We start from the raw sequence: 57,671 nt of genomic DNA, 5'->3' as shown, positions 1-57,671 counted from the left end.
ACAACTTCTTCATCGTCACTAAAACTTCTTCCTGTTGACCATTGATTACTAATGACTTGGGCATAGTGATGGTCAACTTTTATCCAAATTTCGCCATCCTGGTCAGGCAAACTAAAAATTTGAAAAGAGCCAATTTTTGAAAAAGGAAGTTTTTGAACCGGGGTTAAATCTAGTTTAAATGACATATTTTTTAAGTTTTAATCAAGGATAACCGGCAAGAATTAAATTTTAAAAATTTGAGCGGTATAATTCTAAAAAAATAAAAATATTTTCCTTTTAAGCCCTGGAAAAATTGGAAAAATTATTAGACTATTTAACGGGTTAGATAAATGGCTAAGGGATTTTAAATAACAAATAGAACTAATAACTCATTAAATGACGACGAGGATTAAAGGTTTCTATTTCTCTGAGTTTTTCATAAAGTTCTAACTCTTCAGGAGTCGGTTCAGAGGGAGTAACAATGAGAATTTCTACTAACTGATCACCTCGATTTCCTTCAGTAGTAGGATAGCCTTTATTAGCTAATCGTAGGCGTTGACCTGACTTGACACCTTTAGGGACAGTCATTTTTACTAATCCGTCAATGGTAGGAACTTCTACTGCTCCCCCTAAGATGGCTTCACTCGGTGTAACCGGAACCTGACAATAAATATCTTGACCTTGTAAGCTAAAAAAAGGATGACGAGCGACCGTAATTTTTAAATAGAGATCTCCTCCTTCTAGTCCCTGTCCTTTCAGACGTATTTTTTGCCCGTCAATCATAGCAGGGGGCATATCCACTTCTAAAGAGCGCCCATCCTCTAGACGAATGCGTTGCCGCCCTCCTAGATAAGCTTTTTGTAGCGGCACGGTTAACCTGGCCTCCACATCTCGGCGAGAAGGGCGCGTCGAAGTCACCACGCGAGTTTGTTTAGTGGTGGGACTGGCAAAGTCTTTAAATTTCCACAGATCAAACTCTGAACGATAAGCTCCCTCTGGGTTAGTGCCATTGCGAGAAGCAGATGAGGGGCGTTTAGGGGGTCGTCGTTTGTTAGATGTACCTAGCAGAAGACGGTTATATTCGCTGCGTTTTTGCTCATCCGAGAGAACATCATAGGCCTCATTAATATCCTTAAACTTTTCTTCGGCGGCTTGATCACCCGGATTCACATCAGGATGATACATTCGTGCCAATTTGCGAAAGGCTTTTTTAATTTCCTCGGGGGTAGCATTTCGTGGCACACCCAAAACTTCATAATAGTTACGAACGGTTTGCATAGATCAGTAATTAGTCATTAGTTATCAGTAATCAGTAATCAGTTATCAGTAATCAGTTATCAAGTTAGCAGTTATCAATTTTTCGAGTTGACTGTACTGTTATGGGTTGTCAGCAATCTATTGTTCACTGTTCACAGATAAGGTGTTTACTGTTCACTAATCTAAAACCAATCATCATCCTCCTCATCCCAATCATTTTGAGCAGGGATATTTCGCCGTTGGTTGCTTCGATAACGACCGCTTGGGGGTTCATTATAATCACTTCGACGAGAGCCGGAAGATCGATAATCGTTGTAGTTATTATCGTACCCCGATGAGCGATAATCATCCCTTCTATTAGGACGAGAATCATAAGTGTCTTGATAACCTCCACCACCAGCACCGTAGTTATAATCATCGTTTCCAGAGCGGGAATTATAACCCAAGTCGTAGTCATTTCGGGCTGATCGTCTTGGGGGATAAGGACGGTCTTCTTCTGATTCTCCAGTTAAAGTACGACGAATAGAATTGAAAAAACCTTCCCCTTCTTCGTCTTCATATTGCAAGCGAACTTCACGATTTAATTCATAGAGAACATCTTGTAGGTCGGCTTGCGCTCTGTCAAGACGGCGTTCATCATTCGCTTCTAGACTACTAAGAATTTCCGCACTTAAAGTTTCAATTTGACGACGATAAGGGCGAGTAAATTCTGTTCCGAAGTCTAGGGTAATTTCTTTGAGTCTACGTTGAGCTTGATCGGTCAAGGCTTTAGCGCGGTTACGTTTTTCTACCCTTTCTCGACGTTCTCTATCTTGAGCCGCAAAAGCATCTGCATCTTGGATCATGCGGTTAACTTCGGATTCTGAGAGGGTAGAAGCGCCTTGTATGGTGATACTTTGTTCTCGTCCGGTGGTTTTATCGCGGGCAGTCACTTGTAGTATCCCATTAGCATCAATATCAAAGGAAACTTGCACTTGAGGCACTCCTCTGGGAGCGGGCGGAATACCGGTTAGTTTAAAGCGTCCTAAAGATTTATTATCGCTTGCCATTTCCCGCTCTCCCTGGATTATATGAATTTCTACCAGGGTTTGGTTATTTTCTGCGGTGGAAAAAATATCAGAACGGCGAACTGGTATGGTTGTATTACGAGGGATTAATTTTTTCATCACGCCGCCGATGGTTTCTAATCCCAGAGATAGCGGCGTAACATCTAATAGCAGAATATCTTTAACTTCACCGGTTAAAATACTGGCTTGAATGGCGGCTCCTACGGCGACCACTTCATCGGGGTTAACATTTTCATTGGGTTCTCGGTCGATGAAACTGCGAACTAATTCCTTAACCATCGGCATTCGGGTTGCGCCGCCCACTAAGACCACTTCATCAATTTGCACGGGGGTTAAACCCGCATCATTGAGAGCGCGTTTGAGAGGACGACGCAGACGACTAACTAAGTCTCCACATAATTCTTCAAATTGAGCGCGGCTAAGGCGAGTTTCAATATGTTTAGGGCCTTCTTCTGTGGCGGTGATGAAGGGTAAGTTAATTTCGGTCACACTCACGCCAGACAGTTCTATTTTGGCTTTTTCTGCGGCTTCGGTGAGGCGTTGTAAAGATTGACGATCTTTTCTGAGATCGACTTTTTCTTGTTCTAAGAACTGTTCAGCTAACCAGTCTACGATACGGGTATCGAAATCATTACCCCCTAATTGGGTATCTCCACTGGTGGCTCTAACTTGAAATACGCCGTCTCCTACTTCTAGGATAGAGACATCAAAGGTTCCCCCTCCCAAGTCAAAGACGAGGATTTTTTTATTTTGTTTTTGATCTAATCCATAGGCTAAGGCGGCGGCGGTGGGTTCATTGAGGATACGCAGCACTTCTAAGCCGGCTATTCTGCCGGCATCTCGGGTGGCTTGTCGTTGAGAATCGTTAAAATAGGCGGGAACGGTGATCACGGCACCGGTGACTTCTTCGCCGAGATAGCGGCTGGCTTCCTCTGCCAATTTTCTCAGAATCATGGCTGAGATTTCTTCGGGAGCAAATTCTTTTTTCAGGCGAGGACAACGGATTTTAACATTCCCGTCATCATCTCGTCTAATGGTGTAGGGAACTCGTTTAGAATCTGGGGAAAGTTCGGCATAAGTACGGCCTATGTATCGTTTGACACCATAATAGGTATTTTGAGGATTAAGCACTGCTTGTCGTCTGGCCAATTGTCCTACCAGTAATTCTCCATCTTTATTAAAACCGACCACAGAAGGAGTTGTTCGCATTCCTTCTGAGTTAGCGATGACAATTGGCTTTGTTCCCTCCATCACGGCGACGACGGAGTTTGTTGTCCCCAGGTCTATGCCGACTACTTTTCCCATGCGTATTTTGATCTCCTGACCCTGTTGTATTGAGTCTTTATCCTTGGTGAGTCTAGCTCGATTATTGCTCGTTGACAATATTCTATCGAATTGCGAGGGGGTTATACGACTGAGGCTGCCCTTATTTCTTGGGACGGTTTTCCCTACCTAGGAGATGGGGGAGAACGAAAGGAAGAGAAGACAGGGAGAGGGAAAGATGATAACCTCGAAACAATACTCATTATTTTTTTACGTTTTTTTCTATATTTTAAAACAATTTTATCAACCTAAATTATTTGCCATAAAAAGAAAACAAAATTAATAAAAACCTTTTTTTTTTGATTTAAAATACTAAGTAAAAATAGATTAAACCGACGCGAATAGCCAAGCAAATTCAAAAAAAAGGCAAATATAAAATTTTTAAGACTTGGAAGAGAGGTAGTCAATGTCTGTTATAAAACGTCGCTACTTTCTGATCTTTTCTGCATCTGCTCTAGCTACCTTAGGTTGTACTCCAATGGCTATTCAAAAACAGGGCGATATTTATTCTCAACGATAACAAATGGCATAACTCGTCTGCAAGCTAAATTCAAATCTCTTTTAGCCGCACGACTGGTAAAACTAACCCTCAATACAGATTCATCACGATTAAATGTTATCGCTTCTCTAAGTCCAGAAGGACAAAACAATCAATTAATTGCTGAAGTTTTTCCGATTCGAGGGATAACAGAAGATGAGCAAAAAAATAGACCTATTCCTAACCTGACTGACTCCCGTCATCTACCGGTGGGTACACCAATACAGTTTCAACTTACTAATAACGAATCTAGTGATCTTCATGTCAATATTCTTTTTATAGATCAAAATGGAGAAATAACCGCTATCTTTCCTAATAATTGGGCACAATCAGCCGCATTTGTCCAAGTCAAAGCCGGAAGAACTATTCAAATTCCTCAGTTAGATGATCCTTTCCAAATAGTCCTCCAAGAACCAAAGGGTGTGGTAGAGGTATTGATTATTGCTAGTAGAGACCCTCTGACAAAATCTCTGAAAACCTTACAACAAATAGCTTCAAGAAATGGAGTAGAGAGAGGAACTATAACCATTAGTGAACCTCTCGAAGTCATTAATGATTTATTAGAAGACTTTGATGCAGGTTCTAGAGATGCTTATAAAGGTTCTGTGGCCTTGCGTCCTCGTCAAGTGGACACCACAAAACTAGCGGCAATGTCAATGAGTTTCGAGATAGTTTGAGCAGGGAATTATTTTAGCAAAGTCAAAAAATAATTAGAGATTTTAAGGCAAACCTAGGTCATTTTCTAGGAGGCAATCATGAAATCTAAAACTTTCAGTCTAAGGGTACTACTAAGTTTATTAACAACCTTCAATTTAAGTTGTGCAACATTAATTTCTGATCCGCAAGTAAGTTTGTCTGAAAATGGAGAATTGGCTCAAATGACTCAAGAGAATAAAGCTAAAACTCTTTTAGAACAAGGTATGCAGCAGTTAGAGGCAGGAGATTATCAAGCCGCTATTCAATCTTTTCAAGAAGCATTAATCTTGTTGCGGCAACAAAATGATCGCCAAGGAGAAGGACAGGCACTTAAAAATTTAGGTAATGCCTATTTTTGGCTTGGAGATTATGCTAAAGCTCTAGATTATGGACAGAAAGCTCTAGATATTGCTCGTGACATTGGGGATCAAGATTTAGAAGCTAGAGCCTTGCTAAATTTAGGAAATCTTGCTAATGAGTTACAAGAATATCCAAAGGCTAACGACTATTATCAACAAAGCTTGAATCTAGCTATAAAAAGCAAAAATCGAGAGTTACAAGCTAAAGTATTAGGTAGCATGGGACAGAGTAATTATAGCCAAGGTCATTATGACGAAGCTATTAAATATTTACAAGAAAGTTTAAAAATTGCAGAAAATTTAAGCGATAATAAATTACAAGTTAATGCTTTAATTAGATTAGGAAGAGCTTATCAAGAGAAAAAAGAGCTAACCAAAGCAATTGATTATTATCAACAGAGCCTAAAAATAGTTCGGGAGCTTAATAATCCTCTTCAGGAGCGTATAGTTTTAATGGCATTGGGTTTAGCTTATAATGAGAGCCGTGATTATGACCAAGCTATTGAGTATTCAAAACAGGGTGTAACCATTGGGCGAGAAATCAAAGATCCTCAAGGAGAATCTGAGTCTTTATATGTTTTAGGGCTTGCCTATAACGGAAAAGGAGATTACCAAAAAGTGGTAGAAACTTATGAGCAAGCTTTGGTGATTGTCAGACAATTAAACAATCCTCAACGAGAAGTAGAAATACTCAATTTTTTAGGCGTAGCCTACGGAGCTTTAGGTGAATATCTTCAACAAATTAACTATTTAAAACAGGCCTTAACTTTAGCTAAAACTTTTTCAGAGTCAGAATTAGAAATCAAGGCTTTATGGTTGTTAGGACAGGCTCATTTTAACTTGGGAGACTATGCCGCAGCCATTAAATATCAAAAAAATCGGCTAGAACTTGCGCGGAAAATCGAAGATTTTTCTCAACAAATAGAAGCCCTTAATGGTTTAGGAGATATTTATTACCAACTGGATGATTATGAGCAAGCGGTTAAATTTTACGAACAAGGTTTAGCCATTTCTAAAAATCAGGAAAAATATGAAAAAGTTTTAGAAACATTAAACAATCTTGGTAATGTTGCCCGACAAAAAAATGATTATGACAAAGCTATAGACTATGCACAACAAAGTCTCGATCTTGCTCGTAAAATTGTAAATCCTTATGAAGAATGGAAAGCTTTAATATCTCTTGGAGGAACTTATAAATATTTAGGAGATAAAAAGGCTATTGAATATCTTCAACAAAGTTTAGCGATTACCAAGAAATTTCCAACGCGAGGACAAGAATTTTTAACTTTAGAATACATGGGATTAGCTTACAGAGCTTTAGGAGAAAATGAGAAAGCCATAGAAGTATATCAAAAAGCACTTGTCCAAGCCAGAGCCATTAATGATCGTCCAGCAAAAGGGACTATTTTATCTCATCTTGGTTCAGCTTATTTTGAGTCAGGCAATCTTCAGGAAGCCGAGAAAATTTTACGCGAATCTATCAATATTTTAGAATCGATTTGGAAAGTTTTAAAAAAAGAAGATATTTACAAAATATCTCTTTTTGAAAGGCAAAAAGATACTTATTTAGAATTACAACAAGTTCTCATTGCTGAAAATAAACCCAACGAAGCTTTAGAAATTTCAGAACGAGGTCGAGCAAGAGCTTATGCAGAACGTCTAGCAGAACGTTTATCTGATTCTTCTAAAACTCCTTTAACTATTAAAGCACCCACTTTAAGAAAAATTCAAGAAATTGCTAAACAGCAAAAAGCAACCCTAGTAGAATATACTGTTAATAAAAATCCTTCTGAACTCTATATCTGGGTTATTCAACCATCTGGAAAAATTGATTTTCATCGAGTTGATTTACAAGCCAAACTCAACCAAACTTCACTAGAACAATTGGTAACTGATAGCCGTGAATCTATGGGGGTTAGAGGTCGAGGAGTTGAAATCGTTATTCGACCAGGGGTTGTTGAAAAGTTAAACTCAAACCTCAAAGAACTTCATCAAGTGTTAATAGAACCTATTGCAAATTTATTGCCCAGTAATGCCCAAGATCATGTAATTTTTATTCCCCATAGCTCTCTATTCTTAGTTCCGTTTGCGGCTTTAAAGGATAATTCAGACAAATATCTCATAGAAAAACACACTATCCTGACATCTCCTTCGATTCAGGTACTTGATTTAACCCATAAACTTGCTACCTCCAGACCTCAACAATCTTTATCCAAGGATCTTTCTCCTGAGCATATTTTAATTGTCGGAAATCCAACTTTTTCTAATCAATTACAAAACAATCTTTATCAATTAAAATCTCTACCCTATGCAGAAGAAGAGGCTAAAAAAATTGCTGAACTTCTCCATACTAAAGCTTTAATCGGAAATGAAGCGACTAAAACAGCTATTATCCCCAAACTTACTCAAGCGCGGCTAATTCATTTAGCAACTCATGGCTTATTAGATGACTTTACGGGAACAGGTGTTCCAGGTGCGATCGCTTTAGCCGATCAAAAAACAGATAACGGCTTACTAACTTCTCTAGAAATTCTACAACTTAAACTCAATGCTGATTTAGTCGTTTTAAGTGCTTGTAGTACAGGAGGAGGAAGACTCACAGGAGATGGTGTCATTGGTTTATCCCGTTCTTTAATTACCGCAGGTGCAAAGAGTATTATTGTTTCTTTGTGGTCTATTTCCGATCAGTCTACTGCTACCTTAATGACGGAATTTTATCAACAAAATCAAAACAATCCAGATAAAGCCCAAGCTTTACGGGCGGCCATGCTAAAGACTATGCAACAGTCTTCATATTCTCACCCGAAATACTGGGCGGCATTTACTCTGATCGGTGAAGCTAATTGATCGCCAACACCGCCCTACCCTGCGATTAAAGCGGTTTTGGGGAATAGTTAACAGTTAACTCGAGTAGGGGGAAAGGCAATTAATGACCAAAGACCAAAGACTAATGACTAATATGGTAATTGCCATAGGAGTATGTCACAATACAACCATTACTCTTAGACAGCAATGGTCAATGTCTAACAAAGCAACCCCCTGTCTCAGCCTTGCAGTCGCTCGTTTAATCCAGGCAGGACCCGACAATTTTGCTATTTGGGTTCTACAATCTCCATTACCAGGAGGCTACGTTCATTATGATTGTATTTGGACTGAAACCTTAACTCGTCAGTGGTTAACTTGGCAGGAAATGTTTTCACTGCAATACGAGCCTCATATTCCGGTATTTCATACGGCTGAACTCCCGAATCAATCCTCGATTGTTTTTTCCAATACTGAAGAAGGAGGTTATGGGGGTCAACAGATGCAACAGTTAGGGATTAGTCTTTGGCAATGGCTATTTGATGGGCCAATTCGTCAAAGTCTCGCTCAAAGCCGGGGAGTGGCCTTTGGCAAAAATCAGTCGTTGCGAGTACGTTTAGACATTCGAGACCCGAATTTGATTCCTCTACCTTGGGAAATCATGCAACCGGAAATAGGAACTCAGGCGATTTCCTTGAGTCCTCAAATCCTCTTTAGTCGAACGACAACCAATGTAGAACCTTTAGCACCTCAATTGAATCAGGAGAGTTTAAATATCCTGTTGGTATTAGGAGAAGAACTCAATACACCGACTTTATCGGCAGGAACCGGACTTACCCCCTCTTATCTTTCTACGCAACCCGAGATTACCCTCAACAGCAGTTCTCCTCGTTTAGAGTTAGAAGAAGAAGCCAACGCGCTGATAAAAGTTATCGCCCAAAGCTCTCAAGTTAATGGTTTAAATTCTGGTGTAACTTCAGTGACGGTTAAAGTTGAGACGCTAATACAACCAACACCGGCTCAACTAACTGAAGCTTTAGATAACGGAAATTATAATGTATTTTTTTATGCGGGTCACGGAATGCCCGGACTTGATGGCGGCTTATTATTTTTACGCGCTAATGCGGTGATGAATGGGACAGAGTTAGCCCAAGCATTGGTTCGCAATCGCATCACTTTAGCCTTGTTTAATGCTTGTTGGGGGGCACAACCAGCCCAGCAAGGACAGAGGGCCATTGAACGTAGTAGCCTAGCTGAAGTGCTAATTCATCATGGGGTGCCGGCTGTGTTGGGGATGCGAGATGCGATCGCTGATCAGGAAGCCCTGAGTTTTATTCAAGCTTTTACTAAAGCCTTGACTCAAAGAATGTCTATCGATCAAGCCGTTAGAGTCGCCAGACAACAATTATTAACTGTCTATAAGTTTAATCAGCCGGCTTGGACATTACCCATTCTTTATATGCACCCAGAATTTGATGGAAAACTTTTGATCAAGATTGATGAAGGGATTACAGAATTACCCGTTACTCAAATTGATCTGACTCAAGAAACTTTCCCTATTGCTTATTTACGTTTGCTCAATAGAAAAGAACGAGTCAATCAGATTTATGGCGGGTTAATGAGAGTGGGAAGACATCAAGAAAATGATTTGGTGATTAAAGAACGGTGGGTCAGTCAGCGACACGCAGAAATAATTTGTCGTGAACTTAATTCTGGTTCTGGACATCAATATACTTATTATTTGAGAGATTTTTCTCGCTTTGGTACTTTTATTTATGATTTAAATAGTTGGCAGAGAGTTCATCATCAAGAGATTCCTTTAAGTTCAGGTGTTCAACTCAAATTTGGCAGTCTTAATGGCCAGATTTTTGAGTTTATTATTGAGTCTTTTAGTTATTCCGAGCCGCCAAAGGTTGATGAGTAACGGGTAATTTCTCCAGCCTACATCAAATTCCTGTAAGAAAATCGGGGCTCTCTTGTTTGCGCCGCGACTATTTATATGTTTTTTTTATAATTTTGCCTTAATTCTCTAAAGATTATTGATATTAATTTCTGTAAGATGGTAATAAAAGCTACAAACAAATGTCAAAATATAATTATAGGAAACTCATCCGTAAAATAGTCGCTGTTGAGTTGGGCAGCCGCTTAAGCCAGCCTACAGATGAATATTAAGAATTTTAAAGGAGACACTTATGGATTTATCCTTATCTGATGTTGAAATTCTCAGTTTAGTTGACTTACTAAAAACCCATACAGAATTATTCACTCAAGCGGATAAACACTCGCTAATTGCTTTAATCAATACTCTTCCTGATGATAAAGAAGCTATTTCTAATAATATTATTCTCTGGTATGAAGAACGTCCTATTATTGAAGAGGCTATGTTTGAAAAATTATCTTCAGATGAAGGGTTTAGTGGGGCACTGGGGGAGCAGAATACTCCTCTGACTCCTGAAGAATACAAGCAAACTATTAAAGATGCTATTTCTCTATAGCGTTTTTCAGTCTAGTGAGGTACAAAGTTCTAGGTTTTAGGGAACACCCGAACACCCGAACAGGCAACAGGAAATTAAATTCAAGATGTACCTCATTAATGTGAGAAAGGCTAGATAAATAAGTCTTTCCTTTTAAGGGGTGGATGATTTAGAATTTTGAGGCAAAAAATTCAGAGAATCATCCCATGAACGAATATGTAAATCCCTTTGAGGATAAGGAATCTCTATTTTAGATTCAGCAAAAGTTTTCCAAATTTTACAGCCAATTTCACTAGCTACAGTTTTACCAATCAAAGGGTCATCAAGCCAAAAACTTATCTCAAAATTTAAACTAGAATCACCAAAATTGACAAAAAAAGCTAAGGGGGGTGGTTCTTGTAGAATTCGCGGATGTTGAGCCGCAATTTGTAATAATAAGTTTATTACTTTTTGAGGGTCACAATCATAACTTGTACTAACCTTTAGGGAACGGCGTACTAAACGATTACTGCCTGTAAAAGTGGTGAAGTCTTGGGTAAAAAAGTTTTGGTTAGGAATAATTTTTTCAGAGTTATCTTTAAAAACTCGTACAGTCGTAGACCGAAAACTCAGCTTTTTTACCTCACTTGATTCGCCACCAATTTCAATAATATCTCCGGGCTTTAAAGTTCCTTCAAATAATAAAACAATGCCACTGATAAAGTTACTAAAAACCTCTTTTAAGCCAAAGCCAATTCCCACAGATAAACCCCCAGTAATAGCAGCAAAAGCAGTGGGATTAAATCCGACATAACCAAAAATAAAAACAATGCCTAAAGCCATCAAAAAATAACGCAGTAAAATTAAAGAAGCTTGCACGGCTCCGGGTTCCATATCGCTGCCAGCCGAAAGGCATTTTAAAAGGAAATGCTGTAAAATATCAACCGTTTTAATCCAGAGATACAAGCCGACGGTACTGATAAAAATTGCTCCTATCGTAATGGGACTCCCAAATAATTTAACAATAACCACTTGAGATAAGGGTTGGGTATCACTAATCAGAGCAATAATTTTTTTGCCAACAAATAAAAAAAATAAAGGAGCAAAAAATTGAGCGCGGTATTGATTAATACGAGGAATCCAAAAAATATTATATAATACCATCAAAAAAACACGATAGAAAAAGTAAACCCACAAAATCTCTAAAGCTGTCTTAAAAATTCCTGCCGTCCAATTTTGCTCAAAAAATAAATATTGAAACAATTTAAGAAAAATTAAACAGAAAACTGAAGTCAGCAAATACCGAATTAATATTAATCCCAAGACTCGAGGATATCGCTTCGCCTTTCGCCAAGTTAAGCGGTTAAGATGAGGAAATTTTTTTTTTATCCGCAACAAAACCCATTGAGAAAACAATTTTGAGCCAAAAATCGATATCGCGATCATCAGCAATTGAATTTGGACAGGAGGACGTTCTAAAAAAATAATCAATTTATCGATCTGGTTGATAAGAAAGCTTAAATCGACTTCATTAGACATAAGCTATTTTACCTCTGCATAATTTTATAAATTCTCATTAAAATAAAATCATAACTTTTCTTGTCGCATTTTCATCTCAGTAGACAGTTGAGAGGCGGCTTCAGTTGAAGAAAGATCGCCGACCATCACCTTTTGATACAGTCGCTCTCCTTGCACAAAAAGTTTTTCAGTCAATTCAATATTATCTAAAGAAATAAACACCGCCGTTTTTGCCTGCTTATTCAACACCGCTTGTATAGGAAACAAACGGTTATTAATGTTGACATTTTTATTCACCGGTATAAATGACGCTTCTAAAGCAATTAATCGTTTTTTCATTTGGTCAGTATTATTGATAAACTGAGCGACTTGCAAAGCGAGTTCTTTTTGACTAGCACTAGAGACGGCGTTAAACACCATAACCCGAGCATAAATAAGAGGGCCGGCACTTTGTTCTCCATCTCCGGGTAAAACCGCTACTCCAAGGCCTTCTCGCCCAAAAATATCAAAATATTGAGTGATCGTCTGAGAATCACAAACTACATAAGCTAAGTTTCCTTGGCTAAAAGCTTCTCTGAGGGCTATTACATTGTCACTAAAAATCATATTCGGCTCGTTTTGAGCTTGTTTAAGCCATTCCATCCACTTAGCCCAGCCGCCACCATCTAGAATAACCCGGTTTTGCTCATCAAACAGTTTGCCACCAAATATTTTTGCTCCCCAAAAAGTAGCGGCAAAATTGGAAAAAATCCCGACAGAATAACCGGTTTTAGCTTGTTGAAGAAGTCCATCTAAAGTTGTCGCCGGAGATTTAACCTTATCTTTGTTATAACAAAGAACCTGAGTCAGAAGACTCGTAGGCAAACCATAAAGTCGGCCTTGATAGCGCACTTGATTAAGAGAAGAAGGAAAATAAGAAGAAACGTCTATATTGGCATCAGTTAAATCCTCGATCACTCCTTCTTGAACTAATTGAGGAATGATCCCATAATTACTAAATAAAATATCGGGACCTAGACCATTTTTAACTTGTTTAATAAATAAATCAGATAACTGTGCTTCTGGGACATATTCACTAACAATCTTGACATTGGGATAAATACGAGTGTAATCATCCAAACTCTGTTGAGCGAGTTCTGCTGTTTTGCCTTCTAGAGAGTACCAAACTAAAATGCGTCCTTCAATCCGTTGTTTTGTCTGAGATTGAGAGGGTATATTAAAAGAAACACAACTACAAGTAATTAATACAACTAAAACAAATCCGATGAATTGACTGTACAAACGCTGCAATTTATTGCCTCCCTTTGCTAATGAAATAATGCTCAAATTCATCCATTACTAGAATTGCACATTAAATCTAACCCTTGACGAATAGCACCGCTCATTTCCCAATCGCTATTAGCACTCAAATCAAAAATAACCGCTTGTGTAGCAGTATTTTTAGAGATAACTTTTCCTTGAGTGTTAACCACAGTTTCTCCCAAAACACCAATAATATTTGTGCCGCAAGTTCCTTGATATTCCACAATGTGAGTATTAGCATTCGAGTCGGCATAAGACAAAGTAAAAGCCACATTTTGCTCTATTCTTTTTTTAAATGTGACGGTATAAGTAATCTCATTGTGAATAAATGTATCGGTTTGAGCTAATGTACTATGGTTGAGTCCACTAGCTAGGCTAACTGCGATCGCAGTGAAGAAACTGATGGAGTGGGTTAAGACTTTCATTGAAAAGAGTAGAAATCGAAAACAACCTAATTTTAAAATATCAATTTGGCAAAGTATTAAAATTTTATCTTAAAAATCTTGCCGTAAAAATAAAATTATACTTTGAACCCAAAATTTAACTCGTCAGATTCAGTGCCCTTAACACAAACCGTAAAACAAACACTGCCGCTAAAATCCACATGGTTAGAGTTATTTCTTGCATTTTTCCTTGAAAAGCTTTAATCAAGGGATAACTAATAAAACCTACTGCCAACCCTTCAGCAATGGAATAACTTAACGGCATAATTAAGATAGTTAAAAAAGAAGGAATAGACTCGCCCGGATCATCCCAACGAATTGAACGCACATTTCCAGCCATCAACACACCAACAATTAACAAAGCCGGCACAGTAGCATAAGAAGGAATGGCAGAAATCAGAGGAATAAAAAAAATAGAAAGCAGAAATAAAATAGCCACCACAACCCCAGTAAACCCAGTTCTACCCCCTTCAGAAATACCTGATGCTGATTCAATATAAGCCACTATGGTTGAAGTTCCCAACAATCCTCCGATGGTCGTTCCTATGGCATCAGCCATCAAAGCAGGGTTAGTTTTCGGTAATTCTCCACTATCATCAATATAGCCGGCTTGTGTTCCTACTCCAGTTAAAGTCCCAATAGTATCAAATAAATCCACAAATAAAAAGACGAAAACTACCGCCAAAAAATCTCCTAAACCTTGCCAATTTAAGTCATAAAAACCGATTAAGGCTTGTCCAAATAAATCTTTAGGAAAGGGAGGAATTTCCATAATAGAGGCAGGAAAGGGAGAAATTTGCAGTATCCATCCTAATGCGGCTGTGGCTAAAATTCCCCAGAGTAAGGCCCCAGTAACGCGACGCGCCACAAAAGCACAACTAATGACTATACCTGCAATTGCCATTAACGTCGTCGGCTGATTAAAGTTAGCAAGGGTAGTAATGGTTACCTCACTTTTAACAATAATACCGCCATTAATTAGGGCAATATAAGCGATAAATAAACCAATTCCTGTAGCAATTGCTTGTTTAAGACAATGAGGGATGGCCCTGACAATTTGGCGGCGAATATCGATAAAAGTCAGTAGTATAAAAATTATTCCTTCTAAAAAAACAGCACTTAAAGCAATTTTCCAGCTAATTTCTAAACCAATAACCACAGAAAACGCAAAAAAGGCATTTAAGCCCATTCCCGGGGCGAGGGCAAAGGGATAATTCGCCAGAAAGGCCATTAAAAGGGTAGCGATAGCCGAAGAAATGGCAGTGGCGATGACTAATTGCCCAAATAAATCTTTAGGTTGTTCAAGATAAATAGCATTGGATAAAATATCAGGATTAACCGCTAAGATATAGGCCATGGTTAAAAAGGTTGTCACACCCGCCAAAATTTCTGTACGGAAATTGGTTTTATTTTCAGAAAACTGAAAAAATTGGGGAATCCAAGTGAATAAACTCTTCATTTTTGCTGAAAAAATTAATGATGCTGATTCAGTTTCTAGTTTAATGGGCTTGTCTCTGTTTTCCAAGCCGCCTAACTTTTGCTTTGGCAGAAGACAGATTTATCTTTGTTCAGGTAGCTGCTGATAAAACTCTTCTAAAGAAACTGCTGATAACACCCCATCGATTAAATTTTCTAACTGTAAAACCTCCAATTGTTCTAAACGAGACTCAATTTCTGGATTGATTTCCCCAAAACGCCCCCTTAATAAACGTAATAACTGTCTGAGAGTACCTTGTTTTATGCCTTGCTGTTGGGCAGTTTCTAGTTGTTGTTGTGCCGCTTCGGCGCGTTGGCGTTCAGTTTCGGCTTGTTGTTTGGCGACTTCCTCGGGTAATAACACTAAATTGCCCTGTGGGTCATAAAACCTTAACCAAGGGGCGGAGTTTCTTTCTATTTCTCCCTCCCAGGTGCCTAGCCATAATTCCAAACATTGACACCATAACCATCCTTGTTCATTGGGGGTAAGTTCTTGATAGCGTTGATGATTATTCAAATGCCATCCCCGCAAAGAATTAGGATCAAAGGGGTCAAAGACAAAGTAATCTGGAGTACGAAAGGTTTGCTCATAAATGGTTTTTTTAAGTCCGGTATCTGCCGCAGCAGTAGAAGGAGACATTAATTCAATAATCACATCAGGATAACGTCCCTCTTCTTCCCAGACAACCCATCCCTGTCTATCTTTTATTCCATCTACATTTAACACCACAAAAAAATCAGGCCCCCGAAAATCCCGATTTCTGGCTTGTTGGCTGCTAAAGTAGATAAACATATTGCCCCCAACAAAATAATCAGTTCTACCGTTCATTACGGTTAACATTGACCGAATGAGGACATTCATCCCGATACGATGGCGGTTACTTTCCAAAGGTTCTCCATCATCAAAAATTAAGTCTGTTGGTGGCATGGGGGGATTCCATTCCACTGCTGAAGATTGTGATAGGATTTCCTGTGCGGCTTCAGTTGACATGGCAGTTATCCCCCAAATTTAGAATAAGTGTATTATATATTTAAATATTACAAGTTATTCTCAAAACCGTATCTGAACAGGGAAGTTATCCGTACTATCGTCTCGACCAAAAAATTGTCAAACTAAAAATAGAGATGATTGAGATGAATGCAAATGAAACCCATAGTTCAAAGTTTTTATAATTGGTATTCACAACAAATTAAACATCCTAAATATCGCTGGTTCATTATTTTAGGAACCCTGCTTTATCTCGTGAGTCCTGTTGATATTTCTTCGGATTTTATTCCTATTGTAGGATGGCTAGATGATGGGGTTGTTCTAACACTATTAACCACTGAGGTATCCCGATTAATTATAGATAATCGCCAACGTCGTCAAGAACTCAAAAACGCATCCCCGTCAGACCCAACCATTGAAGTTAAAGCCACTAAAGCTTAATGGCTATCAAAAATCTAAAAAGGTTGCAGGCAACAAACAGTAAAGACGTTGCCTGTTGCTTGTTTATGGGTGTTTAAAATCTCTTTTGATACTCAAGCATTCCCCGATTATCATCAGAAAAATTACTCGTTCCACGAATCACCATATTATTATTAATTCTATAACGCAATCCGAAATTAGCAGGACGATCTGTGTTCACAATTTTTTGCACAGAAAAAGACAAATTATCGCGCAAATCTACACTCGCCTCAGCCGCAATGCCTATTTGATAATTAGCAATTCTGTCTTTCGGGTTGAGAAGTTGAGTAGGATAAACGCGAAAATCGCTTAAACCGAGTACCTTACTAATGGGGCCTTGAATGGTTCCAAAAACGGCTGAACCGGCTAAATTAGCTAACCCTAACCTCGGGTCTTTTTCCAGTACAGGATTAATAAAATTCCCTCCTAATAGGGCAATAATTTCAGTTTGAGAACGAGGGGGAAGACTGGTTACTTGTAAATTCTTAGTTATTTGACTAGCAAAACCATCCACTTTCGCTTGAACCCGAACCGTTTGCAAACTATCTGAGGGAAAAGCTGTATTATCATTAATCTCAGACGAAAGGGGATTACTACGGACTAAATTTCCTTTTGTCTCTGAAACAACCGCCGTCATCTGTACATCCAGATAAGGATCTAATCCTCGATCAGGCATAAATCGGGCTGTGTTAACTTCTCCACCCACTAAACCAAATTGGGCTGAAAATAAATTCACTTGACCACCTTTAAGTTTAATATCTCCCTCGGGCTGAGGTTGGGCTAAATTTCCGTTAACATGAACATTTCCGGCAGCTAAAATTCGTAACACCGGTGCAAAACTAATCCAAACATTGTCCCCTAAATTCAGTTGTAAATTTTTAAATCCTGTCAGGGTGGCTAATTTATTTGGAGAGGTGGCTTGGTTTTCTTTTTCTGCCATCGCTTCGGCTAACAAAATTTGACCATTAAATAAATTCACTTGGCCCCCTAAATTGGGATTGAGTAAGCTACCGGCTATTTGAAGGGTTCCGTTGACATCTCCTTGATATAACCCTTTTAAATTGAGAGTAAGATTGTTAGCTGTTACTGTTAAAGGTTGCTTGACTGGAATCGGTAAAAGGATAGGTAAAGTGCCCGCCGCCGTGATTTTACCGCCGCTAAACTTGCCGGTTAATTTTTCTACCTGAATTTGATCAAAGTTAAATACAATTTTGCCATTGACTTGAGTTAGAGGAACTTTGGGAAAAATTTGAGCCAATAGACTGGCATTTTCCAGCTTGGCTACACCATTAGCTTGTAATTTACTGGGCCGGCCTCGTTGTTGATCAAACTGACCCTCTACATCTAGATTAATTTCTCCTTTGCCACCTATCCAAGAGACTTGTCCTTGACTGAGAACATTTAAAATGGCAAGTCCATCATTTTGCACCCGAATATTGAGGTTAAGGTCATCACTGCTGGGGGCTACTTTGGCAAAGGGTAACTGATAGGGTAAACTTCCCTTAATATCAATAGGTGCATTTTCTTGATTCGTTAATTGACTTCCTGCCTCAAAGTCTAAACGGCTGTTTTGATAAGTAAATTTTCCTTCGGTTGCTTGCAGAGGAATTTTGTTGACAGTAGCTTGGGCGATGGCTAGTTGTCCTTGTATTTCGGGGTTATCTCGTTTACCTCCTAGCGTCACTTCACCATTGAGTAACCCCTCCACCTCAACACTCGGCGCTACACTGACAAATTGTTTGATTAAATCTAAAGGAACGTTTTGCAGGTGCAATTTGCCGGCTTGAGATTGACTGCCAATGTGACCAGAAAAGGCCACTAGACTATTTTCTAACTGTATACTTACTGGTTCAAGGTTGAGTAAGCCGTTTTGATAATCTCCTTGGACTTGCAACTGTTTAAAATTGTGTTTGCCCCATTGCCACCCTTTACCTAATAGATCAAATTTAGCCGCTACCCCGGTTTTGCTGGAAGCATCTAGGGTCAATTTAGCATCAAATTCGCCTTTTAGTGAGCTTAATTGGGGTAGATGAGGATTATTATTTTGTTCTTGTGCGCTTTTTTCTAAATGTTGGTTAAATTGAGTAAAGTATTTTAATTGTTGGGCTAAGGGGGCATAGGGTAATCCCACTGAATATAAAGAAGAGTTATCCGTCGTTTGTGGGGGTTCGTTCCAGAGATCTTTGGCTTTAGCATAAGTAGGTGCCTTTATACCCCGCCCCAAATCAGACAATTCAAAAATTTGTAAGGTTTCTAAAACCTCCTCAATTTTTCCTCCTGTAACGGCTACTTCTGTATATAAACGAGGTCCGGAGGGGGATTGGGTTACATTGGCGTTAATATTATATGAACTATTATTACGCTTCAATTGCCCTTGGGTCAGGCTAAAATCTCCGTTGTTAATACTGATGTTGCCGCTAAAGTGATCGCCTTGGATGTGCCCCCATCGCGGATTAGCGATCGCTACTTGCTCCCCGTTAAAATTGTGGTTATCGGTATTAAAGGCAAAGTTACCGGATAATTCTCCCCCTAGAGGTTGAGATAAAATCTTTTCGGAAATGGGGACTTTTGCATCTTTGGCTATTTCTGTCAATAATTCCAAAGGAATATTATTAGCACTTATTAATATTTGTTGTTCTCGGTAAGTCCCTTCAACGGCTATCTGATCTAAATTAAGGGCAAAGGAAAGCGGCTGATAATTTTCATTTAAACTCAGTTCAATTTTGTCTCGATCGCCGGCCAGTTGAAGCTTCACCCCACTATCAGGCACTAAGCTAATTGCTCCCTTTAATTCTGGTTCAAAATTTTCATGGGCCATAGAGAGATTATTTAAGCTAATAGCCCCGTCTATATGCGGCTTTTGAGGGGTTCCAGCGATTTTCCCTTCAAAATTTAACCTGCCGCCAATATTCCACTGTTGGGCTTGAGAAAAGCTTGCCGTTAATTGTTTTAGATCAAATCCCTTGGCACTAACATTAAGGTCTAATTTATTAATCGCTGAGAGAGGATTTTTACTAGATAAATCCATTTCTAGGAAGCCCTTGGCGTTGAAATCGGAGGCGGTTGCTTGTAAAATATCCAAGCGTTTTCCACTCCAAGCAACTGTGGTTGTTAAAGCGCGATTAATCAACGATAATCCTTGACTAAAATTAAGGTTTCCTTCTGCTTTGATGGCGGTGGGATTAAGATTATTTATGTTTCCACTAATATTTAATTTCCCCCCCAAAAATCCTTTGAATTGAGGGGAAAAAGAGGCTAATTGAACTTGCTCTGGAGTAATAAGGGATTCAAACTTCCCTCCTTTTATTAGAATATGTTTAGCGGCAATGGTTCCCGCCGATGAAATTAAACTACCATAGCCAGTTCCTTGAATATCTTCTAAACGACTTTCTAAATTCCCCTCAAGACTCAATTGTCCTTGTAATTTGCCGCGTAAGGGAGTAGATAAATTAGGGATAAGATTAGCTAACTGTAGATTATCGGTTTTTAAGGTCGCTTGCCAGAATCCTTGATGAATTTCTAGCTGATTAGCTTTAATTGTGCCGCTAGGCAGGTTAAAATGAGCTTGTCCGCTTCCTTGAATATCGGCTAAGGTACTGTTTAAATCGCCAGTAACCGTAAAGTTACCCCCGAGACGGCCATTCAATTGATGAGGAAGATTGGGAACAAACTGATTAATTTTGAGTCGCTCTACTAATAAATTCGTTTTCCATTCACCCTGTGCTAACCGAATATTATTCGCCTTAACTTGTCCGTCGGCTAAAGATAGATTCGCTTCGCCGGTTGCCACGATCGTTTCAGGAGAAAAAGAATTTTGATTACCCGATAAATTCAATTGTGCATTGACTCGACCATGAGCGATATTTTCGGGTAAATTGATTCCTAAATGGTCTAATGCAATGCCTGATGCTTGTAATTTTCCTTGCCAATTTCCGGCCAGATATTCAATATTATTAACCTTAATAAGTCCTTGACCAAAAGGAATACTAACTGTGCCTCTTCCTTTCCAACTGTTGAGTTGATTTAACTTTCCTGAAACGGTTAATTGTCCTGAAACTTGCCCCACTAATGAAGGCAAGACAGATTGATATAAAGCCGCTATTTCTTTTGAAGGGAGCTTATTAGCATTGACATCAATAGCAAAAGTCGAAGAATTAGGAATAATTGTACCTTTGCCGCTTAATTCTCCGCCTGCCGTTGGGATAGCTTTAAATTGGGTTAAATGAATTTGAGAATTGAAGAGTTGTAAATTGGCTTGGAAAGATTGAAAATTAATTTTATCAATTACAGCCGGTTTGGTCGTGACTAAATTTAAAGAAACTTGGGGGTTATTGAGGGTTCCGTTGACCTGAAACTGGCTTTGAAGTTGGGCTGAAATAGGCAGCGAAGAGGCGGGAATTTTTAAAGTGCTAAGGGCATCTTGAACTTGAAACGGAAGAGTTTTAGCACTGAGGGCATAATTTCCCTTTAAGTTGATCGTCCCATTGGTCACTGCCGCAATTTTGCCGAATTGAGTAGTAACGCCTTCTAACTTAATTTGATGGTCATTAAAACGAAGTAACCCATTAGTTTGAGCAAAAGCTTGGGGAAGTTGAGGAATTTGGGCAGTTACATTGGCTAAAGTAGCAACGCCTTTGAGAGAGGGTAATTGTTTAGGCTTTAAGTGAACTTCTAAGTTACCTCCCACCTCTCCATTTTTTAAATTCAAGGGAAGGGCAATTAAATTTTTCAGGTCTGCGGCTTGAACACTATGACCAAGAACCACTAAATTGATCTCACCGGTGTTAGTTTTAGCAACCCCTGAGAGTTTAGCCTTACCCCCCTTAGCTAATAGTCCAACCCCAACAAAATCAACGATTCTACCTTGATTAGCAAAATTCGTTTTGAGTGAGGGAACAAAAAGCTTAACCGCCGAGTTTAACTGTTTAGTCGCGGATCTCGCCCTTAAAACCACATCAGCATTAATAAACTGTAAGCTTTCTAATTCTACGGCTCCCTCTTGAGAACCGTTAGATTTTATAACATCAAAAGGAGTCATTAACCAAGATCCATTAACCCCTTGTTCTAGATAAATATTAGGGCGAATGGCTTTAACATCTAAAGTTAATTGAGAATGGCTAAAAAATTTCACCGGATTAAAACTAACATCTACTTCAGCCAGAGAAATTTTGGCCGGATCTGTAGGAGTTGGTAAAATTTCACTTTTTCCAAAGCGGACTCCGGTGAGAGAAATTCCCTCTACTGAACCAATTTTAACGGGACGATTGAGAAAATCGCTTAATTCTTTCTCAAGAATTGGAGCTAATTGTTGCTCAATGACAAAACGTCCGTAAACTAACCCTCCAGTAATACTAACTAACAAAACACTGCCTAGCCCTAGCCATAAGCGCCGATCTACCTTAAAATTAAAGGAAAATCGAGGTTTTGACTCAATAGTGATTTTAGAGTGAGAATGATTAAAATAGGAGGAGAAATCTTTTGTTATAAGCTTTTTTTTGACACCGAACATGGTAGATGGTGAGTGCGAGATAATTTTATGGATAAATTATAAAGACTGATTGTCAAAGATAGGAGTCAAGTAAATTAAATTAACCTAAAATATAATCAGTTAAACAAGCTCAATCCACCTACTGTAGCGGTATTGAGAGATTTGCAGAGTCAATAATTAAGATTTACAATTTGTAATTTCAGCTACACTTATGGATTTAATTACTCTCCAAAACATTTTAGATAACACCTCATTTTTAGTGCTGTTTCTAACCATGTTGATTTATTGGGTAGGGGCCGCCTTCCCCAGCATTCCTTATCTACAAGCATTAGGAACCGCAGGAGTAGCCAGTGCTAATTTATGTATAGCAACGTTATTGGGTGCCCGTTGGTTAGAAGCCGGATATTTTCCCATCAGTAACCTCTATGAGTCCCTCTTTTTTCTGGCCTGGGGTGTTACCGCCATTCATTTAATTGCTCAAAAGATGAGTGGTAGCGCCTTGGTAGGAGTAGTTACAACCCCTGTAGCAATGGGAATTACCGCTTTTGCTGCCCTCACCTTACCAGCCGATATGCAAACCAGTGCGCCTCTGGTGCCGGCTTTAAAGTCTAATTGGTTGATGATGCACGTCAGTGTGATGATGCTTAGTTACGCGACGCTGATGGTGGGAGCGACTCTGGCGATCGCTTTTTTGGTGGTCACTAAAGGGCAAAATGTAGAATTACATGGGAGTTCGATCGGAACCGGAGGTTATCGGCGATCTGTGAGTCTACGTAAACCTAAAACTGATGAAAACCCTGAAAATGCCCTAGAACCGGTTAGCGCTTCCACTGTAGCCGTTCTCAATAAAGCCACCAAAGCGACTACAGTTACAGGCGCGGCTACTCTATCTATCCAACGCCTCAGTTTAGCGGATAATCTGGATAATATTAGTTATCGGATTATTGGTTTAGGGTTTCCCCTATTAACCATAGGCATCATTGCCGGTGCAGTTTGGGCCAATGAAGCTTGGGGGTCTTATTGGAGTTGGGACCCTAAAGAAACTTGGGCCTTAATTACTTGGTTGGTGTTTGCGGCTTATCTCCACGCCCGCATTACTAAAGGTTGGCAAGGCAGAAAACCGGCGATTTTGGCGGCAAGCGGCTTTGTGGTGGTTTGGATTTGCTATTTGGGTGTAAATCTTTTAGGAAAAGGGCTACATTCTTATGGTTGGTTTTTTTAGCTTCCCCCGCGAGAAGCCCTTGGAGTGAATTTTCGATAAAAACACCCACAAATCACCGTCGGATGGGGCTTTTAAAGGGGCGAAGTAATTCGCCCCACAGCCCCTCATGAATCGCGGAGTAGAACTATTGCCCTCTCTTTTTTATCGCGGGTTGCCTCTTGCGCTAAATATGTTACACTGGAGCTATGCTGACAATGAACATGACCTACCGAATTTATCCAGATGTTGATCAACAAGCAATGATGCTTGAGTGGTTGGAAACTTGCCGACGACTATATAATCGTTGTTTGCGAGACTTAAAAGATTGGATAAACAGTAGGAAATGCTCTATTGATAGATGTTCTCTGGAAAAAGAGTACATTATGTCAGCTAGTATCCCTTTTCCAAGTTATCTTGAGCAAAAACGCCAATTAACACAGTGGAAAAAAGAAGATGACTACCTCAAGGCAGTTCACTCTCAAGTAACCCAAGATGTTGTTAAGAGAATGCACAATACTTGGGAGTCATTTAAAGATAGAGGGTATGGGTTTCCAAGATTCAAAAAATATGGACAATACCGTTCATTTTTGTTTCCTCAGTTTAAAGATAATCCGATTACGGGTTATCAAATAAAGCTTCCAAAAATTGGAGATATTTTAATTAATCAACATCGTCCAATTCCTAACGGGTTTAAAGTTAAACAAATCAGAGTTTTATCTCGATGTAGGGGGACAAAATGGTACGTTATCGTTACTGTTCAATCTGATGCTTCAGTACCTGAACCTTTACCTTATGGTAGAGGGGTTGGTATTGATATTGGATTGGAGAATTTCTTAACTACTTCAGATAATTTCACAGTTGAACCAGCTAAATTTTTTCGGGAGTTGCAAAGTCGGCTGAAAGTGCTACAACGCAAAGCATCCCGCCAGAAAAAACGCTCAAAAAACTGGGAAAAAGCACAAATCGAAGTAGCTGAGTTACACCATAAAATTGCTAATTGTCGTAAGAACTTTCACTTTCAAACAGCGCATTTACTCTGTGATCAAGCAGATATGATCTTTGTTGAAGACATCAATTTTCGAGTCTCAGCTAAAGGCTTTTTAAGTAAGTCAATGCTTGATGGTGCATTTGGACAGTTCAGAAATATTTTAAGTTGGGTTTGTTGGAAACGAGGAAAGTATTTTGCTCAAGTTGACCATAAATTTACTTCGCAAATCTGTCCTAAATGTCAAACTCATACAGGTAAGAAACCTCTATCTCAAAGAGTACATGAATGTCCAGAATGCAGTTATCAAACAACTAGAGATCATGCAAGTGCTGAAGTAATTCTACAACGAGGATTGGAAAAAGTAGGCATGGACGTTGCCGAAAGGAAACAGTCTGATAATGGCGTACTGTCAGGGGTCTTGTACCTAGATAAGTGCCGATGCAGAAATGCTCAATTGCGAAGTTGAGAAGCCTACACTGTACGCTTGCGTCAGTGTAGGAGTACGTCACAGATTAGTCAATAGTCATTAGTCATTAGTCAAATGACTTGGAGTAATCTACACGCTAAGGTTCATATTACCCTCAGAAAAAGACAACTATTACCTAAAAAAGAACGGTTATTAGTGGCTGTTTCTGGGGGACAAGATTCTTTATGCCTCTTAAAATTACTGGTAGACTTACAATCTAAATGGGAATGGGAGCTTGCCATTGCTCATTGTGATCACGGTTGGCCGACTGATGCCGGCATGAGTGATCATGTGCAACAAATTGCCCAAAGTTGGGGCATTCCCTATTATTTAAAAACCGCGCATCATCTCAAAGAAACCGAAGCCGCCGCCAGAAAGTGGCGATATCAAGCTTTAATAGAAATAGCCACAGAACAAGGGTTTTCCTTGGTGGTAACCGCTCATACAAAAACTGATCGCGCTGAAACTTTTTTGTATAATCTTATTCGCGGGGCTGGTACTGATGGACTCAGTTCTCTGACTTGGGTACGTTCTTTAAGTGAAAATATCTGGCTAGTTCGTCCTTTATTAGAAATTTCTCGTAGCGAAACTTATCAATTTTGTCAACAATTTAATTTATCTATTTGGGAAGATATTCTTAATCAAAATTTAAAATATGCTCGGAATCGTATTCGTCATGAATTACTCCCTTATTTACAAACACATTTTAACCCACAAGTAGAAAAAGCTCTAATTCAAAGTGCAGAAATTCTTCGCTCCGAGGGAGAATACTTAGAGGAAACGGCCCAACAATGGCTAGAAAAAAGTCTTTCCGAGGATAAAATAGCAATACATCGTCAAATTTTACGTGGTATTCCTTTAGCGTTACAGCGTCGAGTCATGCGCCGGTTTTTAACAACCGTTCTTTCTAAAGCTCCTAATTTTGAACAAATAGAAGCTCTGGTGAATCTGATTAATGCTCCTAACCGCAGTTCTACTTTTTCTTTACCGGGTACAATTACGATAGAAGTTCAAGGAGAATGGATTAGAGTTAGTCATCTGTAATAGCTAGAAAAATTCCCTTTATTCTGTTTTCTATTAAAAAATTTTTTTGCCCTATAATTTATCAATTACCCATGAGATTTAATCAACTCAAGGATTAAACCAGCCGCTAAATTCCTCTAAATTTTGGCTTATTCGACTTAAATTATCTTTAAAAGGTTCTATAATTTCTTGATAAAGTTTTAACTCGGATCGAAGTTGAGTTAACTCCACAGTAGCTTGTTGCCATTGTTCTTGTTGTTGTTCTATATCCCTTTCTCGGTTTTGTTGATCAGTTATTTGTTGATTAATCATATCTTTAAGTTGTTGAATATTTTTTTGAAGATTCTCAATTTCTAATTCAACCTCTTGCCGTTCTTGTTCAGTATTATTTTGCTGCTCTTCTAATTGATTTAATAGAGGAGTTAAGTTAATTTGAGTAACTTGTTGTTCAGGTTCTAAAATGCCTTGACGACGACGTAAAACCCGCAAATGTTGCAGTAAAATCTCTTGTCTTTCCCAGAGCGTTTTACGCTGTCCTACTAGGGTTTTATCTAACATTTTTTTGCGTTCTTGTTCATCTTTTAACTCTTCCTCAATACCTAAACGTTCAAACTCTGAAGCCGCTTGCAGTTTCGCTTGTAATTCATTAACCGATTCACACTGTAAAGTTAACTCTTCTTCTTGTTCGTTAACAAAGCGGACTATTTTATCTAAATCAGCCCGCAGTTTATTAACAATCTCTTCTAATTCTCCTAGAGGCAAATTTTCTAAAGCTTGTAAATTAACTTTATTATCAGTAACAGCATCTTCTCTACCATTAGCTAAACGAATTAAGGTTTGCTGTAACGACCCGATATTTTGTAAATCGAGATTAATTCGTCTGAGTAACTCTTGTTTATTACTGATAAGATTTTGCTGCACTTGCCACTGAATTTTAGCTTCTTCTAAAGAGGCTTTAGCCGAGGCTAATTCTTGCTTTTGACGGTCAATATTTTCTCGTTGCTGCTGAATTTTTTGTTGGCAGGCTTCAACTTGTGCGTGTTTTTGTTCTAGCTGTTGCCAGTAATAAGCAAATTGGTTTTGCTGCTGTTGAATAGTTTCTAAAGTCAAGTTAAGCTGTTGCTGTGGGGAAGTCGTGTTATCAGAATAGGAGGCTAAACGATTAATGAGTGCCTCAATTTGTGCGGCTTGATCAGGTTTTAAATGTGATGGTAATCCAAATTGGCTTTTTTGATTTTCTAAAGACTCTTGTTCTTGTTTTAATTGTTCTTTGGCTTCTTCTAATTCGTGGCGTTGACGTTCTAAATACTCGAACTCAGCCTCCATTTGCTCGATTTGTTCTACTCGCCCGTCTAATTCCTGTTCTCTTTTAGTGAGTTGTTCAGCTTGATAAGTCAGAGACTGCTTCCATTGTTCAATGTATTCTTGCTCTTCCTTAATCTTTTCCATTCGACGGGACATTTTTTGCAACTGGCGTACCACTTCCCCACCGGCTAACTCGGGTGTACCTTGAATTTGCCGGTTATTGCTTAAATTCACCAGTAATAAAGTTCCTTCTCCCACTTGCAATGAGCTATCTTCCCAAGAAATCACATCATCTGTGGGGATAGCACTCCAGGTTTGATCATTATGTTGACAAGCTAGGAGTTTTAACTCAGTTCTCAAGCCGCCAATAAATCCTCTATTTTGTCGCTTTACTTCTGCAAGGTATAACACGAGTCGTAAACCTCTTGATTTGTCCTGCGCCTAATTTTTAATTTAATTGTCACAGCTAAAGGCTGTTGATCTTCAAGCCCCTCTAAGTAATTGTTCTTAGATTTAAAGGAATTAAATTTCTTGGTTTGCTCCTATGAGTGAACAATGACTTAGTCAGCATAGACTTCTCCTAATTATTTACATAAAGTTACAGAATTTGACGAAGCGTAAACCTTTCTCAAGATCAACAAATAATCTTTCTAGTATTAAGCATAACTAGGTTGAGATCTGTTTGCCAAGGCTTTTGTTGAGGTTTCAGTAGTATCCCTGAGTGTCATCCTTGGAAATTTTCAACTAAACTTAAATATTATAGCTTAAAACGCGGATGAGTAGTTATATGCAAGGAACGTTGAATGAGATTGATATCCGCAGTATTTTACAACTGATCGAACTAGGTCAGCGCACTGGCGAATTATTTGTAGAAGCGTACCCGTCCACAGGGAATTTTGCCCTCAACAAATTTTCTTGTAGTCCCTGGCCAAAAACCCTTGTCCCTTATACAAGAGGGGTATCAGAACAATTTTGGTTTGTTTTTTTCGTTAATGGACAAATTGCCTATGCGGCTGATCACTCCCAGAGCAATTTATTTCGGTTGCGGGATTATCTTCATCGCTACAAAATCGCCGATCAATTGAACCATCTCCCGCTTGACTCTATTGAAAGCACGAATACTCCAGAGTATGGTTGTATTTGGTTACTATTAGCCAAAAATATTTTAACGCCAGCCCAAGGCCGCAGCATTATCGAAAATATGATCCAAGAAACGCTTTTTGATTTATTCAGTCTTCATCACGGAAGCTTTATTTTTGAAATGGGTTCGGCCATAGCTCCTCAACTGACCACTCTAGAAATAGGGATTCAAATCCCCAAAATCATCAAACAAGTACAACAATGGAAACAATTCTATCCTCAGATTCAACATCCCGACCAATATGTATTACTGACTGATGAAGAAAGTTTAAAATCTACTGTCCCCGAAAAAATTTATTTAAATTTATCTCAATGGGCAGAAGAAAAAACCACCCTACGACAATTATCGAGATACTTAAATCGCGAATTAGTAGCGATCGCCAGAGCCTTATATCCATACACGGAGAGAGGCTGGCTACAATTAGTCAGTCCGCTTGATCCAAGGTTCACTAAGGTAGACAAAGCCTTAGAGAATCAGTTATTTTTTCCTAAAATTGTCTGTATCGATGATGACATAACTATCCGAAAAAACGTAGAAAATATATTACAAGAAAATGGATATCAGGTAACGATTATCGGCGAGCCTCTACAAGCTTTAAGTCAAGTGTTTGAAATAGAGCCAGATTTGATTTTATGTGACATTGCCATGCCGAAGCTTGATGGCTATGAACTCTGTGCCATGCTCAGGCAGTCAACAGTTTTTCGGCAGATTCCGATCATCATGTTAACTGGACAAGAAACCTTTATTGATCGGGTGAGAGCGCGGATGGTAGGGGCTACAGACTACCTAACCAAACCGTTTGGCAGGAGTGAGTTATTGCTGTTACTCGAGAAATATACCGGGTGTCGAGAATAGTCGGGCGCTTAACACGAAAAAATTCAACTTCCATAGTTTATTTAAACAGACAATTTGGGCACATTAAGAATAGATATCTGAGGTAGGGTCTAAAGCCATGCTGAAGATAAGGTGAATCAATGTCACACTCTTGTTAGGGAGCCAATCAATCCATGAAAAAATCAAAGAGACTGAACGCTCTTCCCAACCCGAGAGCGAGCAATCCTTCGTTAAGCGGAAAATAGAGCCTTGCTCAAGCTGCCTTTTCAGGAGCGAAAAATATGAGGGAAGTTTTGCTAGTAGAAGACAGTCAAGTTCAACGGGAGATGATTTCAAACCTATTACGGGACTATGGTTTGAATGTATCAATAGCCTGTGACGGGGTTGAAGCATTAGAGTTTATTGAAACATTTAACCCAGATCTGGTGGTTTTGGATATTGTCATGCCTCGCATGAATGGTTATGAAGTCTGTCGCCGTTTAAAATCCGATCCCAAGACGAAGCACTTACCGGTGGTTTTATGTTCTTCTAAAGGAGAAGAATTTGATCGTTACTGGGGGATGAAACAAGGGGCTGATGCTTATATTGCCAAACCTTTTCAGCCAGTGGAGTTGCTCGGCACTATTAAACAATTATTAAGAGGTGAAAATTAAAGCTGTTTAACCTCTATCAATCGTCAATATTCTCAGCTTGAATTATAAAAATGGTTAATAATCCCGATTTTTTCACCGGTAAGGGACAAGATTTAGCCCCAGATATACAGGAGCTACAAACCCCCGAAGGTGAACTGCACTTAAGATTTTATTTGCCTTCTCAGAGTGAATTTGCTTTGCCCGCCACAGGAATTAGAGAGGTGATGCAGCAAGCACCTGATCGAATTACAGCCATTCCCAATGCTTCGCCCCTACTACTAGGAACCATTAATTTACGAGGACAAATTATATGGGTAGCTGATCTTGGCCAATTTTTAGGGGAAGAAGCCATTTTAAACACTGATCGCTCAGAAATCCCGGTCATAGCGGTTGAAGCTCAAGAAACAATTTTAGGATTAGCTGTGGATCGATTAGGGGAAATGGAGTGGCTTGATCTAGAACACCTACAACTGTCTAATAATGTTTCTGATCAAATTGCCCCCTATGTACAAGGTGAATGGATCATCAATGAAGAATCTCGTCAAATATTGCGGCTCCTCGATCATGTAGAAATTTTACGTTCAGCACGGTGGGTAGCATGAAAGCGAATTTTTTCTTTCTTATTATTATTTATTTGTTAAATAACCACATACCATTAAAGCCAAAAACTGGGGAGAGAGGCTAATGACTTCAGGAATAGATTATGTTAAACAGTATGGAAAAGCGAATGCAGCTTATTGTCGAGGGGATTTAGACGAAGCGGTTTCGCTCATTGACCAATTGGCTCAAGAGTATCCTGATGACCCTCATACTTTACTGTTACGAGGGCATATTTTCCTAAGTATGCAGCAATATCAAATAGCTCAACAAGAATATGAGAAGGTTCTTAAAATTACTCAACAGCCAGATTTGCTCGATTATGCCGAAAGAGGTTTAGAACAGATTCAACTCGTCGAGTCCGATTTTGACGAAATGGACTTTACTATCGATGAAACTGAAGGATTTACCGTTAGTCAGGCCAACTTAAATACTGATGAGTCTTTTGAGCAACCCGATTTTTCCCATTGGTCTCAACATCCAGATATGCCAGATTTGGAGGAGATGGACTGGGGTAACCAACCTACGGTCCACTGGAATCCTGATGACGACGATATGGGAGAGCCGACGATCGGCAAGGAGTTTTCTAGACATCAATTTGCTAATCCTTTTGCTGAAGATGCTGAAACCTCTTTTAATCCTGACCTATCTCAGTTCGAAGATTTAGCGGAAACTTTCGGACTCCCCTCAGAACCCTCTCACCATCCTGAACTAGAACGCTACGTTAACTCTTTGGATCAACCCGGAGCAGACGACGATCAAACAAACTTTTACTGGCACAATAATGCTGATGAAGATGAGCAAAGACATCTCTCCTTCATCGAAGAAGATAACAACGGATTCAACTCTAACGGCTATAGGTCCAATTTTGATCAGTTTTCCGATACCGGCGAATCAACTTTGGTGGTTTCTTCAGATTTGCCAAGTAATGCCTTAAAGTCGAATGCCACAAAATTTTTGGGAAAAAACCCTTCTAATGGCAAGTTTTCCGAAAACTTAGCGGCTGATCATTCAGATAGCTGGAATGAGGAGGCTTTTAGAAAAGAACCCCAGCAACGAAAACCTCTGTCTTCTCATACTCAACAACCTGCCAATAGTGATGGATTTCTCAATGATTTGGAGGTCTTTAATGACGACGATTTAGACGGACTTTCTCAATTTGATATTACGGATGTGGCTCAGTCTTTACCAGATTCGGGACTTTTTGAACGTCATACGGATGGTTTAGACAGTGGTCTAGAAACCGGCTCCGGCATTAGTGCTGCCGCTATGGAAGCGTCGTCTATTAGTAAGATCAATTGGACTGATGTAGGAGAAAATTCCAGTGCTAATTTAACGGGTGCATCTACTCGATTTATCAAACCCACTGTTGAAATAGAACAAGGCAAGTTTTCAGCGCTTAAAAATCTTCCTTTAAAAAGAAAACAGTGGATTACTGCCGGCATCGCCGGGTTAACATCAGTGGCAACGATTTTTTTAATCAGTAGTGCTATTTGGATGTTTAGCCCGAAACAACCCTCTAAAAAGGCCGATTCTCCGGCTAACAAAACTGAATCAGTGTCTTCTAATCCGAAGAAATCTGACCCGAAAACAGATAAGAAAACAACGCCTAAGAAAAATTCGTCTTCGTCTACTGCTTTACAAGCTCAACAAACAGCCGCTATTTCTCCTTTTAGTCCCTCTATGCTGTTGATGATGCTATTGACTGGTGGCGCAACTTTTGGGGCGACCTTATTTTTTGCCCGCCTCAGTACCAATCAAATTAAGCAAACGGTAGATGATTTACAGACTCAATTTGATGCTATCTATGCTGGAGATTTTAACGTTAAAGCGACTGTTTATTCAGAAGATGAACTCGGACAACTATCGGCTAGATTTAATCAAATGGCTCAGGCGATTTTAACTACCACCAGCGAGGCTCAAAGACGCGCCGCCGAAACGGAACAGCAAAAAGAAGATTTACAACGTCAAGTGATTCGCCTCCTGGATGATGTTGAAGGTGCAGCCCGAGGAGATTTAACCGTAGAAGCTGAAGTTACCGCCGATGTTCTCGGTGCTGTGGCAGATGCGTTTAATCTGACGATTCAAAATCTTAGAGAAATCGTCCGACAAGTTAAAAAAGCGGCTGAACAGGTGAACAAAGGCTCTACCGATAGTGAGTTATTTGCGCGGAATCAGTCTAGCGATGCTCTGCGGATGGCTGAAGAGTTGGCGGTGACGCTCAATTCTGTGCAAATGATGACGGATTCGATTCAACGGGTCGCTGAAAATGCTCGCGAAGCTGAAGAAGTGGCTCGTACTTCCTCGGTAACGGCGCTTAAAGGCGGTGAATCGGTAGAACGAACGGTAGCCGGTATTTTGCAAATTCGAGAAACAGTATCCGAAACCGCAAGAAAGGTAAAACGTTTAGCAGAAGCTTCTCAAGAAATTAATAAGATTGTGGCAGTGGTTTCTCAAATTGCCTCTCGGACTAATTTATTGGCTCTCAATGCTTCGATTCAAGCGGCTAGGGCGGGAGAAGCGGGGCGAGGATTTGCCATTGTGGCGGATGAGGTACGACAATTGGCGGATCGTTCTGCTAAGTCATTAAAAGAAATTGAACAAATCGTTTTACAAATTCAAAGTGAAACGGGTTCAGTTATGACGGCGATGGAAGAAGGAATTCAACAGGTTATCGATGTAACTGAGCGCTCAGAACAGGCAAAGCGTTCTCTTGAGGATATTATTCAGGTATCTAATCGGATTGATTCTTTGGTACGTTCTATTACGGGTGATACGGTTAAACAACGGGAAAATTCCCGCGAAGTGGCTCAGGTTATGCAGTCAGTAGAGTTAACGGCTCAAGAAACCTCTCAAGAGTCACAACGGGTAGCGGGTTCTCTACAAACTTTGGTGAAAATTTCCCGCGATTTGCTGGAATCTGTAGAGCGTTTTAAGGTGGATAAAAATGATTACAAATAATTGGGTAAAACTAGAACTGAAAAAGTTTATGGGTGATTAGTTGTTTTATGCCTATTTTAGATGATAAGCTCTCCGGCTAAGAATTACTGTGTTATACAGGGTAAGAAGCGAGGAGAACTTTTGGCTATTTGATTATTGTCAATTTTATTAATATTTATAAATAACCGAAGCAGCAGTTTGCCGTCTCTTGGTCAAAAATTATTTAGTTTAACGGGACGCGCGACAAAAAAGTCTCAAAAAAATTAGCTCAAGCTAAATCCCATTTAAGTTTAACCTTTACTGACCCTGATAATAACTCGTTAACCTACACTTCGGCGCTGCGAGGTGCAAGCAGGGAACAGAAAACGCTTTGAGTCGGTCTTTGTGTGGCGAAGATAATCAAGCGGCATGGAAGAAAAAACCCGAAAATTTGATTAAACTTAAAGCATAAAAGGCCAATGACAGAAAACGAATGACTAACAAAACAGTTACTAAAAGCGGGTTTTCGTCCTGGTTTGCCCGTTTGTCGGCAGCAATTCTCCTGGGCGGACAAGTTTTTTTTCATTTACTGAAATATAAGATTCACCGGCGCAACACCCTAGATCAAATGGCCATCGTCGGTCCGGAGTCTCTGACGATTTCTCTGGTAACAGCCGCTTTCGTCGGGATGGTATTTACTATCCAAGTATCGCGAGAATTTATTTACTTTGGGGCGGGAAGTTATGTGGGTGGTGTTCTATCTTTAGCCCTCACCCGAGAACTAGCACCCGTTTTAACTGCGGTTGTGGTGGCCGGGCGGGTAGGGTCAGCTTTTGCGGCTGAAATTGGCACCATGCGAGTAACCGAACAAATTGATGCTCTCCATATGCTCAAAACTGATCCTATAGACTATTTAGTGATCCCTCGCGTCTTAGCCTGTAGTTTAATGCTACCCATCTTAACCGTTCTAGCTTTGTTGACGGGGATAGCTGGCGGGATAGCCATCGCCGATTCTTTATACAATATTTCTCCGGCCGTTTTCCTCAATTCGGCTCGTAACTTTTTACAAACTTGGGATTTAGTCAGTTGTATTCTAAAATCTGCCGTTTTTGGTTCTTTAATTGCTGTGATTGGGTGTAGTTGGGGATTGACCACATCAGGAGGAGCCAAAGGGGTAGGACAATCTACCACTACAGCAGTGGTAACGGCTTTACTAGCCATTTTTGTGACTAATTTCTTTTTATCTTGGTTGATGTTCCAAGGAACCGGTAGCGCCGTAGCTGGATAAAACATTGGTTAGTCATTAGTCATTAGTCATTAGTCATTAGTCAGGCTCGTTCAATTTAGTACAAAAATACTTTATAGGGTAGAATAATCGCTTCGGTGCTACAGAGGTTGTAGGCAACGTCAAGACAACGGTATAAAAATTCTAAGGACTAATGACTAATAACTAGCATTAAAAATTAAAATAAGAAATTGACGGGATTTCCACACTTGGATCTTTGTTTAGGTAAAAATATATTGAAGAAGTCGCCAAAATCGCCAAGCCCCTTAACTAATCATGTCCAGTAATCTCTGTAAAGGTTTAATTATTGAGGATGATCCAGCCAAAATAGACTTAATCAAGAGATTGCTATGTGATGTTGAACATAATTCCCTAGCACAAGGGTTATCCTTTGGCTTTACTTTCGTCGATTCTCTTAAGGAAGGACTCGAAAAACTGACAAGCGAGAATTTTAATGTGATTTTACTGGATTTAACCCTACCCGATAGCCAAGGGGTTAACGCTTTAGTTAAACTTCGAGAAGTGTTTACGAGGATTCCTATTATTGTACAACTTGACAATGAGGATGAAAACCTTGCGATCAAAGTGTTTCAGTTGGGTGCTGATGGGTACTTAAAAGCCGACTATTTAGATACCAATTTGTTAATCTATCAGATTCGTTTGGCGATTGAAAAGCAACAATATATAGCCCAATTGGAAGCTCAACAGCAGGAACGGGAATTTGAAGTGTTAGAAAAGTTGATTCATGCCAGTAACACCAGTATTACAGCAAGAATGTTCGGTTCACAACCGATTAGAGAAAGTGTGCCTGATATTTTTGAGGAAATGGTTCAATCTTACGCTGAGTTACTCTCTCTAGCTTTAGAACAACGGGCTTATAAAATCGAGCATAACATTTCTGAGCGCTTGCGAATACTGGCAGATAAGCTAGGCTTTTTGAAGGCTAGTCCTAGAGATGTCATCGATTTACACACTACCACCTTGAAACAAAAAAATCAGGATGTTACTTTGGCTAAAGCTCAAGCCTATGTCTCTGAAGGGCGCTTAATGGTGTTAGAACTGATGGGTTATCTTGCATCGTTTTACCGTAAATATTACATCGGATTGAGTACCCTCAATATCATCTCCAAGTCAGATCAGCAAAAATAATCATGAATAAATACATTCTTAAGCTTTATATTACCGGCAACTCGATTAAATCTCAACGAGCGATCGCCAATTTACTGCGGATCTGCCGAGAAGAACTCGATCAGCAGTACACAGTGCAAATTATCGATGTTCTCGAACAACCTGATTTAGCTGAACAAGAGAAAATTCTCGTGACTCCTACCCTAATTAAACAACTGCCGCCTCCTCTCCAGAGGATCATCGGGGATATGTCTAACACCCAAAAAGTCTTGTTAGGTTTAGATTTAATTGCCAGAGAAGAAGCCAAATCTTAGATTTATCTAAAAAAAACCTGAAAAATAAGCCTGCGTCATGAATTAATGATTGGCAAGGGGATAACAAACAGGCAAAATTAACTAATGGATCATAATATTACCAACTACAAGCAAAATATATTGATGAGCCAAGACAACGAACAGGATTATATTCAGAAACTCGAAACCGGTATACCAGGGTTTGACTTTCTCTCGGAAGGAGGACTCCCCAAAGGTCGAGCAACTCTAGTGGCTGGTACAGCAGGCAGTGCCAAAACGGTTTTTGCTTGTCAATTTCTCGCTGAAGGCATTAAACGGGGAGAAAATGGTGTTTTTGTGACTTTTGAAGAACCCCCTAAAGCATTGCGTAAAAATATGCTCGGGTTTGGTTGGGATATCCGCCAGTGGGAAGAAAATCGTCAATGGGCGTTTGTGGATGCTTCGCCTCAACCCGGAGAAAAACCGATGGTAACCGGGGAATATGACCTCGGTGCGTTAATTGCCCGTATAGAGTTTGCTATTCGCAAATATAAGGCCACTCGTGTCTCGATGGACTCATTAGGAGCGATATTTAGTCATCTAATGGATAGCGCCCAAGTTCGTAGCGATCTGTTTAAGTTGGCTTCGGCACTGCGAGAATTAGAAGTCACTGCAATTATGACCGCAGAAAGAACACAGGAATATGGTGATATTAGCCGCTACGGGGTTGAGGAATTTGTGGCCGATAATGTGGTAATTCTTCGCAATGTTTTAGCCGATGAAAAACGCCGCCGTACTATTGAAATCCTCAAATATCGCGGCACTGACCATCAAAAGGGAGAGTTTCCTTTTACGATTATTGGCAGGCGAGGAATGGTAATTATTCCGCTCTCGGCCATTGAACTTGAGCAAAAATCCTCGGATATTCGTATTACTTCCGGTTCTGAAGAATTAGATCGGATGTGTGGCGGTGGGTTTTTCCGTGATTCAATTATCCTGGTTTCTGGTGCAACGGGTACAGGGAAAACCCTGATGGTAACTGAGTTTATGGCGGGTGGTGTCGCCAATGGGGAACGATGTTTAATTTTTGCTTTTGAGGAAAGTCGAGAACAGTTGTTTAGAAATGCCATTGGTTGGGGAGTAGATTTTAATCGCATGGAACAAGAAGGTAAACTGAAAGTGGTGTGCCGCTATCCGGAAACTACAGGGTTAGAAAATCATCTTATTTCCATGAAAGAAATCATCGAGGAGTTTAAGCCTAACCGGGTGGCAGTAGATAGTTTATCGGCTTTAGAAAGAGTGTCGAATCTAAAAGGTTTTCGAGAATTTATTATTGGTTTGACTTCGTTTATTAAACAAAAAGAAATCGGCGGCTTGTTTACTTCTACGACTCCCTCTCTTTTGGGGGGTTCTTCGATTACAGAGGGACATATTTCCACGATTACCGATTCAATTATTCTCTTACGTTATGTAGAAATGTATGGGGAAATGCGGCGAGGAATTACGGTGTTAAAAATGCGAGGTTCCATGCACGATAAGGATATTCGAGAGTTTTCTATTGATAATAAAGGGATGCACATTAATAAACCTTTCCGCAATGTAACCGGAATTTTAGCGGGAACGCCGATGTATACTGCTCAGGCAGAAGTTGAACGTCTTAGCGGCTTGTTTGAAGAAGGAAGTTAAATCAGTTATTAATTAACTTTTGACAAAATTATTTTTATTCTGTAGAGACGTTGCCCTTACGTCTCTATTTATTGGGCGCTACTGGTGTTATTATTAATTCATTATGTCGCAAGACCCAGAAAGTTAAGCTCAATCCGTACCGAAAACCGTTACTATAGATGAAGAAAGACACAATAAGTATAGAAATCTAACCCTTCATGAAGACTATGACAGATGTTGATTTTACCGATACTCCTCATTGGACACCCCAAGCTAAAGCCAAGCTGAAACAGATCCCTTTTTTTGTGCGTACCCAAGCACGGCAACGGATAGAAGAGTTAGCTAGAGCGGCAGGAATGGATGAGGTTACAGTGGAAATTGTGGAACAGGCTAGAGTGGAGTTTGGGCAATAGCTTTACCCATATTAGAGGGTTGGTAACAGGTGTCTGTTAGGACAGCCTCTAAAGTTACAATTTCAAATTATCTAATTCTTGCCAAAGAATATCAATAAATTCCTGAGTCTGTTTTAAATTAAGCTCTCCAAAAGCTTGTCATTCTTCGGGGGTAATTTGATTATTACTTTTAATAACTTCTTAGTGTAAATGTTAAGCCAAGCTTGAGCTACTTCCGGAGTCCAATCTAAACAAATGTTGAGTTTCTGGATAAGCATCAAAGAGTTTTTTGTAAAAACTTGAGAAGAATTCCCCCGCACTAGGTTTTATTTTGTTAAAGCTAGTTTCGATAAGTTCAATAGATTAATTTTCTTTATATAATGTCATAAATAGTTTAGAAATTGAATACTCTAGTATATGTTGAAGCTAGAATAATGAACATTTTTTAAGGAAAAAAGTGGGAAAGTTCAAGCTATTAACTGTCCCACCCTGCCACTTCAATTATTCAAGGGATGATTTTTGATTTAATCTAGCTAACATCACTCCTAGGTTGACTCCTAGCATCCCCACAATGATGCTACCTAGCCAATAGATGAGCGTGGTTGAATCCCCTTTGTCTAGTAGAGTCCTGGTTTCTAACCCAAAGGTTGAAAAAGTGGTATAAGCTCCACAAAATCCCGTTGTCAGCATTAAACGCAGTTCGGGGGAAAAATTTCTGATTCTCTCGGCGGCTAAGGTTAACAAATAGGCAATAATTAAACAGCCAGTTACGTTGATAAAAAAAGTTCCATAGTAAGCAAAATCTTTGCCGAAAACGGACTTGGTATATTCGGTAATATAGTAGCGGCTTAATGCACCAGGTATTGCTCCGATAGCAACGGCTAATGCAGCACGAGTGACAGAATTTTTCAACATTTTGACTATCCTTTAATTAGTGGTATTGCTATTGAATCTTTATCAATTTTTATGACTCAAGAAATGAGGGAGTTTTTACCGGACAAAAACATGAGCAATGCTGACCCCTAAATACACAGCAATTACGCCAAATACTGCACTACCAGCCCAGTAAAAAAGTGTTGCACCAGTGTTTTTATTACGCCACAAGGACAGGGCATCGTAGCCGTAGGTGGAAAAGGTCGTGTAAGAGCCTAAAAAACCCGTTCTAATCAATAAGTCTAATTCCTTCGGATAACCTGTTATGCCTTTGGAAAGGGTGAAGAAAAAACCCATCAACAAACAGCCTGTAAGATTAATCACAAATGTTCCGTAAGGGAATTTAGTACCGAAAGCCGATTTTGTCCACTCGGTCACAAAATATCGACTGAGCGCGCCCGGCACGGCTCCAATGGCGATCATTAAAGTAAATACTAATGGAGAATCCACTTTATTTCCTCTTGAATTAATAATTAAAAAAACACGATTTAATAGCGGAACTAACACTGAGGGTGACAAGTGCGGTGTAAATCTATTACGGCAGAAGATTCAAAAATCCCCCTAAATTATAAAATAAGCTAATTATCAAATAATTTTATATAACTTTTGCTAAATTATTTTTTTCAAATTCTCTGCGCTTTCCCGTAAAGTCTAACTCACCGTCAACGCTTGCCTTGGGTTTCGGGGATCTTTATAAACTGTCTGATAGCCTTGTTGGATAACTGTATAGTTAGAAATCCGATCAATCAGCCAAAATTTAAATTTAATTATACTCAGCTATTTTTTTATGAGTTACTAATTTTTTGAGAATTTATACTACAATAACAAATAAATGAGCGCCCAAAAGGAAGGCAATCGGTGAATGTATCGCTCCTATTACCGAATTTTAGGACTTATTGGACAGGGACAGTTTGGTCGAGTATTTTGTGCTGTTGACCGTCAAACGGGAGAAATTGTTGCACTTAAGGATTTGGAACTTAAGCGCTTTCCTACTCATAAGTTTTTGCGAGAAATTTCCTACTTACTGACTCTAAAACATCCTAATATTGTTGGCTGTACGGGTCTAGAATATAATCGGACGGGTCGTTATGTGGTGATGGACTACTGTGAGGGAGGAACGTTACGAGATTTAATTAACTCCCAAGAGCAATTAAGTTTAAAGCAAAAGTTAAACTTAGTAGAAGATATTCTATCAGGTTTAGCTCATGCCCATAGCCGTCAAATCATTCATTGTGATATTAAACCCGAGAATATTTTACTGAAGCTAAAACCGAGTAGTTGGAGTGCCCATATTTCTGATTTTGGCATTGCTCGCTTGATAGAAGAAATTAATAGTCAAAGTGGCGGCTATACGGGTTCGCCAGCTTATATGGCCCCAGAACGATTTTATGGAAAACATTCTTTTGCTTCAGATTTATATGCTGTTGGTATTATTTTGTTTGAGCTTTTAGTGGGATACCGTCCTTTTTCTGGCTATCCTGGCGAATTGATGACAGCGCATTTGAGTAAGACAGTAACGATTCCTAATACGATTCCTCCTTTACTCAGTTCTATCATTGAAAAAGCTTTGCGTAAGTTGCCGCAACGACGGTTTAAAAGTACCGAGGAAATGTTAAAATCTGTTCGTCTCGCTTCGGAAACATTAGGCTTTAATTCGTCTTCGGTGCAATTATTTACTTCGCTGTCTTCTGTCCCTAATGCCACTTCATTAAATATTATTCATCAAGTTTCTTTACCTCAACGAGTTAGCCATTTAGCGGTGGATAAGCAGTGTGTTTATCTGGGAATAGAAGATAAACTTTGTTGTCAAATTTATCCCGATTCTAGTTTAGTGGGAAAACCTCAAGAGTGGCAGGTTCCCTTGAAGGGTTCATTAGTTAAGTTATTTTCTCATTCTCAAGGATGTTTAACTGTTACAGACTCGCCAGTTAATGAAGGTTCTTGTATTTCCTATTTTCGGAAATCTCATGATGCAGGACAAATTTTTCAGCAACAGCAAGTCTGTGTATCTAGACTGAATCAAATTAGTGCTATTGCACCTGGAGGTCATTGGTTAGCTTTTATATCTTCTTCTCAGGTTTTGCAATTTCTGAAATTGCCCAATTTAGAACGAGTTAAAACTTCTATTAATTGTTCAATTGACTCTCAATTAGTTACGCTAGATAGTCGTCATGGAATGATTATTAATTCGGCTGAAGAAAAAAAGCCGAAAACACAATTTACATTATTGACTAGACGCGGGAATTTATGGAGGTTTTTTTCTTTATCTATTAGTCTTCATTCGCTCGTCTCTAATTCACATTTGCCTGATCAGATTTTTGCTCTAGAAGTGAGTGAAAAAATCTTAGGAATTTTGATTAATTTAAAACCTTTAAAAGTCACTCGCATTCCCTTAGAAATTAAACCGGATTTTATTTTAGGACAGCCTTGGGGTTTTTTATTAGCTTCTCGTCAAGGAAAGGTTATTTTATTGGGTATTAGAGGGGAAAAGTTAGGCGGCTTTCAAGTGGAAGAGGAAATCACGGCGATGGCTTTTTATGATCAGTTTAGGCTTTTAATGGCTACTGATTACCAGTCAGAAAAAAGATTGTATTTTATTAATTTAGAGGAAAAACTCGCTAATAAGATTTATTTAAATAGTAATTCAAACACTTTATCTTGAGCGGCTTCCTTATGCTTAAACAAAAAGTTTATTGATCAGTTAACTTAATAATAAAACCTTACTTGAGTAACTAATTTATATCTGATTTTGCTCAAGTCTTAAAAACCATGTTACAAATTAATCTTTGCCTACTTTATTTTAATAAAATTAAACAAAAAATTTCTGTAGCAATCTTTTTAAGACATGATTTTTTTTGACAAATTGTCTTTAATAACGCTAATCTAAAAGGCTCTTTCGGCATCGTGGGGAAAAATGTTCACCAAGATACAAAATAGTCTATGGTGGGTTACGGCACGGATCAAAAGTTATCGCTTTCTTATCAAAATCATCGCCGCGCCTAACCCACCCTACAAATGTCATTAGTCATTGGTCATTAGTCAGTAGTCATTAGTTTTAAGCTGTAAAAGCTAATGGAAATGGCCACTCACAGAAGAGCGCCTTTAAAGACCACTAACCACTGACCACTGACTATTAACTCTTAACTGCTTCTTTTGCCAAGAACTTTTCTAACTCGGTTAAAGCATCAGCATCCATTTTGGTCTGCATGGGACAGAATTTAGGCCCACACATCGAGCAGAATTCAGCCGTTTTATAAATATCTGCTGGCAAAGTTTCATCATGATATTCTCTAGCCCGGTCCGGATCTAAAGATAACTCAAATTGTTTATTCCAATCAAAATTATAGCGAGCAGTAGAGAGTTGATCATCTCTATCTCTTGCACCCTGACGATGACGGGCAATATCAGCCGCATGAGCCGCTATTTTATAAGCAATTAACCCATTACGCACATCTTCAGCGTTAGGCAGTCCTAAATGTTCTTTAGGGGTTACATAGCAGAGCATTGCGGTACCATACCATCCGGCCATGGCGGCTCCGATGGCTGAAGTAATATGATCGTATCCTGGGGCAATATCCGTTACCAAGGGACCTAACACATAGAACGGTGCTTCGTTGCACTCTTCCATCTGTTTTCTGACGTTAAATTCAATCTGGTCCATCGGTACATGACCGGGACCTTCTACCATCACTTGTACATCATGTTCCCAAGCGCGGCGGGTTAATTGACCTAGGGTTTTCAGTTCAGACAGTTGTGCTTCATCAGAGGCATCATGAACACATCCTGGCCGCAGGGAGTCCCCTAAACTGAAAGAAACATCGTATTTTTTAAAGATTTCGATGATATCGTCAAAGTGGGTATATAGAGGATTTTGTTTATGATGATGCAGCATCCATCGGGCGATAATTCCCCCTCCTCGGGAAACTATGCCTGTAATGCGGTTTCTCACAAGAGGTAAATATTCCATGAGAATGCCGGCATGAATCGTCATGTAATCTACTCCCTGTTGAGCGTGCTTTTCAATGATATGAAGGAAGTCATCAGGGGTTAGATTTTCCATGCGTCCATGAACGCTTTCTAAGGCTTGGTAAATGGGTACAGTTCCAATGGGAACCGGAGACTCATTAATAATCGCCGTGCGAATGCTATCCAAATTTCCGCCACCGGTAGATAAGTCCATGACGGTATCAGCCCCATATTTTACCGATAATCTCAGTTTTTCTAGCTCTTGCTCCACATCAGAAGAGTTAGGAGATGCGCCTATATTCGCATTGACTTTACATTTAGAGGCAATGCCAATACACATCGGTTCTAGATTTGTGTGATTGATGTTTGCCGGGATAATCATCCGTCCTCGGGCCACTTCATCCCGGATCAACTCGACCGGCAGGTTCTCCCGTTGTGCTACATATTGCATCTCTTCGGTAATTATGCCTTTTCGGGCATAGTGCATCTGCGATACATTGCTGTGTCCAATGCGCTTGGCAACCCATTCTGCTCTCATCTTCTTTGTTCCTCTATAGACAGCTTCCCTACGCTGGTATTACCCAGTCTCAGGTTCTAAGGGTATCTCTCAGCTTGGACAGTCCAAACACCCCTAGCTTAACTGTGAATTTTAGCATTGATCGTGGTTTGATCCCATAGGCGATGATCGCTTTTTGCTCATGTTCTTCGTTCTTATCTTTAGCTAAACTTATTGATTTTCCTGTTTTGTTTGAAATTTTAAAATTTACATTTCTTAAAACTTTACAAAACTTAATAATTAATTGAGAAAGTTTTTTATTAATTGATGAAATTGCGTCATTCTAGAGATTTGCTAGAATTTCATAATAGGGATATTTATGTCTACTTTTATTGACTCTTGAGAAAAAAAGCTTTAAAAGCCTTATTCTAAAACACTTTCAGAAAAAAAGCTCAACAAATCAAAGAGAGAACTCAGCCAGAACGCTAAATATCGAGACACTTTTTTTATGTAGTTATGTAACGCATAAAAAATTAAATTTGACAAATTAAATAAAATATGTATTTAAGGATTGATAACTCTCGTTTAAAAAATTAAGGCTTTTAAAAGCTATTATTGGCAAAATTTTGAGCAAATTTAGGGTAAACATTTTAGAGGAACTAAATTAAAATTTTAACCATCAGAATAAATAATAAAACAAATAAAATTTAAGTAATTATATTAATGGTAGAGATGAGAAGAATAAAACGGTGGATTAAACACAATTTGCTCATATTTTTAGGAGCATTAATCTTATCAAATTTTTTCGCTCTGCCCAGTCAGTCTCATGTAGCGGATTTATCCCTGCTAGATGTGGTAATTAAACCCGAGGAGGCTCAAGTTAATCTTAGTTTATCCACTCATTTACTGGCCTGGGCTGATGAGGATCAAAATCAGCGTTTATCTTCGTCAGAAATTGAAAAAAATCGACAAAACTTAGCCGCATTTTTTAACGAATATCTTCTGATAACTAATGGGAAAGGAGAGCCAGGATTCGTAACCGTAAATGCCAGCAAAAAAGGGCTATTTGGGACTAATTTATCAGCCAGTAATAGCCACAAAAGCATCACTTTAAAATATCGATGGGCTGAACCAATTACCGAGCTAAAAATTGATTATAATTTATTTGATAAAACTTATAATACTCATTGTCTAGCAACCATTTTAAACAATGGAGAACTGAAGAATTATACTTTAATGCCCAAGCATAGAGTGCTTAGAGTCGAGTTAAATAAGGGACGAGGAAAACTGCTGAGTGGTGGTGGATTAATTGCTTTTGCGGTGGCTTTTTCTTGGGGAGCGATTCATGCTTTATCACCGGGTCATGGGAAAACCCTTGTGGGTGCTTATTTAGTGGGATCAAAAGCCAAGGCAAAACACGCGCTGTTTTTAGGATTAACTACAACCATTACTCATACTCTTGGGGTTTTTGCGTTGGGAATCATTACTTTAATTGCTTCTCAATATTTATTACCTATTCAGTTTTATCCTTGGTTAAGTTTAGTTTCAGGTTTAATGATTTTGCTGATCGGGGTCAATTTGCTCAAGGATCGTCTGGCTTTTCCCGTTAAAAAGGGTAAACATATCCATCATGACCATGACCATGATCACCATCATCATCATGATCATCACCATCATCATTCCCATACTCACTTATTGCCTGCTCAAGATGAATCTTTGATGAGTTGGCGGGGTTTAATGGCTTTAGGAATTGCAGGGGGGTTAGTTCCTTGTCCGGCGGCTTTAGTGTTACTGTTAAGTATGATCGCATTAGGACAAACGGGTTTGGGATTATTACTGGTTTTTATTTTTAGTTTAGGGTTGACAGGAACATTAACCGCCATAGGACTCTTATTAGTCAGTGCCAAGCATTTATTTGAACGTATTCCTACTCAGATTAAAATGATTAAATTTGTTCCCCTTGTGAGTGCTTTATTAATTACTTTTATTGGTTTAGGATTAACCTATCAAGCTGTGGGACAAATATATTCTTTAACGGAACCTATTCCTTACGGTGAGCAAAGCTGAATTGGTTATCCCTTTCTTACATAGGGGCATCTGCTAAGTTACAGTAAGGGCGGCTGTAACATAAGGGAGGTTCTAGGGCGTGTTGTTGGAGAAAATCCGCATCATTCATCACTTCTACTGTATCGCCATCATAGACCACTTGACCCTGACTCAAAATCACAGTGCGATCGCATAATTCCACCGCTAAATCTAAATCGTGTGTGGCGACCAATTGAGTTAAAGGAAGGGTTTTTAACAACTCTAATAACTGACGACGGGAACGGGGATCTAATTGTGCAGAAGGTTCATCTAGGACTAAAATCTGAGGTTCCATCGCTAAAACTCCAGCAATGGCCACTCGTTTTTTTTCTCCCCCGGATAAGTTATCGGGGTTACGGTGTGCGTAGGTATGAGGATCGATATTGACAGACTCCATCGCTTCAATAACGCGCTGTTCTAATTGTTCTCCTTCTAAACCCCTATTCATGGGACCAAAGGCCACATCTTCCCAAACGGTGGACATAAATAACTGATCATCAGGATTTTGAAAGACTAAACCGACAAAATTGCGAATTTCTGTTAAATTTTGCTCATTGACCGGCCATTCTCCTACTTGAATTTGTCCTGCTTGAGGAAGAAAAATTCCATTGAGATGAAACTGTAGGGTAGATTTTCCTGAACCGTTAGCGCCAATTAAGGCCACTCGCTCATTAGCTTGTATTGACAAGTTAATGTTTTGTAGGGCTTGTGTTCCGTCAGGATAATTATAGCTGAGATTTTCAATTTTTACTGGATTATGGTGCATCTTAGAATGATGATTTGAGTCAATAGTTATTAGTCAATAGTTATTAGTTATTAGTCATGGGTCATGAGTCATTAGTCAGTGGTGAATTGATAACTTTTACTGTTCACTGTTATACCAATCCAAGGAGTGCTTAGGAAAGTCTCAAAGATGAAAACGCCCGTGACAGCAATGATTTTTCTATGGCCGTTTTATGTAGGCGATAACTCCTCTCTAAAGACTGATGGCTAATGACTATTGACTAATCACTAATTATTAATGACTATCTATTGTTAATGATGACAAGAAAATATGTAACAAAACTTAAGATCCTGTGAAGATACCCTGTAGGGGGATTGAAAAATCTTATATTAGGCAAGGATACTGAAAAATAAAACTGTAGAGCAGGAATGTCTCATGTTCCCATTATCCCAACTTTGTCCAGGTACGTTTTATTTAGCTATGCACATTCCGGATGGCTTTTTAAGCCTACCGGTGAGCTTGTTTACCTGGATAGCCACATTAGTTTTGATCACCATAGCACTCAAGCGGGTGCAAGCTCATTATCAAGAACGCGCCGTTCCTTTGATGGGAGTTTGTGCTGCCTTTATTTTTGCCGCTCAAATGATTAATTTTCCGATTCCTGGGGGGACATCTGGTCATTTGCTCGGAGGAACTCTGGCAGGGGTTTTATTAGGTCCTTGGGCGGGAAGTTTAGTCATGGCAGTGGTGTTTATTGTTCAAGGGACTTTCTTTCAAGATGGCGGCTTGACGGTGTTAGGAGCCAATATTTTTAATATGGGATTGATCGGGACATTCGGCGGCTATTATCTCTATAAAGCTATTCGCCTCACTATAGGCCGTAATAGTGAGCGAGCAATGTTAATTTCAGTGGCAGTAGTGGCTTGGTTAAGTGTGGTGGTGGCAGCTTTTTTAGCCTCGCTCGAATTAGCCTTATCTGGAACAGTCCCCTTAATGGTAGCTATAGTATCGATGTTATCTTGGCACGTTTTAATTGGGGTCGGTGAGGCCATTATTACGGTCATTGCGGTGAATTATGTTTGGCGATCTCGTCCTGATTTGCTTTATGACCCTCCACGTCCGCAAGCTGAAAGTATTTTAACTGATCGAGAAAAGGTCTAAGAACATGAATCATCATCCTTTGCTCAAACGAAATCGTTTATTTATGGTAAGCGGCTTAGGCATTGCTTTAATCATCGCTATGTTTTTATCGCCTTTTGCTAGTCCTGATCCTGATGGACTCGATCGAGTATCCCAAGATTTGAAATTTGACCATAAAGCGGCCGAAGATACCCCAGCGAAAAAATTACCGTTCTATGGTCTATTTGAAGAATATGCCGTTAGAGGGGTACCCAAAACAGTCGCCACGCCTTTAGCGGGTTTAATAGGGACTTTAGCCACTTTTGGCATAGCTTGGGGAGTGGGTAAGCTTCTGGTTCGTCGTTCTACCCTTGATCATTCATCTGATTCTAATCGTTCTGAGTAATTTATGCTTTTGCATATTCATGGGTTTAGACGGCAGTCTAAAACTAAAACTTACACGTTATGGCATTCTTTAACTCCACAGACTCGTTTATTATGTACGATTATTAGCGTCTTTGCCATTGCTTTGACTCCTAATGGACATTGGAAAACCTGGGGAGTCTATGGACTGGGTGTTCTTTTTGTCATCTTACTCTCTCGTATTTCCCTGACTCAGTTATTGTCTCGGGTTGGGGTAGAGTTTGCTTTTGTGGGAGTGGTATTATTGGGAACCTTGTTTCGTCCTGAAGGTGAGGTCGTTTGGTCATGGGGGTTGATTAAAATTACTCATATAGGGTTAATGGTTTTAGGGAGTGTTACTCTAAAAGTGTTTCTCTGTTTGTTGATGCTTAATGTCCTCACTTTAACCACTTCTATTCCTTCTTTATTTCAGGCTTTATTAGCGTTACGAACACCGCCGTTATTGGTGGCTATTATGGCTTCTATGTATCGCTACCTTAAGGTATTAACCGAAGAATTTAATACCATGCGGCGTGCGGCACTGTCTCGAAATTTAATGGTGAATAAATGGGCAACTCGTCGCCTTGTGGGTAATATGATTGGTTCTTTATTTATCCGTACTTACGAACGAGGGGAGCGTATTTATCAAGCAATGTTATCCCGAGGTTATTCGGGTTTCCCTCCGGCTGAAAAATTGCCGCCTTACAGAAAACGTGATGGCATTGCTTTAATGGTGACTGTAATGGTGGTTTTGTTAGGACAAATTGTTCCGGTAAACAGCTAACCCCTTAACCGTTAACTGTTTACTATTACAGGTTTTAAACTCCTTCAATTCCTGCCACTACGCCAAAGATGAGAAATAAAATACCACCCACAAAAGTTATCGTGCGTTCGGATATGCGTCCGGCTACCAATTTTCCGCCAATAACGGCAATCACACTACAAATCCCATGGCCTAAAATGGCTCCGGTTGTTACTCCAATCACATTGTAAGATGAAGCTAATGCAATTGTACTTATTTGGGTGCGATCACCCCACTCAGCTAAAAAGGTCATCGAGAAAGCTTGAAGCCAGATGCCGATCTGAGGATATCGTGCTAAAAGTTTAGTCAGTCTATTGCCGCTTTGGGGAATCTGGTCAACGGCTTCGGCTGCCTCTTTAATGACTGTTCCTTGAGACTGGCTAGGCATTTGACTAGCATCATAGATTAACTTTAAACCAAATCCAAGAAATAGTGCAATCTCAGCCCAATGTATATAATGTTTAGGGAGAAAAGAGATTGCCTGACCCATTAATACAGATAGCAAGGTCATGGAAGCTAAGGCAGCAATTACCGCACTCAAAACCAATCGACGGGAATGACGCATTGATAAGATAACCGCGATAAAAAAGGTTTTATCTCCTAATTCGGAAATGGTGATGAGTAATAAACCGGCTGTAAATGCTGTTAACACTTTCTTTCAAGCTCCTATCTTTTGTGTTGACTTTCCTGATGGAGCTTGATGAGAGACGCACTACTTCACCAAGCTCACATCGAACGTGAACTTAGTGAAGGTCTTGCTCCCAAGTCTTTTTAGCCTCAATGCAGCAATGTTGACTTTGCTGTGGTGCTGGGACTTGTCACTTGAACCAGGCAATTAGCCAGTATGTTGACTCAAGTGGGCTGATCTTTTAGGTCAGCAGCTACTCCCCTTCAAACATGACTATATATTACTACGACTTTAGACAGATGACAAGCCCTTTGAGGACTTTTTTCTAATTTCAAAAATTGTGTTTTTATGAAAAATAAATGATATAAAAATGATATAAAAATGAAAGTTGAGTCAAAGATCTAGGTGATCTCTAATGATCAACAATGGGCAAAGTAAACCAAAATTCTGCCCCATCATTGGGATGAGTAATGACTCCAATTTGGCCACCATGAGCATTAATAATTTGGCGGCATAAATATAAACCTAATCCTAAGCCGCTTGTGCGTCTAGCTTGTTCCCCTCGATAGTAGCGTTCAAATAGACCTTGAGCGATTTCGGCCGCCATTCCCACGCCATCATCCCTAACGCTACAACGAATCATAGTTTTAGAGGGATCTGTCTGTTGTGCAACCGTCGTAGCATTAAGGATAATTTTCAGCCCTGAAGTATTATATTTAAGGGCATTAGCCAATAAATTTTCATAGACTCGCCAGAGTTGATTGCTATCTGCATTGACTGGGGGTAAATCTGGAGAAATTTTATTTTCTATGGTAGCTTGATGTTGTTCGAGTCTAAGTTGCCACTCAAAGGCCAGTTGTTGGGAGAGGTGGAAAAGCGATAACGGTTTGCACTCTAGGGAAACACCCCAGATATCAAATTGCTGTGTTTCAACCAGAGAATTAATCAACGCTAATTGACGATCGCAGCTATTCGCTAATTGTTTTAACACCGAAATAGAAAGCGAAATGGTTGGCGAGTCAGGCGTTTTTAAACTCGATTTCAGTAAATGATTAAAGATCATCGACATCCCAATAACTGGGTTGCGTAAATCATGAGAAACCGCATGAAGATAAACTTGTAAAGCTTCTTGTGCCTTTTGTCTGTCTAAAATTTCTTGTTGAAGCTGTTTTTTTTGACGACAGATAGTAAGCTGATTTTCCACTCGTACAAGAATTTCCTCTCCTTGAAACGGTTTAGTAATATAATCGACTCCTCCCACTTTAAACGCTTTTACTTTATCTAAAACATCATCAAGGGCACTAATAAAGATAACAGGAATATCCTGGGTTTTTTCATCAGATTTAAGGGCTTGACAGACTTGATAGCCATTCATTCCCGGCATATTAATATCCAGTAAAATCAGGTCTGGCGGTACGGTTTGTACCGTATTTATGGCTATTTGTCCGTTAAGGGCTTTACGTACTTTGTACCCTTTTTCTGACAGCATGGTGGCCAAAAGCCGCACATTATCAGGGGTATCATCAACCACAAGGATATTTCCTTTATCCATCAGTTATTAGTCATTAGTCGTTGGTCATTAGTTATTAGTTATAGTGGTTTCTCCTACTCTTTACTCCCGAGTTATGGGTGATTTCTAGAGGGGAGAGAAGAACCTTTAAAAAATCGTTGTTCTAGTTGTCCTAAACCGAGCCAAGTTGCGCCGCTTATGAGACTAATTCCTGTTGCTAGGGAAACCGCTAATAAGGAGTCTAAGGAAACGGCCAACAGAGGGGCGAGGATAATAGCGAGAGCGGCTAATATACCTACTACCATTCTAGAGCGTTGAATATTGGCTAATGCCGCCGAACAACTCGCACAATTAACGGTGTGAGAGTGATAACGATCAAGTAACTCTTCTTTTGACAAAGGTGGCGCTAATGTTTGCTCTTTAAAAGGTTCGGCCTGATATTGATTGACCCATTGACGCAAAGCGCTAACATAGGTGTCTGCTTTTGTGGGCAAATAGAAGGCTTTATTAAACTTTTGGCTTCCTCCTGCTTGTTCTAAAAAACGTTCTTGGTAATGCAGAAAAATTTGGTCATCTTCTAAAATTGTATTCTGATTGGTGTGAGAATACCAGCGAGGGGTAAGGTTAATGAATAGCCCAGGCAGTTTAGCGGCAAACTTAAAGGGAAAACGGGCAAATAAACGACATTTTCCTTTACTAATGGGAGTGGCATAAACAACGGTTAAAGTACGACCAAACTGTTTAGAAGTAAGGTCATGATACATGAAATTCGGGGCAATAAAAATGGTATCTTGCCGCCCGAGGGTTCCTTTTCGGGGTCCCTCTTCCCAAGCGCCAATAAACCCCTCTCGTCCTGATTTTACTATTTCTAATTCAACTGGTGCGGCATTTTGCCGATTACCCACTGTACCATGATGGGTATAGGGGACATGGCTAGAGTCAAGGACATTTTCTAACACGGTTAGAGCATCATAAGGAAGGTCTCTAAAAGTGTCTATACAAACCCACTCACCAGAATTATCTTCTAAGGGTTCAATGATAGGAACTCGAACTTTTGGGGCGTTTTCTGGGTTGCCGGGATAGGTAAAGAGTAACCCCTGACAGACGCTAACCGGTAACGAATTGACACAAGCTCTTTTAGAGTCTTCTGCTTTGGTTCCTTGGGGTTGTTGGGGGATAAATTCACATTTACCCGAACCCGAGAAAGTCCAACCATGATAAGGGCATTCTATCAAACCCTCTTCATTAATTCGCCCTTCTGATAATAGGGCCAAACGGTGGGGACATTGATCATCAAATACGCGCCACTGGTCAGCGTTTTTATCCCACCAGATGACTAATTTTCGGTCTAGGAGGGTAAAGGAGGTCGGTTTAGTCTTATCTAGGTCTTTAACGTAGTGGATAGGATACCAAGCTTCTTGGGGGTCGAAGCGAGTGGGGTCTAAACCGCCGGCGCTTAATTCGTCAGTTTGGTTAAAGGATGTTGTGGGTGAGATTTTGTTAAAAGCAATGAGTTCAGTAGATGTCATAGGGGTTATTTTTGTGATTTGTTCCAAGGCCATTTAGTGCCCATTTCTGTGAGGGCCGAAAAGATCAGGTAAACGATGAGCAAGGCGACACCGGCTAAAAAGGGAACGAGGTCATGGTTCATGTTCGGAATGGGATCGGTTCTGTTAATTATTGTGACATTTTTGCGGCTTGTCTTGTAGGGTGTGTTATTGCGGCGTAGTCCCTAGAAGATGGCGATCGCTTTTATCTAACCTATAATTAAAAAAAAGAAGAAAAAAGCTTTTTTATGACCTCAACAGTAGCTACTGCTCTTTTTTCAGTAAAAGAATATCATAAAATCATAGATTCAGGGGTTCTTGCTCACAGAAACGTCCAATTAGTCGATGGTTTAATTGTTGAAATGCCACCGGAAGGAACCGAACATAGTTATTATGGACAAACTTTAGCAGACAGACTCAGGTTAGCTCTTGCCGGACGAGCGTTAGTGAGAGAAAATAAACCGATCACTCTTTCAACGAATAGTGAACTATCCTTAGATATAGCGCTCGTCCGACTTCCTCCTGTAATTTATTTGTCTCATCATCCTTATGGGGAAGATATTGACTTGTTGGTAGAAGTTTCCAAGTCGACATTAACTTTTGATACTTCTGTTAAAAAGAAAGTTTATGCGACTGAAGGGATACAGGATTATTGGATCGTTGATGTTATCAATAAAGAGTTAAAAGTTTATCGCTGTCCATCAGATGGGGATTATCAAGAAATGATAACCTTAACGGTTGGTTCGGTAATTTCTCCTTTAGCTTTTCCTGATGTTGAGATTTCTGTTGCAGAAATTTTTGTTAGTTAACTTTGAGAATTTCTCTAACTTGCTGAACTGGTAAGCTTAACGCTTCAGCAATTTGTTCTACAGTCAAACCCATCTGGTGTAAACGGGGGATAGCTTCCATTTGGGCCTGTTCTAGCTGTTGGACTCGTTGGTGTTCTTGTTCGGCCCGTTCATCACCAATTAATAAGAGATTGCCTCTATTATCCCACCACCGTAACCATAACAGGGATTGATTTTGATAATTTCCCTGCCATAATCCTAATTCTATCCCTAATGGATCAATGGGATAATGGTCCCGTTCATTGACTTCGAGAGGACGATAAAACCCGTTGATCAAGTTATAAACTTCTAACTGACCGGTTTTAATCACATAAATTCCATAATAGGGAATTCGCATAATGCGTTCATATACCCATAATTTACCCGGTTTTTTGCCGGGTTCGGTGCGAGATAAAGGGGTTGTATCTTTTTCTTCGCTTCCATCCCCACTGGCAAATTCTAAAACAATTAAAGGGGTGATAAATTCCCGCCAGAGTACATAAGACCGGCGGATCTCACCATCGAGGTTAGGAGGAACATTACCCACATAAAACCAATCCGGTGCTTCTGCGCCTTTTTCAGGGGGGTCAGTTTCTCGCCAATAGATGCCGCAGTCTTGTCCGATGACATATTGTCCATCTGGGTGTATTTGTTCTAAAACTGGGCCGATGGAGTCAGTTAGGAGAATACTTTGAGGATGTTCTTGAAAGTTTTTCACAAAAGTGCCATCCGAGTCGGGGAGTTGAGTATGATCGGGGAAGGGTGGAGGAAGTTGAAAAGATTCTATGGCTTGATTCATAAGGATCAATGAGTTAAGTCTGATTTTATTATATTTGAGCCTACAGCTATTATTTTAACGCCCCCTACAAATTTTAAATTATAGGGAATTTAATAATGTTTGTTTTTTGACTGGTTCCTCTAAACCTAAAAAACTCTCTTTTATTTTTGTTTTATTTTCCCATTTTTCTACAGTTGGCCTTGACCACCAAAATTCTAATTTTTTCAGGTCTACATATCCTTTTAGTTCTTTATCTGGCCAAATATGTAAGCGTTCTTTACATCCAATCTCATCAGCCGCTTCTTCAATAGCTTCCCATTGCCTTACAAAATATTCAGCCCATGAATTTTTACTCATGACAGATTTAGTAAAATCTAACCCGGCTGCTAACATTCGTTTTCCATTAGTACCACGAGCATTAATAGGTTCCCAAAATATCACTTCTGGATCAAGTTTCATCAGTTCATCTAAATGTTTTTTAAAATGTTCACGTTCCATATAAGGAGGGGTTGGTGCTGCTGCAATATAAAGACGACACTCGGCTTTAAACCCTTTTTCAAGAGCTTTGTAACGCTCACTAGGAGGCGGTGCTTGGGGTTCTATTTGGCGACTGAAGCTATCCTCTAAATTTGGAAGACTCATACCTACAGTCACATTAGGATGTCGAAGTATATCAAGGTCATTAACCCATAACAAACCACGAGTTAAGATTCTTACTCTTTTGTTATATTTAAGTAAAACTTTAACGGTTTGACGAGTTACAGATGCGGTGGCTTGATTTTGATAAGGATCGGTTCCTGAACAAAGTAGAGTAACTCCTTTACCTGCTTCAGTTGTTCGCCATGATTTTTTTCGACTCAGAATTTCTTCAAGCTTTTCAGGAACTTCTTCACGAACAAATAGATATTTGCCCCAGTCTTGTTGAGGATCGCTTACTCCTTGAGATTGTAATTGTTTCTGTCTAGTTCTAATAGCTGGTGTAGATGGGACGTAGCAAAAAGTGCATCCGTGTAAGCATCCTGATGCTATATTAATAACATAATCACAGAGACCTTTTTTGTTAAGCGCACTTTCTTGAAGCGGATTGACAATATTTTCAGTTCCTTTAGCTATGCTCATGATCCTAGTTACCTACAATTAATTTGAATGATTAATATAAATTAAGTTGATTTAAGTTTTATTTATTTATATTAACTTTTGAATTTATTAAGGGTGATTTGATTGTATCAAAATTTGTGGAATCAGTCAATATTTTTTAATAGTAAATATAAAAGTAGAAAGATGAGTGACAATAAAACCTCTTGGAACAGCAATGGAAACAATTTACCTTTTTACCTAACAAAACTCAGCCTAAATATTATTTGATGCACTTAGCTAGTCGCCCTCCTGCACAAAGGGAGATTAAATACACTCTTTGGGAGCATAATACATTAGATTTAGCTTATCAATTTGATTATGGTATTTACGGCCTTGGGTTTAGAACGCCTGATTATTATGAAACCAATTTATCCGTAATTGATATAGAAAAAGAAAATAAAAATAAATGTATAGAAAATCTTCGGGAAGAGTTAATGCCAATTATTTATGATCATCCTGAAGGAATTATTTTAGATGATTTGCACAACTCAACAATGCAAAAAAATCCAGCTACTCTAGATGATTATATTCAAGTGATCAATGAGCAAGTAAACGAGGGAGATTTACAAGTTATTAGAGATGGTAAAATAACCAGTTCTAAGAAACTTAAGCTAGGAGATATTATTGTTAAAAGTAAATGTAAGCAATTAAAGTTGGATTTAAAATTTTAAATTAAATTCCGTTCTAACGCCTTTCGTTCAATCTCTGTCACTTCGCGCCACTGTCCGGGTTCCAACCCTTCCAAACCTAATTGAAACTCATTTTTCCCTTTACCGATACCCATAGCAACCCGAACTAACCGTAAAGTAGGATAACCCACTGCCGCCGTCATGCGTCTGACTTGTCGGTTGCGTCCTTCGGTGAGGGTGATCTCTAACCAACAAGTCGGTATACTCTTACGATAGCGAATAGGGGGGTTACGAGGGGGTAAAACGGGTTCTGTAGGTAATTTGATAACCGATGCCTTTCGCGTCCAATAGTCCTCAATTTTGACCCCTTCCCGTAAACGATTCAAAGCCGCTTCATCGGGAATATTTTCCACCTGTACCCAATAAGTGCGGGGGTGAGCAAATTGACGATGACCTAGGCGGTGTTGCAGTGGCCCGTTATCGGTCAATAATAACAGCCCTTCGCTATCTAAATCTAAGCGCCCGACAGAATAAACATGAGGAATATCAATAAAATCTTTCAGCGTTTGACGGTTCGTCTTGTCTCCACTGTTATCGGTGAATTGACACAGGACATTATAAGGTTTGTAAAACAAAATATACTTATACATAAACCAAGACTGCCTACACAGACTTATCACTCAGTTGTCAGGATGACACTTAACCATTCACTGATAACTGTTAAATATAGCCCGCGTAGGCAGGCTTAGTTAAGATCGCCTTTAACCTAGAACTAAAAGCGGCTAAGGCGTTAGACACAATCATGACCTCAAACAGTTGCCAGATTCTTATACGGAAATCTCGCTTAACTCACGGGTCAAATGATCAAAAGGTTCATCTACAAAGGAAGTATTAATAATGCCTGCCTCTGCCACTTGATCTTTAATCAGATCTTTCATAATTTGAATCCCACGCACCGTAGGACCAATGGGAACCCCTAAAGAATTATAGGTTTCTCGTAGCCCTTGCAGTACCCGTTCATCCAGTACATCAGAATCCCCCGCTACTAAAGCATAACTGGCATAACGGAGATAATAATCCATATCCCGCAAACAAGCGGAATAGCGACGAGTGGTATAGGCATTACCACCCGGACGGATTAATTCTGGCACTTCTTCAAATAATTGAATGCCTGCTTTGCGAACGATGTCAGCAGAATTAGCATTAATGATAGCAGCAGCAGCGATCCGAGCGGTTCCAGACTCATAATAGGTTTTGAGTTTGTCCATCGCATCCCGATCGAGATAACGTCCTGTTACATCGTAGTTTTTGATCAGCGTCGTCACTGCGTCTCGCATTAAATTGTTCTCCTAAATTACAGTAAAGTAAAATACATTTAGCCGACGATATTTAAGGTATGACCTTTTATCGCTCCTTGGCAACTCCTAGGCTCGGGTTTTGGCTTCCCAAATTTACTTAATCTATCATCCCATAGGAGGGAGTCGGCAGTAGGGTGTCGGGAGTCGGGGACTTGGGGATATTTTACAATTATTTACAACAGCAGCCAATGAATTGATCTCAAAGGGTTTCCGTCTCAGAAGTGTTTAACAATTTCTTGATGTTTCTTAATTTTTCTTTACATTTGGCAACAGTCGCTAAAAATTAGTATAAGCAGATACTTTTTTGGGATGTTTACAGATTTCAAGAGTAACAACAGAGGTTATTCTGTATTGAGTAGAACAAAAAATAAAGAAACCTATCCCTACGATTGATGATTCGAGGCGACAAAACTGTTAGCAAAAATAAGGAGTCATTTCATGCCTGAAACGCCACAAGAAGTCTTGAAGCTGATAAAAGACAACAACATTCAAATAATCGACCTTAAGTTCATTGATATGCCGGGAATCTGGCAACACTGCTCCTTTTACTACGATCAAATCGATGAGAGTTCTTTCTCAGATGGGGTTCCCTTCGATGGCTCAAGTATTCGGGGTTGGAAAGCCATCAATGAATCGGATATGTCGATGGTTCCTGATCCGACAACGGCTTGGATTGATCCCTTTTTTGCAGAACCGACTTTGAGCATGATCTGTAGTATCAAAGAACCTCGAAC

The 57,671-nt window shown here is 39.5% G+C and carries 46 protein-coding genes and 1 riboswitch (2 of these 47 running past the window's edge); of the genes, 25 read left to right on the top strand and 21 right to left on the bottom strand.

Translation table 11 applies throughout. From position 1 onward, the window contains the following. From CYAN7822_RS16820 to dnaK, 3 genes are all read right to left on the bottom strand, one after another. Positions 1-185, bottom strand: partial view of a hypothetical protein gene (locus CYAN7822_RS16820; protein WP_013323461.1) — the 5' portion only. Its footprint begins 37 nt before the window's first position; the window shows 185 of its 222 coding nt (coding positions 1-185); its start codon is at positions 183-185; the stop codon falls past the left edge of the window. A 175-nt stretch (positions 186-360) separates the two neighbouring features. Further along, positions 361-1,257 (bottom strand): J domain-containing protein, encoded by an 897-nt coding sequence (locus CYAN7822_RS16815; RefSeq protein WP_013323460.1) that lies wholly within the window; start codon positions 1,255-1,257, stop codon positions 361-363. 161 nt (positions 1,258-1,418) lie between these two features. Continuing rightward, a complete protein-coding gene (gene dnaK, locus CYAN7822_RS16810; RefSeq protein WP_013323459.1) occupies positions 1,419-3,608 on the bottom strand; it encodes a molecular chaperone DnaK in 2,190 nt (729 codons plus the stop codon). Positions 3,609-4,094: 486 nt separating this feature from the next. On the opposite strand from dnaK, the gene CYAN7822_RS16800 reads away from it, so the two are divergent. The 4 genes from CYAN7822_RS16800 to CYAN7822_RS16785 all read left to right on the top strand — a co-directional run bounded on the left by CYAN7822_RS16800 (position 4,095) and on the right by CYAN7822_RS16785 (position 10,516). Continuing rightward, a complete protein-coding gene (locus tag CYAN7822_RS16800; protein ID WP_041933282.1) occupies positions 4,095-4,841 on the top strand; it encodes a DUF4384 domain-containing protein in 747 nt (248 codons plus the stop codon). A 78-nt stretch (positions 4,842-4,919) separates the two neighbouring features. Continuing rightward, the gene (locus CYAN7822_RS16795) at positions 4,920-8,066 is read left to right on the top strand and encodes a CHAT domain-containing protein (protein ID WP_013323458.1); all 3,147 of its coding nucleotides are present in this window, start codon (positions 4,920-4,922) and stop codon (positions 8,064-8,066) included. Positions 8,067-8,238: 172 nt separating this feature from the next. Further along, positions 8,239-9,945 (top strand): CHAT domain-containing protein, encoded by a 1,707-nt coding sequence (locus tag CYAN7822_RS16790; RefSeq protein ID WP_041933801.1) that lies wholly within the window; start codon positions 8,239-8,241, stop codon positions 9,943-9,945. A gap of 268 nt (positions 9,946-10,213) precedes the next feature. Next, on the top strand, positions 10,214-10,516 hold the full coding sequence (locus tag CYAN7822_RS16785) for a hypothetical protein (protein WP_013323456.1): 303 nt from the start codon (positions 10,214-10,216) through the stop codon (positions 10,514-10,516). 132 nt (positions 10,517-10,648) lie between these two features. Here CYAN7822_RS16785 and CYAN7822_RS16780 read toward each other — a convergent pair whose 3' ends face one another. From CYAN7822_RS16780 to CYAN7822_RS16760, 5 genes are all read right to left on the bottom strand, one after another. Then, positions 10,649-12,013, bottom strand: coding sequence for a mechanosensitive ion channel family protein (locus CYAN7822_RS16780; RefSeq protein ID WP_013323455.1), 1,365 nt, complete (start codon positions 12,011-12,013; stop codon positions 10,649-10,651). A gap of 48 nt (positions 12,014-12,061) precedes the next feature. After that, the gene (locus CYAN7822_RS16775) at positions 12,062-13,282 is read right to left on the bottom strand and encodes an ABC transporter substrate-binding protein (RefSeq protein WP_157871818.1); all 1,221 of its coding nucleotides are present in this window, start codon (positions 13,280-13,282) and stop codon (positions 12,062-12,064) included. 38 nt (positions 13,283-13,320) lie between these two features. Further along, positions 13,321-13,719: a hypothetical protein gene (locus tag CYAN7822_RS16770; RefSeq protein ID WP_013323453.1), complete on the bottom strand. Its 399-nt coding sequence runs from the start codon at positions 13,717-13,719 to the stop codon at positions 13,321-13,323. A gap of 115 nt (positions 13,720-13,834) precedes the next feature. Continuing rightward, a complete protein-coding gene (locus CYAN7822_RS16765) occupies positions 13,835-15,196 on the bottom strand; it encodes an NCS2 family permease (protein WP_013323452.1) in 1,362 nt (453 codons plus the stop codon). A gap of 99 nt (positions 15,197-15,295) precedes the next feature. After that, entirely contained in the window at positions 15,296-16,204 is a 909-nt protein-coding gene (locus CYAN7822_RS16760) for a Uma2 family endonuclease (RefSeq protein WP_013323451.1), read from the bottom strand. A 153-nt stretch (positions 16,205-16,357) separates the two neighbouring features. Between CYAN7822_RS16760 and CYAN7822_RS16755 the strand changes: the two genes are divergently transcribed. Further along, positions 16,358-16,642, top strand: coding sequence for a YkvA family protein (locus CYAN7822_RS16755; RefSeq protein ID WP_013323450.1), 285 nt, complete (start codon positions 16,358-16,360; stop codon positions 16,640-16,642). A gap of 73 nt (positions 16,643-16,715) precedes the next feature. On the opposite strand, the gene CYAN7822_RS16750 is transcribed toward CYAN7822_RS16755, so the two are convergent. After that, on the bottom strand, positions 16,716-22,022 hold the full coding sequence (locus tag CYAN7822_RS16750) for a translocation/assembly module TamB domain-containing protein (RefSeq protein WP_245602588.1): 5,307 nt from the start codon (positions 22,020-22,022) through the stop codon (positions 16,716-16,718). Positions 22,023-22,359: 337 nt separating this feature from the next. Between CYAN7822_RS16750 and ccsB the strand changes: the two genes are divergently transcribed. The 3 genes from ccsB to tilS all read left to right on the top strand — a co-directional run bounded on the left by ccsB (position 22,360) and on the right by tilS (position 25,847). Further along, entirely contained in the window at positions 22,360-23,370 is a 1,011-nt protein-coding gene (ccsB, locus tag CYAN7822_RS16745; RefSeq protein ID WP_013323448.1) for a c-type cytochrome biogenesis protein CcsB, read from the top strand. 194 nt (positions 23,371-23,564) lie between these two features. After that, positions 23,565-24,803 carry an RNA-guided endonuclease InsQ/TnpB family protein gene (locus CYAN7822_RS16740; RefSeq protein WP_013323447.1) on the top strand — a complete coding sequence of 413 codons (1,239 nt, stop codon included), beginning with the start codon at positions 23,565-23,567 and terminating at the stop codon, positions 24,801-24,803. Between the two features lie 75 nt (positions 24,804-24,878). Then, on the top strand, positions 24,879-25,847 hold the full coding sequence (gene tilS / locus CYAN7822_RS16735) for a tRNA lysidine(34) synthetase TilS (RefSeq protein WP_013323446.1): 969 nt from the start codon (positions 24,879-24,881) through the stop codon (positions 25,845-25,847). Between the two features lie 87 nt (positions 25,848-25,934). Here the strand turns inward: tilS and hmpF are convergent, their stop codons facing one another. After that, positions 25,935-27,542 (bottom strand): pilus motility taxis protein HmpF, encoded by a 1,608-nt coding sequence (hmpF, locus tag CYAN7822_RS16730; protein ID WP_013323445.1) that lies wholly within the window; start codon positions 27,540-27,542, stop codon positions 25,935-25,937. Positions 27,543-27,906: 364 nt separating this feature from the next. Between hmpF and CYAN7822_RS16725 the strand changes: the two genes are divergently transcribed. The 9 genes from CYAN7822_RS16725 to CYAN7822_RS16685 all read left to right on the top strand — a co-directional run bounded on the left by CYAN7822_RS16725 (position 27,907) and on the right by CYAN7822_RS16685 (position 38,017). Beyond that, positions 27,907-29,127 (top strand): response regulator, encoded by a 1,221-nt coding sequence (locus CYAN7822_RS16725; protein ID WP_245602587.1) that lies wholly within the window; start codon positions 27,907-27,909, stop codon positions 29,125-29,127. A gap of 260 nt (positions 29,128-29,387) precedes the next feature. Beyond that, a complete protein-coding gene (locus CYAN7822_RS16720; protein WP_013323443.1) occupies positions 29,388-29,759 on the top strand; it encodes a response regulator transcription factor in 372 nt (123 codons plus the stop codon). A gap of 50 nt (positions 29,760-29,809) precedes the next feature. Continuing rightward, complete coding sequence (locus CYAN7822_RS16715; protein WP_013323442.1) at positions 29,810-30,340, top strand: chemotaxis protein CheW; 531 nt, start codon at positions 29,810-29,812, stop codon at positions 30,338-30,340. 82 nt (positions 30,341-30,422) lie between these two features. Next, on the top strand, positions 30,423-33,296 hold the full coding sequence (locus tag CYAN7822_RS16710; protein ID WP_013323441.1) for a methyl-accepting chemotaxis protein: 2,874 nt from the start codon (positions 30,423-30,425) through the stop codon (positions 33,294-33,296). 451 nt (positions 33,297-33,747) lie between these two features. Beyond that, positions 33,748-34,542 carry an MlaE family lipid ABC transporter permease subunit gene (locus CYAN7822_RS16705; RefSeq protein ID WP_013323440.1) on the top strand — a complete coding sequence of 265 codons (795 nt, stop codon included), beginning with the start codon at positions 33,748-33,750 and terminating at the stop codon, positions 34,540-34,542. Between the two features lie 273 nt (positions 34,543-34,815). Next, positions 34,816-35,688 carry a response regulator gene (locus tag CYAN7822_RS16700; RefSeq protein ID WP_013323439.1) on the top strand — a complete coding sequence of 291 codons (873 nt, stop codon included), beginning with the start codon at positions 34,816-34,818 and terminating at the stop codon, positions 35,686-35,688. Positions 35,689-35,690: 2 nt separating this feature from the next. Then, positions 35,691-35,981 (top strand): circadian clock KaiB family protein, encoded by a 291-nt coding sequence (locus CYAN7822_RS16695; RefSeq protein WP_013323438.1) that lies wholly within the window; start codon positions 35,691-35,693, stop codon positions 35,979-35,981. A gap of 123 nt (positions 35,982-36,104) precedes the next feature. Continuing rightward, complete coding sequence (gene kaiC, locus CYAN7822_RS16690) at positions 36,105-37,625, top strand: circadian clock protein KaiC (protein WP_041933798.1); 1,521 nt, start codon at positions 36,105-36,107, stop codon at positions 37,623-37,625. Positions 37,626-37,831: 206 nt separating this feature from the next. Beyond that, positions 37,832-38,017, top strand: coding sequence for a PCP reductase family protein (locus tag CYAN7822_RS16685; protein ID WP_041933797.1), 186 nt, complete (start codon positions 37,832-37,834; stop codon positions 38,015-38,017). Between the two features lie 480 nt (positions 38,018-38,497). Here CYAN7822_RS16685 and crcB (CYAN7822_RS16680) read toward each other — a convergent pair whose 3' ends face one another. Together crcB (CYAN7822_RS16680) and crcB (CYAN7822_RS16675) are read right to left on the bottom strand one after the other, a co-directional pair. Continuing rightward, the gene (gene crcB / locus CYAN7822_RS16680; RefSeq protein WP_013323435.1) at positions 38,498-38,911 is read right to left on the bottom strand and encodes a fluoride efflux transporter CrcB; all 414 of its coding nucleotides are present in this window, start codon (positions 38,909-38,911) and stop codon (positions 38,498-38,500) included. Positions 38,912-38,986: 75 nt separating this feature from the next. Beyond that, positions 38,987-39,379, bottom strand: a complete 393-nt coding sequence (gene crcB, locus CYAN7822_RS16675; protein WP_013323434.1) for a fluoride efflux transporter CrcB — start codon at positions 39,377-39,379, stop codon at positions 38,987-38,989. A 412-nt stretch (positions 39,380-39,791) separates the two neighbouring features. On the opposite strand from crcB (CYAN7822_RS16675), the gene CYAN7822_RS16670 reads away from it, so the two are divergent. Next, entirely contained in the window at positions 39,792-41,591 is a 1,800-nt protein-coding gene (locus tag CYAN7822_RS16670) for a serine/threonine-protein kinase (protein ID WP_013323433.1), read from the top strand. A gap of 471 nt (positions 41,592-42,062) precedes the next feature. On the opposite strand, the gene thiC is transcribed toward CYAN7822_RS16670, so the two are convergent. After that, positions 42,063-43,433 carry a phosphomethylpyrimidine synthase gene (gene thiC / locus CYAN7822_RS16665; RefSeq protein WP_013323432.1) on the bottom strand — a complete coding sequence of 457 codons (1,371 nt, stop codon included), beginning with the start codon at positions 43,431-43,433 and terminating at the stop codon, positions 42,063-42,065. 8 nt (positions 43,434-43,441) lie between these two features. Then, a riboswitch (TPP riboswitch) is annotated at positions 43,442-43,538 on the bottom strand. Between the two features lie 585 nt (positions 43,539-44,123). Here thiC and CYAN7822_RS16660 point away from each other — a divergent pair. Beyond that, positions 44,124-45,458, top strand: a complete 1,335-nt coding sequence (locus CYAN7822_RS16660) for a nickel/cobalt transporter (RefSeq protein WP_041933795.1) — start codon at positions 44,124-44,126, stop codon at positions 45,456-45,458. 16 nt (positions 45,459-45,474) lie between these two features. On the opposite strand, the gene CYAN7822_RS16655 is transcribed toward CYAN7822_RS16660, so the two are convergent. Beyond that, on the bottom strand, positions 45,475-46,242 hold the full coding sequence (locus tag CYAN7822_RS16655) for an energy-coupling factor ABC transporter ATP-binding protein (RefSeq protein ID WP_013323430.1): 768 nt from the start codon (positions 46,240-46,242) through the stop codon (positions 45,475-45,477). A gap of 393 nt (positions 46,243-46,635) precedes the next feature. Between CYAN7822_RS16655 and CYAN7822_RS16650 the strand changes: the two genes are divergently transcribed. The 3 genes from CYAN7822_RS16650 to cbiQ are packed head-to-tail and all read left to right on the top strand — an operon-like array spanning position 46,636 to position 48,505. Next, a complete protein-coding gene (locus CYAN7822_RS16650) occupies positions 46,636-47,361 on the top strand; it encodes an energy-coupling factor ABC transporter permease (protein ID WP_013323429.1) in 726 nt (241 codons plus the stop codon). Between the two features lie 4 nt (positions 47,362-47,365). Further along, positions 47,366-47,725, top strand: a complete 360-nt coding sequence (locus CYAN7822_RS16645; protein ID WP_013323428.1) for a PDGLE domain-containing protein — start codon at positions 47,366-47,368, stop codon at positions 47,723-47,725. Positions 47,726-47,728: 3 nt separating this feature from the next. Next, on the top strand, positions 47,729-48,505 hold the full coding sequence (gene cbiQ, locus CYAN7822_RS16640) for a cobalt ECF transporter T component CbiQ (RefSeq protein WP_013323427.1): 777 nt from the start codon (positions 47,729-47,731) through the stop codon (positions 48,503-48,505). 34 nt (positions 48,506-48,539) lie between these two features. Here the strand turns inward: cbiQ and CYAN7822_RS16635 are convergent, their stop codons facing one another. From CYAN7822_RS16635 to CYAN7822_RS16625, 3 genes are all read right to left on the bottom strand, one after another. Further along, a complete protein-coding gene (locus tag CYAN7822_RS16635; RefSeq protein ID WP_013323426.1) occupies positions 48,540-49,175 on the bottom strand; it encodes a TMEM165/GDT1 family protein in 636 nt (211 codons plus the stop codon). Between the two features lie 388 nt (positions 49,176-49,563). Continuing rightward, positions 49,564-50,703 (bottom strand): hybrid sensor histidine kinase/response regulator, encoded by a 1,140-nt coding sequence (locus tag CYAN7822_RS16630; protein ID WP_013323425.1) that lies wholly within the window; start codon positions 50,701-50,703, stop codon positions 49,564-49,566. 71 nt (positions 50,704-50,774) lie between these two features. Then, positions 50,775-52,190, bottom strand: a complete 1,416-nt coding sequence (locus CYAN7822_RS16625) for an aromatic ring-hydroxylating dioxygenase subunit alpha (protein ID WP_041933794.1) — start codon at positions 52,188-52,190, stop codon at positions 50,775-50,777. Between the two features lie 266 nt (positions 52,191-52,456). Here CYAN7822_RS16625 and CYAN7822_RS16620 point away from each other — a divergent pair, with 266 nt between their 5' ends. After that, positions 52,457-53,017 (top strand): Uma2 family endonuclease, encoded by a 561-nt coding sequence (locus CYAN7822_RS16620; protein WP_013323423.1) that lies wholly within the window; start codon positions 52,457-52,459, stop codon positions 53,015-53,017. Here the strand turns inward: CYAN7822_RS16620 and CYAN7822_RS16615 are convergent. Both CYAN7822_RS16615 and CYAN7822_RS16610 read right to left on the bottom strand, forming a co-directional pair. Then, positions 53,010-53,834, bottom strand: coding sequence for a Uma2 family endonuclease (locus tag CYAN7822_RS16615; protein WP_013323422.1), 825 nt, complete (start codon positions 53,832-53,834; stop codon positions 53,010-53,012). The genes CYAN7822_RS16620 and CYAN7822_RS16615 overlap by 8 nt on opposite strands. A 78-nt stretch (positions 53,835-53,912) precedes the next feature. Beyond that, positions 53,913-54,932, bottom strand: a complete 1,020-nt coding sequence (locus CYAN7822_RS16610; RefSeq protein WP_013323421.1) for an SPL family radical SAM protein — start codon at positions 54,930-54,932, stop codon at positions 53,913-53,915. A gap of 182 nt (positions 54,933-55,114) precedes the next feature. Between CYAN7822_RS16610 and CYAN7822_RS16605 the strand changes: the two genes are divergently transcribed. Continuing rightward, complete coding sequence (locus CYAN7822_RS16605) at positions 55,115-55,621, top strand: hypothetical protein (protein WP_013323420.1); 507 nt, start codon at positions 55,115-55,117, stop codon at positions 55,619-55,621. On the opposite strand, the gene CYAN7822_RS16600 is transcribed toward CYAN7822_RS16605, so the two are convergent. After that, positions 55,618-56,229: a pseudouridine synthase gene (locus CYAN7822_RS16600; RefSeq protein ID WP_013323419.1), complete on the bottom strand. Its 612-nt coding sequence runs from the start codon at positions 56,227-56,229 to the stop codon at positions 55,618-55,620. The two genes, CYAN7822_RS16605 and CYAN7822_RS16600, sit on opposite strands and share 4 nt — an antisense overlap. Positions 56,230-56,406: 177 nt before the next feature. After that, on the bottom strand, positions 56,407-56,916 hold the full coding sequence (gene apcB / locus CYAN7822_RS16595) for an allophycocyanin subunit beta (RefSeq protein ID WP_013323418.1): 510 nt from the start codon (positions 56,914-56,916) through the stop codon (positions 56,407-56,409). 459 nt (positions 56,917-57,375) lie between these two features. Here apcB and glnA point away from each other — a divergent pair, with 459 nt between their 5' ends. Then, positions 57,376-57,671 carry the start of a type I glutamate--ammonia ligase gene (glnA, locus tag CYAN7822_RS16590; RefSeq protein ID WP_013323417.1) on the top strand. The gene runs 1,126 nt beyond the window's last position, so only the first 296 of its 1,422 coding nucleotides appear in the window; the start codon lies at positions 57,376-57,378; its stop codon lies beyond the right edge, outside the window.

Source organism: Gloeothece verrucosa PCC 7822, assembly GCF_000147335.1.
In the GTDB taxonomy this organism is placed as follows: domain Bacteria; phylum Cyanobacteriota; class Cyanobacteriia; order Cyanobacteriales; family Microcystaceae; genus Gloeothece; species Gloeothece verrucosa.
This window is presented reverse-complemented; position numbering and strand designations above follow the sequence as displayed.

What these genes read in the sequence shown, in the direction of transcription:
- CYAN7822_RS16815 (WP_013323460.1), bottom strand. Translation starts at nt 1,257, where the DNA reads ATGCAAACCGTTCGTAACTATTATGAAGTTTTGGGTGTGCCACGAAAT.
- dnaK (WP_013323459.1), bottom strand. Translation starts at nt 3,608, where the DNA reads ATGGGAAAAGTAGTCGGCATAGACCTGGGGACAACAAACTCCGTCGTC.
- CYAN7822_RS16795 (WP_013323458.1), top strand. Translation starts at nt 4,920, where the DNA reads ATGAAATCTAAAACTTTCAGTCTAAGGGTACTACTAAGTTTATTAACA.
- CYAN7822_RS16790 (WP_041933801.1), top strand. Translation starts at nt 8,239, where the DNA reads ATGTCTAACAAAGCAACCCCCTGTCTCAGCCTTGCAGTCGCTCGTTTA.
- CYAN7822_RS16785 (WP_013323456.1), top strand. Translation starts at nt 10,214, where the DNA reads ATGGATTTATCCTTATCTGATGTTGAAATTCTCAGTTTAGTTGACTTA.
- CYAN7822_RS16780 (WP_013323455.1), bottom strand. Translation starts at nt 12,013, where the DNA reads ATGTCTAATGAAGTCGATTTAAGCTTTCTTATCAACCAGATCGATAAA.
- CYAN7822_RS16770 (WP_013323453.1), bottom strand. Translation starts at nt 13,719, where the DNA reads ATGAAAGTCTTAACCCACTCCATCAGTTTCTTCACTGCGATCGCAGTT.
- CYAN7822_RS16765 (WP_013323452.1), bottom strand. Translation starts at nt 15,196, where the DNA reads ATGAAGAGTTTATTCACTTGGATTCCCCAATTTTTTCAGTTTTCTGAA.
- CYAN7822_RS16760 (WP_013323451.1), bottom strand. Translation starts at nt 16,204, where the DNA reads ATGTCAACTGAAGCCGCACAGGAAATCCTATCACAATCTTCAGCAGTG.
- CYAN7822_RS16755 (WP_013323450.1), top strand. Translation starts at nt 16,358, where the DNA reads ATGAAACCCATAGTTCAAAGTTTTTATAATTGGTATTCACAACAAATT.
- ccsB (WP_013323448.1), top strand. Translation starts at nt 22,360, where the DNA reads ATGGATTTAATTACTCTCCAAAACATTTTAGATAACACCTCATTTTTA.
- CYAN7822_RS16740 (WP_013323447.1), top strand. Translation starts at nt 23,565, where the DNA reads ATGAACATGACCTACCGAATTTATCCAGATGTTGATCAACAAGCAATG.
- tilS (WP_013323446.1), top strand. Translation starts at nt 24,879, where the DNA reads ATGACTTGGAGTAATCTACACGCTAAGGTTCATATTACCCTCAGAAAA.
- CYAN7822_RS16725 (WP_245602587.1), top strand. Translation starts at nt 27,907, where the DNA reads ATGAGTAGTTATATGCAAGGAACGTTGAATGAGATTGATATCCGCAGT.
- CYAN7822_RS16720 (WP_013323443.1), top strand. Translation starts at nt 29,388, where the DNA reads ATGAGGGAAGTTTTGCTAGTAGAAGACAGTCAAGTTCAACGGGAGATG.
- CYAN7822_RS16715 (WP_013323442.1), top strand. Translation starts at nt 29,810, where the DNA reads ATGGTTAATAATCCCGATTTTTTCACCGGTAAGGGACAAGATTTAGCC.
- CYAN7822_RS16710 (WP_013323441.1), top strand. Translation starts at nt 30,423, where the DNA reads ATGACTTCAGGAATAGATTATGTTAAACAGTATGGAAAAGCGAATGCA.
- CYAN7822_RS16705 (WP_013323440.1), top strand. Translation starts at nt 33,748, where the DNA reads ATGACTAACAAAACAGTTACTAAAAGCGGGTTTTCGTCCTGGTTTGCC.
- CYAN7822_RS16700 (WP_013323439.1), top strand. Translation starts at nt 34,816, where the DNA reads ATGTCCAGTAATCTCTGTAAAGGTTTAATTATTGAGGATGATCCAGCC.
- CYAN7822_RS16695 (WP_013323438.1), top strand. Translation starts at nt 35,691, where the DNA reads ATGAATAAATACATTCTTAAGCTTTATATTACCGGCAACTCGATTAAA.
- kaiC (WP_041933798.1), top strand. Translation starts at nt 36,105, where the DNA reads ATGAGCCAAGACAACGAACAGGATTATATTCAGAAACTCGAAACCGGT.
- CYAN7822_RS16685 (WP_041933797.1), top strand. Translation starts at nt 37,832, where the DNA reads ATGACAGATGTTGATTTTACCGATACTCCTCATTGGACACCCCAAGCT.
- crcB (WP_013323435.1), bottom strand. Translation starts at nt 38,911, where the DNA reads ATGTTGAAAAATTCTGTCACTCGTGCTGCATTAGCCGTTGCTATCGGA.
- CYAN7822_RS16670 (WP_013323433.1), top strand. Translation starts at nt 39,792, where the DNA reads ATGTATCGCTCCTATTACCGAATTTTAGGACTTATTGGACAGGGACAG.
- thiC (WP_013323432.1), bottom strand. Translation starts at nt 43,433, where the DNA reads ATGAGAGCAGAATGGGTTGCCAAGCGCATTGGACACAGCAATGTATCG.
- CYAN7822_RS16660 (WP_041933795.1), top strand. Translation starts at nt 44,124, where the DNA reads ATGAGAAGAATAAAACGGTGGATTAAACACAATTTGCTCATATTTTTA.
- CYAN7822_RS16655 (WP_013323430.1), bottom strand. Translation starts at nt 46,242, where the DNA reads ATGCACCATAATCCAGTAAAAATTGAAAATCTCAGCTATAATTATCCT.
- CYAN7822_RS16650 (WP_013323429.1), top strand. Translation starts at nt 46,636, where the DNA reads ATGTTCCCATTATCCCAACTTTGTCCAGGTACGTTTTATTTAGCTATG.
- CYAN7822_RS16645 (WP_013323428.1), top strand. Translation starts at nt 47,366, where the DNA reads ATGAATCATCATCCTTTGCTCAAACGAAATCGTTTATTTATGGTAAGC.
- cbiQ (WP_013323427.1), top strand. Translation starts at nt 47,729, where the DNA reads ATGCTTTTGCATATTCATGGGTTTAGACGGCAGTCTAAAACTAAAACT.
- CYAN7822_RS16630 (WP_013323425.1), bottom strand. Translation starts at nt 50,703, where the DNA reads ATGGATAAAGGAAATATCCTTGTGGTTGATGATACCCCTGATAATGTG.
- CYAN7822_RS16625 (WP_041933794.1), bottom strand. Translation starts at nt 52,190, where the DNA reads ATGACATCTACTGAACTCATTGCTTTTAACAAAATCTCACCCACAACA.
- CYAN7822_RS16620 (WP_013323423.1), top strand. Translation starts at nt 52,457, where the DNA reads ATGACCTCAACAGTAGCTACTGCTCTTTTTTCAGTAAAAGAATATCAT.
- CYAN7822_RS16615 (WP_013323422.1), bottom strand. Translation starts at nt 53,834, where the DNA reads ATGAATCAAGCCATAGAATCTTTTCAACTTCCTCCACCCTTCCCCGAT.
- CYAN7822_RS16610 (WP_013323421.1), bottom strand. Translation starts at nt 54,932, where the DNA reads ATGAGCATAGCTAAAGGAACTGAAAATATTGTCAATCCGCTTCAAGAA.
- CYAN7822_RS16600 (WP_013323419.1), bottom strand. Translation starts at nt 56,229, where the DNA reads ATGTATAAGTATATTTTGTTTTACAAACCTTATAATGTCCTGTGTCAA.
- apcB (WP_013323418.1), bottom strand. Translation starts at nt 56,916, where the DNA reads ATGCGAGACGCAGTGACGACGCTGATCAAAAACTACGATGTAACAGGA.